This window comes from Pseudomonas beijingensis, from assembly GCF_030687295.1.
Taxonomy (GTDB): Bacteria; Pseudomonadota; Gammaproteobacteria; order Pseudomonadales; family Pseudomonadaceae; genus Aquipseudomonas; species Aquipseudomonas beijingensis.
The window spans coordinates 3,245,489-3,302,823 of the sequence record NZ_CP117425.1 but is presented as its reverse complement, the minus strand read 5'-3'; the positions used below and the strand labels follow the sequence as shown (position 1 = coordinate 3,302,823).

49 protein-coding genes and 6 pseudogenes (2 of these 55 running past the window's edge) are annotated in these 57,335 nt (G+C 61.8%); 32 read left to right on the top strand and 23 right to left on the bottom strand.

Annotated features, from left to right (window positions below):
- Window positions 1–525: the final stretch of a GntR family transcriptional regulator MpaR gene (gene mapR, locus PSH84_RS15025; protein ID WP_305481308.1), read on the top strand. Its footprint begins 885 nt before the window's first position; 525 of the gene's 1,410 nt are visible here — the last part of the coding sequence; its start codon lies off the left edge, out of view; its stop codon occupies window positions 523–525.
- A gap of 135 nt (window positions 526–660) precedes the next feature.
- On the opposite strand, the gene PSH84_RS15020 is transcribed toward mapR, so the two are convergent.
- Both PSH84_RS15020 and PSH84_RS15015 read right to left on the bottom strand, forming a co-directional pair.
- Window positions 661–1,407, bottom strand: a complete 747-nt coding sequence (locus tag PSH84_RS15020) for an SDR family oxidoreductase (protein WP_122568108.1) — start codon at window positions 1,405–1,407, stop codon at window positions 661–663.
- 78 nt (window positions 1,408–1,485) lie between these two features.
- Window positions 1,486–2,364: a Dyp-type peroxidase gene (locus PSH84_RS15015; RefSeq protein WP_305481306.1), complete on the bottom strand. Its 879-nt coding sequence runs from the start codon at window positions 2,362–2,364 to the stop codon at window positions 1,486–1,488.
- Window positions 2,365–2,591: 227 nt separating this feature from the next.
- Between PSH84_RS15015 and ampC the strand changes: the two are divergent.
- Window positions 2,592–3,741: pseudogene (ampC, locus tag PSH84_RS15010) on the top strand (class C beta-lactamase).
- Window positions 3,742–3,908: 167 nt separating this feature from the next.
- Here the strand turns inward: ampC and PSH84_RS15005 are convergent.
- From PSH84_RS15005 to PSH84_RS14995, 3 genes are all read right to left on the bottom strand, one after another.
- Window positions 3,909–4,457 carry a DUF4174 domain-containing protein gene (locus PSH84_RS15005; RefSeq protein ID WP_122568105.1) on the bottom strand — a complete coding sequence of 183 codons (549 nt, stop codon included), beginning with the start codon at window positions 4,455–4,457 and terminating at the stop codon, window positions 3,909–3,911.
- A 302-nt stretch (window positions 4,458–4,759) separates the two neighbouring features.
- Complete coding sequence (locus PSH84_RS15000) at window positions 4,760–5,545, bottom strand: sulfite exporter TauE/SafE family protein (RefSeq protein WP_122568104.1); 786 nt, start codon at window positions 5,543–5,545, stop codon at window positions 4,760–4,762.
- Window positions 5,546–5,652: 107 nt separating this feature from the next.
- Window positions 5,653–6,357 carry a hypothetical protein gene (locus PSH84_RS14995; protein ID WP_240998508.1) on the bottom strand — a complete coding sequence of 235 codons (705 nt, stop codon included), beginning with the start codon at window positions 6,355–6,357 and terminating at the stop codon, window positions 5,653–5,655.
- 341 nt (window positions 6,358–6,698) lie between these two features.
- On the opposite strand from PSH84_RS14995, the gene PSH84_RS14990 reads away from it, so the two are divergent.
- Both PSH84_RS14990 and PSH84_RS14985 read left to right on the top strand, forming a co-directional pair.
- A complete protein-coding gene (locus PSH84_RS14990) occupies window positions 6,699–7,850 on the top strand; it encodes an aldose epimerase family protein (protein ID WP_122568102.1) in 1,152 nt (383 codons plus the stop codon).
- Between the two features lie 181 nt (window positions 7,851–8,031).
- Window positions 8,032–8,853: an aldo/keto reductase gene (locus PSH84_RS14985; RefSeq protein WP_122568100.1), complete on the top strand. Its 822-nt coding sequence runs from the start codon at window positions 8,032–8,034 to the stop codon at window positions 8,851–8,853.
- Between the two features lie 178 nt (window positions 8,854–9,031).
- Here PSH84_RS14985 and PSH84_RS14980 read toward each other — a convergent pair whose 3' ends face one another.
- Window positions 9,032–11,395, bottom strand: coding sequence for a DNA polymerase II (locus PSH84_RS14980; protein ID WP_122568099.1), 2,364 nt, complete (start codon window positions 11,393–11,395; stop codon window positions 9,032–9,034).
- Window positions 11,396–11,707: 312 nt separating this feature from the next.
- Here PSH84_RS14980 and PSH84_RS14975 point away from each other — a divergent pair, with 312 nt between their 5' ends.
- The 5 genes and pseudogenes from PSH84_RS14975 to PSH84_RS14955 all read left to right on the top strand — a co-directional run bounded on the left by PSH84_RS14975 (window position 11,708) and on the right by PSH84_RS14955 (window position 15,666).
- Entirely contained in the window at window positions 11,708–12,148 is a 441-nt protein-coding gene (locus PSH84_RS14975) for a CBS domain-containing protein (protein ID WP_122568098.1), read from the top strand.
- Between the two features lie 69 nt (window positions 12,149–12,217).
- Window positions 12,218–12,814, top strand: a complete 597-nt coding sequence (locus PSH84_RS14970; RefSeq protein WP_305481305.1) for a paraquat-inducible protein A — start codon at window positions 12,218–12,220, stop codon at window positions 12,812–12,814.
- Between the two features lie 11 nt (window positions 12,815–12,825).
- Window positions 12,826–13,472, top strand: a pseudogene (locus tag PSH84_RS14965) (paraquat-inducible protein A).
- Window positions 13,453–15,112 (top strand): annotated as a pseudogene (locus PSH84_RS14960) (PqiB family protein). Before PSH84_RS14965 ends, PSH84_RS14960 begins: the two co-directional pseudogenes overlap by 20 nt.
- 17 nt (window positions 15,113–15,129) lie before the next feature.
- Entirely contained in the window at window positions 15,130–15,666 is a 537-nt protein-coding gene (locus tag PSH84_RS14955) for a PqiC family protein (RefSeq protein WP_122568094.1), read from the top strand.
- 1 nt (window position 15,667) lies between these two features.
- Here PSH84_RS14955 and PSH84_RS14950 read toward each other — a convergent pair whose 3' ends face one another.
- Window positions 15,668–16,297 (bottom strand): glutathione S-transferase family protein, encoded by a 630-nt coding sequence (locus PSH84_RS14950; RefSeq protein WP_305481304.1) that lies wholly within the window; start codon window positions 16,295–16,297, stop codon window positions 15,668–15,670.
- 232 nt (window positions 16,298–16,529) lie between these two features.
- Here PSH84_RS14950 and PSH84_RS14945 point away from each other — a divergent pair.
- Window positions 16,530–17,003: pseudogene (locus tag PSH84_RS14945) on the top strand (phage infection protein); the annotation flags it as partial.
- Between the two features lie 392 nt (window positions 17,004–17,395).
- Here the strand turns inward: PSH84_RS14945 and PSH84_RS14940 are convergent.
- From PSH84_RS14940 to PSH84_RS14925, 4 genes and pseudogenes are all read right to left on the bottom strand, one after another.
- A complete protein-coding gene (locus PSH84_RS14940; protein ID WP_305481303.1) occupies window positions 17,396–18,490 on the bottom strand; it encodes a DUF1615 domain-containing protein in 1,095 nt (364 codons plus the stop codon).
- 273 nt (window positions 18,491–18,763) lie between these two features.
- A pseudogene (gene hemB, locus PSH84_RS14935) lies at window positions 18,764–19,709 on the bottom strand (porphobilinogen synthase).
- 116 nt (window positions 19,710–19,825) lie between these two features.
- A complete protein-coding gene (locus tag PSH84_RS14930; protein WP_122568089.1) occupies window positions 19,826–20,683 on the bottom strand; it encodes a PhzF family phenazine biosynthesis protein in 858 nt (285 codons plus the stop codon).
- Window positions 20,680–21,378, bottom strand: coding sequence for a glutathione binding-like protein (locus PSH84_RS14925; RefSeq protein WP_305481302.1), 699 nt, complete (start codon window positions 21,376–21,378; stop codon window positions 20,680–20,682). The genes PSH84_RS14930 and PSH84_RS14925 overlap by 4 nt, the downstream gene beginning before the upstream one ends.
- 306 nt (window positions 21,379–21,684) lie before the next feature.
- On the opposite strand from PSH84_RS14925, the gene PSH84_RS14920 reads away from it, so the two are divergent.
- Complete coding sequence (locus PSH84_RS14920) at window positions 21,685–22,359, top strand: histidine phosphatase family protein (RefSeq protein WP_305481301.1); 675 nt, start codon at window positions 21,685–21,687, stop codon at window positions 22,357–22,359.
- Window positions 22,360–22,506: 147 nt separating this feature from the next.
- Here the strand turns inward: PSH84_RS14920 and mnmH are convergent, their stop codons facing one another.
- Together mnmH and selD are read right to left on the bottom strand one after the other, a co-directional pair.
- On the bottom strand, window positions 22,507–23,610 hold the full coding sequence (mnmH, locus tag PSH84_RS14915; RefSeq protein WP_305481300.1) for a tRNA 2-selenouridine(34) synthase MnmH: 1,104 nt from the start codon (window positions 23,608–23,610) through the stop codon (window positions 22,507–22,509).
- Window positions 23,610–24,644: a selenide, water dikinase SelD gene (gene selD / locus PSH84_RS14910; RefSeq protein ID WP_305470442.1), complete on the bottom strand. Its 1,035-nt coding sequence runs from the start codon at window positions 24,642–24,644 to the stop codon at window positions 23,610–23,612. Before selD ends, mnmH begins: the two co-directional genes overlap by 1 nt.
- 298 nt (window positions 24,645–24,942) lie before the next feature.
- Between selD and PSH84_RS14905 the strand changes: the two genes are divergently transcribed.
- The 3 genes from PSH84_RS14905 (at window position 24,943) to PSH84_RS14895 (ending at window position 27,358) form a co-directional block, all read left to right on the top strand.
- The gene (locus PSH84_RS14905) at window positions 24,943–25,893 is read left to right on the top strand and encodes a nucleoside-specific channel-forming protein Tsx (protein WP_305481299.1); all 951 of its coding nucleotides are present in this window, start codon (window positions 24,943–24,945) and stop codon (window positions 25,891–25,893) included.
- A 46-nt stretch (window positions 25,894–25,939) separates the two neighbouring features.
- Window positions 25,940–26,965 (top strand): purine-nucleoside phosphorylase, encoded by a 1,026-nt coding sequence (locus PSH84_RS14900; RefSeq protein ID WP_305481298.1) that lies wholly within the window; start codon window positions 25,940–25,942, stop codon window positions 26,963–26,965.
- 111 nt (window positions 26,966–27,076) lie between these two features.
- Entirely contained in the window at window positions 27,077–27,358 is a 282-nt protein-coding gene (locus PSH84_RS14895) for a hypothetical protein (RefSeq protein ID WP_305470439.1), read from the top strand.
- A gap of 5 nt (window positions 27,359–27,363) precedes the next feature.
- Here PSH84_RS14895 and PSH84_RS14890 read toward each other — a convergent pair whose 3' ends face one another.
- Together PSH84_RS14890 and PSH84_RS14885 are read right to left on the bottom strand one after the other, a co-directional pair.
- The gene (locus tag PSH84_RS14890; RefSeq protein WP_305470438.1) at window positions 27,364–27,816 is read right to left on the bottom strand and encodes a DMT family transporter; all 453 of its coding nucleotides are present in this window, start codon (window positions 27,814–27,816) and stop codon (window positions 27,364–27,366) included.
- A gap of 6 nt (window positions 27,817–27,822) precedes the next feature.
- A pseudogene (locus tag PSH84_RS14885) lies at window positions 27,823–28,317 on the bottom strand (DMT family transporter); the annotation flags it as partial.
- Between the two features lie 111 nt (window positions 28,318–28,428).
- On the opposite strand from PSH84_RS14885, the gene PSH84_RS14880 reads away from it, so the two are divergent.
- Window positions 28,429–29,361, top strand: a complete 933-nt coding sequence (locus PSH84_RS14880) for a LysR family transcriptional regulator (protein WP_305481297.1) — start codon at window positions 28,429–28,431, stop codon at window positions 29,359–29,361.
- Between the two features lie 143 nt (window positions 29,362–29,504).
- Window positions 29,505–30,092, top strand: coding sequence for a DcrB/PsbP domain-containing protein (locus PSH84_RS14875; RefSeq protein ID WP_305470436.1), 588 nt, complete (start codon window positions 29,505–29,507; stop codon window positions 30,090–30,092).
- A gap of 165 nt (window positions 30,093–30,257) precedes the next feature.
- Here PSH84_RS14875 and PSH84_RS14870 read toward each other — a convergent pair whose 3' ends face one another.
- The 4 genes from PSH84_RS14870 to PSH84_RS14855 form a co-directional block, all read right to left on the bottom strand.
- Entirely contained in the window at window positions 30,258–30,974 is a 717-nt protein-coding gene (locus tag PSH84_RS14870; RefSeq protein WP_305481296.1) for an alpha/beta hydrolase, read from the bottom strand.
- Between the two features lie 65 nt (window positions 30,975–31,039).
- A complete protein-coding gene (locus PSH84_RS14865) occupies window positions 31,040–32,152 on the bottom strand; it encodes a M14 family metallopeptidase (protein WP_305481295.1) in 1,113 nt (370 codons plus the stop codon).
- Between the two features lie 103 nt (window positions 32,153–32,255).
- Window positions 32,256–33,035 carry an ABC transporter substrate-binding protein gene (locus tag PSH84_RS14860; RefSeq protein ID WP_305470433.1) on the bottom strand — a complete coding sequence of 260 codons (780 nt, stop codon included), beginning with the start codon at window positions 33,033–33,035 and terminating at the stop codon, window positions 32,256–32,258.
- A gap of 378 nt (window positions 33,036–33,413) precedes the next feature.
- Window positions 33,414–33,848 (bottom strand): rhodanese-like domain-containing protein, encoded by a 435-nt coding sequence (locus PSH84_RS14855; protein ID WP_122568079.1) that lies wholly within the window; start codon window positions 33,846–33,848, stop codon window positions 33,414–33,416.
- A 103-nt stretch (window positions 33,849–33,951) separates the two neighbouring features.
- Here PSH84_RS14855 and ftrA point away from each other — a divergent pair, with 103 nt between their 5' ends.
- Window positions 33,952–34,911, top strand: a complete 960-nt coding sequence (gene ftrA / locus PSH84_RS14850) for a transcriptional regulator FtrA (protein WP_305470432.1) — start codon at window positions 33,952–33,954, stop codon at window positions 34,909–34,911.
- A 167-nt stretch (window positions 34,912–35,078) separates the two neighbouring features.
- Here the strand turns inward: ftrA and cobF are convergent, their stop codons facing one another.
- Window positions 35,079–35,837 (bottom strand): precorrin-6A synthase (deacetylating), encoded by a 759-nt coding sequence (cobF, locus tag PSH84_RS14845; protein ID WP_305481294.1) that lies wholly within the window; start codon window positions 35,835–35,837, stop codon window positions 35,079–35,081.
- Window positions 35,834–36,412: a histidine phosphatase family protein gene (locus tag PSH84_RS14840; RefSeq protein WP_122568076.1), complete on the bottom strand. Its 579-nt coding sequence runs from the start codon at window positions 36,410–36,412 to the stop codon at window positions 35,834–35,836. The genes cobF and PSH84_RS14840 overlap by 4 nt, the downstream gene beginning before the upstream one ends.
- A 299-nt stretch (window positions 36,413–36,711) precedes the next feature.
- Between PSH84_RS14840 and PSH84_RS14835 the strand changes: the two genes are divergently transcribed.
- The 8 genes from PSH84_RS14835 (at window position 36,712) to PSH84_RS14800 (ending at window position 44,956) form a co-directional block, all read left to right on the top strand.
- On the top strand, window positions 36,712–37,566 hold the full coding sequence (locus PSH84_RS14835; protein ID WP_305470430.1) for a MurR/RpiR family transcriptional regulator: 855 nt from the start codon (window positions 36,712–36,714) through the stop codon (window positions 37,564–37,566).
- A gap of 2 nt (window positions 37,567–37,568) precedes the next feature.
- The gene (locus PSH84_RS14830) at window positions 37,569–38,213 is read left to right on the top strand and encodes a cysteine hydrolase family protein (RefSeq protein ID WP_305481293.1); all 645 of its coding nucleotides are present in this window, start codon (window positions 37,569–37,571) and stop codon (window positions 38,211–38,213) included.
- Entirely contained in the window at window positions 38,210–39,562 is a 1,353-nt protein-coding gene (locus PSH84_RS14825; RefSeq protein WP_305481292.1) for a type I glutamate--ammonia ligase, read from the top strand. Before PSH84_RS14830 ends, PSH84_RS14825 begins: the two co-directional genes overlap by 4 nt.
- Window positions 39,546–40,298, top strand: a complete 753-nt coding sequence (locus PSH84_RS14820) for an N-formylglutamate amidohydrolase (RefSeq protein WP_122568072.1) — start codon at window positions 39,546–39,548, stop codon at window positions 40,296–40,298. The genes PSH84_RS14825 and PSH84_RS14820 overlap by 17 nt, the downstream gene beginning before the upstream one ends.
- A 73-nt stretch (window positions 40,299–40,371) precedes the next feature.
- A complete protein-coding gene (locus PSH84_RS14815; protein ID WP_305470427.1) occupies window positions 40,372–41,721 on the top strand; it encodes an APC family permease in 1,350 nt (449 codons plus the stop codon).
- A 110-nt stretch (window positions 41,722–41,831) separates the two neighbouring features.
- Complete coding sequence (locus PSH84_RS14810; RefSeq protein ID WP_305481291.1) at window positions 41,832–42,848, top strand: arginine N-succinyltransferase; 1,017 nt, start codon at window positions 41,832–41,834, stop codon at window positions 42,846–42,848.
- Between the two features lie 61 nt (window positions 42,849–42,909).
- A complete protein-coding gene (gene astA / locus PSH84_RS14805) occupies window positions 42,910–43,944 on the top strand; it encodes an arginine N-succinyltransferase (RefSeq protein WP_305470425.1) in 1,035 nt (344 codons plus the stop codon).
- Between the two features lie 142 nt (window positions 43,945–44,086).
- On the top strand, window positions 44,087–44,956 hold the full coding sequence (locus PSH84_RS14800; RefSeq protein ID WP_122568068.1) for an isocitrate lyase/PEP mutase family protein: 870 nt from the start codon (window positions 44,087–44,089) through the stop codon (window positions 44,954–44,956).
- A 140-nt stretch (window positions 44,957–45,096) separates the two neighbouring features.
- Here the strand turns inward: PSH84_RS14800 and PSH84_RS14795 are convergent, their stop codons facing one another.
- Window positions 45,097–46,326 carry an acyl-CoA dehydrogenase gene (locus PSH84_RS14795; RefSeq protein WP_305481290.1) on the bottom strand — a complete coding sequence of 410 codons (1,230 nt, stop codon included), beginning with the start codon at window positions 46,324–46,326 and terminating at the stop codon, window positions 45,097–45,099.
- A gap of 177 nt (window positions 46,327–46,503) precedes the next feature.
- Here PSH84_RS14795 and PSH84_RS14790 point away from each other — a divergent pair, with 177 nt between their 5' ends.
- The 3 genes from PSH84_RS14790 to PSH84_RS14780 all read left to right on the top strand — a co-directional run bounded on the left by PSH84_RS14790 (window position 46,504) and on the right by PSH84_RS14780 (window position 49,078).
- Entirely contained in the window at window positions 46,504–47,433 is a 930-nt protein-coding gene (locus PSH84_RS14790; RefSeq protein ID WP_109751673.1) for a LysR family transcriptional regulator, read from the top strand.
- A gap of 188 nt (window positions 47,434–47,621) precedes the next feature.
- Window positions 47,622–48,023: a MerR family transcriptional regulator gene (locus tag PSH84_RS14785; protein WP_122568066.1), complete on the top strand. Its 402-nt coding sequence runs from the start codon at window positions 47,622–47,624 to the stop codon at window positions 48,021–48,023.
- A 155-nt stretch (window positions 48,024–48,178) separates the two neighbouring features.
- The gene (locus tag PSH84_RS14780; protein WP_122568065.1) at window positions 48,179–49,078 is read left to right on the top strand and encodes a hydroxymethylglutaryl-CoA lyase; all 900 of its coding nucleotides are present in this window, start codon (window positions 48,179–48,181) and stop codon (window positions 49,076–49,078) included.
- Between the two features lie 712 nt (window positions 49,079–49,790).
- On the opposite strand, the gene PSH84_RS14775 is transcribed toward PSH84_RS14780, so the two are convergent.
- On the bottom strand, window positions 49,791–51,488 hold the full coding sequence (locus tag PSH84_RS14775) for an AMP-binding protein (protein ID WP_305481289.1): 1,698 nt from the start codon (window positions 51,486–51,488) through the stop codon (window positions 49,791–49,793).
- 328 nt (window positions 51,489–51,816) lie between these two features.
- On the opposite strand from PSH84_RS14775, the gene PSH84_RS14770 reads away from it, so the two are divergent.
- The 4 genes in view from PSH84_RS14770 to PSH84_RS14755 are tightly spaced (at most 13 nt apart) and all read left to right on the top strand, a layout consistent with a single transcriptional unit that may run on beyond the window.
- Window positions 51,817–52,980: an isovaleryl-CoA dehydrogenase gene (locus tag PSH84_RS14770; RefSeq protein ID WP_122568063.1), complete on the top strand. Its 1,164-nt coding sequence runs from the start codon at window positions 51,817–51,819 to the stop codon at window positions 52,978–52,980.
- A gap of 11 nt (window positions 52,981–52,991) precedes the next feature.
- A complete protein-coding gene (locus tag PSH84_RS14765; RefSeq protein ID WP_305481288.1) occupies window positions 52,992–54,599 on the top strand; it encodes a carboxyl transferase domain-containing protein in 1,608 nt (535 codons plus the stop codon).
- Between the two features lie 13 nt (window positions 54,600–54,612).
- Window positions 54,613–55,428 carry a gamma-carboxygeranoyl-CoA hydratase gene (locus tag PSH84_RS14760; protein WP_122568405.1) on the top strand — a complete coding sequence of 272 codons (816 nt, stop codon included), beginning with the start codon at window positions 54,613–54,615 and terminating at the stop codon, window positions 55,426–55,428.
- A protein-coding gene (locus tag PSH84_RS14755; protein WP_122568061.1) for an acetyl/propionyl/methylcrotonyl-CoA carboxylase subunit alpha crosses the window boundary here: on the top strand, window positions 55,428–57,335 show its 5' portion. Its footprint extends 42 nt past the window's final position; only the first 1,908 of its 1,950 coding nucleotides appear in the window; it begins with the start codon at window positions 55,428–55,430; the stop codon falls past the right edge of the window. The genes PSH84_RS14760 and PSH84_RS14755 overlap by 1 nt, the downstream gene beginning before the upstream one ends.

The window sequence follows — 57,335 nt, the reverse complement described above, 5'->3', positions numbered from 1 at the left end:
CCCGCCAAGGCGTTCGACACTGAAGGATTGGTGATGCATTGCGGTTCGTTCGCCAAGAGCCTGGCACCGGGTTATCGCATCGGCTGGGTCGCCGCCGGGCGCTACGCGCAGAAGATCGAACGGCTCAAGCTCATGACCTCGCTGTGCGCCTCGATGCCAGCCCAGGCCGCCATCGCCGACTACCTGCAACACGGCGGCTACGACCGTCACCTGCGCAAACTGCGCTACGCCCTGGAAGAACAGCAAAACGCAATGCTCGCCGCCATCGCCCGCTACTTCCCGGCCCAGACTCGGGTCAGCCAGCCGGCGGGCGGTTACTTCCTGTGGCTGGAGCTGCCGGAGCGGATGGACTCGCTGAAGCTGTTCCAGATGGCCCTGGCCCAAGGCATCAGCATCGCCCCGGGGCCGATCTTTTCACCGACCCGGCGTTTCAGGAATTGCATCCGCCTGAACTATGGCAGCCCGTGGACCGAAGTCTCGGAAAAGGCCATGGAGACGTTGGGGCGGATTATTCGGTCGTTTTGATATTGGGTTGTCTGTCAGAGCGCCATCGCGAGCAAGCTCGCTCCCACAGGGATTTGCGGTGAAATGAATAACTCAGCAGCCCTCATGTGGGAGCGAGCTTGCTCGCGATGAGGCCAGAACAGACACCCCAAGACCTCAGCGCCCCCCACCCAGATCCACAAACGTCCCGGTCGCATACGAAGCCTTGTCCGACAGCAGCCAGATAATCGCCTCGGCCACTTCATCCGGACGACCGCCCCGGGCCATGGGAATCGCCGACTCCAGCTTGCTGACCCGGTCCGGGTCGCCGCTCAGGGCGTGGAAATCGGTGTAGATATAACCGGGACGCACCGCGTTGACGCGGATGCCTTCGCCGGCCACTTCCTTGGACAGGCCAATGGTGAAGGTGTCCAACGCGCCCTTGGAGGCCGCGTAGTCGACGTACTCCCCCGGCGCCCCCAGGCGGGCAGCCACCGACGAGACGTTGACGATGCTGCCGCCCTGGCCGCCATGCTTGGGCGACATGCGCAGCACCGCATGCTTGGCGCACAAGATCGGCCCCAACACGTTGGTCTTCAGGATCTTTAGAATGCGGAATTCGGACATCTCATCGAGTCGGGACTTGTGGGCAACCGTGCCGGCGTTGTTCACCAGGGCGGTGACGCGGCCCAGTTCGGCGTCCACCCGGTCGAACAGGCCGATCACTTCGTCTTCGATGCTCACATCGGCTCGCACGGCAATCGCCTGCGCGCCCTTGGCCCGGACCTGTTCAAGCACCTCTTGCGCGGCACTTTCATCGGACTGGTAGTTGATGCAGATCCGATAGCCCAACTCGGCAGCCAACAGCGCCGTAGCGGCCCCGATTCCGCGGCCGCCACCGGTGATGACGATGACTTTATCCACGCTTGCTTCTCCCATTCCACGGATAGAGGTCCGGCCCAAGAATAGCGTTCACGTCACGCTTTGCACAAACCGCTGCGCTTACCGGGCCAGGGCACGCAGATCCAGGCGTCCGTCCAACAACGGCGGGCACCAGTAATAACCGCCGGTGATCGGTCGGCTCATGCGATACAGACCGTCGGTGATGCCGTCCTCCAGGCCACTCATGCGCCGCAATTGGGCCTCGAAGGCGTCGAGGGAAAAACCGAATGCCAGGAACATCAGCCCTGCACGGTCGCCCTCGATCCAAGGCATGGAACGACGCACCACGAACGCTTCCGGAGCGAAACTTTCCTGGGCGGTGCGCTTGACGTGGGCCGACTCCGGCGCGTCGTCGATTTCTTCGTTGTCGCTCAGGCGCCGGCCCATGATGTTGTCGCGCTCATGGGGCTGCATCGCCGCGAAACCGTCCAGATCGTGCTGCCATTGCTGGATCGCGGCGAAACTGCCACCGCGTACCCCGGCGGCGCCCTGGGTCAGGGCGGCGGCGATGGCCGCTTCATCGTGCGGATTTTCGGTGCCATCTTCATAGCCGGTCAGGTCGTGGCCGGTCATGTGGCGGAAGGTTTCGTTCATCTGCACCAGGCGCAGCGCCGGGGCCAATGCGGCTTCGATGGCGCGGCTACGGTGCATCAACTCGCCGCGGTCTTCACCGTGCAACCAGCACCACAGGGCGTGTTGGGTCGAGGGGTTGTCCACGCCTACGCCAGCCAACGCAGGAAAAGCCCGCAGGCCATCGACCTGGGCGCCCAGCGCCTGGATCAGCGACTCGCCAAAGCCGACCACGGCCCGGCCATCGAGCAGCAACAGGAGTTTGTCTAGCGCAGCCGGCAGTGCCTCGACCGATTCCAAGGCAAAAAACAAATGACGGGCCTGAGGCGGAACAGGGGTGGCGAGAATGCCGGGCTGGTAGTAACTCATGGGAACTCCTTTAGAAAGAGCGCAAGTTTACCCGGCAGCCGCCGCTTTGTGTGGTTTGGCTTGAGGTCTGAGCGCCTCGGATAACCGGGCCGTTTTGTAGGAAGGTTCTCGCGCCGCTATCAGACGACTCAGAAACACGTCTCGGCCGATAGCCTCGGATTGCCGGGCAGCCAAAAACGCCCTAGATTGACCACCCCCTCAAGGAAGGCCAACGAGAGCGCTGCACTATGCAAATTGCCAGATCGATACTCGCCGGGACTTTTTTCCTGGTCTGCGGGACGCCCGTGGGCTTTGCCCAGGAGCGCATTGAAGACACGGTCAATGCCGTCATCCAGCCCTTGATGAAACAACAGGACATCGCGGGCATGGCGGTCGCGATCACGCACAACGGCCAACGCCAGTTCTTTAATTATGGCGTCGCCGCCAAGGACACGAAAAAACCGGTCACCGACCAGACCCTGTTCGAAATCGGCTCGGTCAGCAAGACCTTCACCGCCACCCTCGGCGCCTATGCCCAGGCCCAGGGCAAACTGTCCCTGGCGGATCCGGCCAGTCGCTTTGCACCCGAGCTGCGCGGCAGCGCCTTGGAGGGCACCCGCCTGCTCGATCTCGCCACCTACACCGCTGGCGGCCTGCCGCTGCAGTTTCCCGAGGAGGCGGATCACCCAGACCGGATGTTCAATTACTACAAGACCTGGAAGCCGCTCTACCCGGCCAGCACCCAGCGGCTTTATTCAAACCCGAGCATCGGCCTGTTCGGCTATCTGGCGGCCCGCAGCCTGGGGCAGCCCTTTGACGCGGTGATGGAGCGCACGCTGATGCCAGGGTTGGGCCTCAAGCACAGCTATGTGCGGGTGCCGCAGGATCAGATGGGCCGATACGCCCAAGGTTATGCAAAGGACGGCAAGCCCGTGCGAGTCGGCAGCGGCGCATTGGATTCCGAAGCCTACGGGGTCAAGACCAGCTCAACGGACCTGATTCGCTTCGTCGAGGCCAACCTGCGACCAGAAAAACTGGACGCGGAACTGAAGCAAGCCATCGCCACGACGCATACGGGTTTCTACAAGGTTGGCGGGATGAATCAAGGGCTGGGCTGGGAGTTCTACCCCGCCCCCATTCACCTTGGACGACCTGCTCGCGGGCAACACACCGCAGATGGCCCTGACTCCGCAAAAAGTCGAACCGCTCGACCCGCCTCGCCCGGCACCGGACGGCGCCTGGATCAACAAGACAGGATCCACCAACGGTTTCGGCGCATATGCGGCATTCGTGCCTGGAAAGGACATGGGAATCGTGATGCTTGCCAACAAGAACTACCCGATCGAGGAACGGGTGAAGGCGGCGCATCGGATCCTGATGGCGTTGGACGCTCAATAAAGGACGACGAGTCCCCCTGTGGCGAGGGGATTTATCCCCGCTGGGCTGCGCAGCAGCCCTCCTAAGCGCCCCCCAATCTGCCTGACACACCGGTTCGAGGGGGCCGCTTCGCGCCCCAGCGGGGATGAATCCCCTCGCCACAAAAGCGGCCTCGGTGCTATCGGAAATCAATCATCCAACGGTTTCGGCGGTTCCGTCGGTTTGACTGCCTTGCCAGGCTTGGTGCCTTTCGCATCCTTGGCCGGTGCAGGCTCCGGCGCGGGAGGTGGCGCCGGGGGCGTCGCTTCTTTTTCCGCTGTGGGGAGCTTATCGACGGTGTCGAAGAGGTCTTTCAATTCGATCGCCCCGGAATGTTCAAGCTTCTTTTCCCCGTCCTTGCCCACCAGGATGATCTTGGTCTGGGCACCGGCGCCCAGCTTGAGGGAGCGGATCAGCGCCATGGTGCTTTGCGGGTCCAGATCCTTGCCATCGCGCTGCCCAATGGTATTGAGCACGGTGTAGAGCACCATGTTGCGCTCGGAAAAACCCTGCTTGCCCGCCGGTTCATCCAAGGCTTTTTTCAGGCTGACCCAGGCCGGGTCGACTGTGCTGGGCGCAATGACGATCAGGGGACGTGCCCTGCCTGCATCCGCCACCAAGGGTGAGTCGCCATCGGCAGCGAACAGGGGGCCGGCGATGGCCAGCAAGGTAGCGAAGGTCAACGACCGAATGAGCATGCGCCTCTCCTTTTGATATTTACGCTGTACTGATTGCACAGGGCGGCGATTGTTCCGCGAGAGTCGCTCGATACTGCGCCTGCCTGCCTTGAAGCTTAGGCCAGGGGGATCATTGCGCAACCACAGGAAAGGAAAAGCAATTTTGGTACGAGAGTTTGGCGAGGGACTGTTGTGGGAGCGAGCTTGCTCGCGATGACGATTTGCAAGTCGATATCAATTTGGCTGACACACCGCTATCGCGAGCCACCTCGCTCCCACATTGGATCGGTGAGAACCCATAGATTTATTTTCGAACTGGGTACTCAGAACGCCAACTTGAACCCGATCATCGCCAGCATCACCGCCAGGCAGGGGCGTAGCAGCTCGTCGGAGATACGTCCCGACAAATGACTGCCCAGGTAGATCCCCGGCAACGAACCGATCAGCAGGAAACCCAGGATGTGCCAATCCATGTTGCCCATGCTCGCATGGCCCAGGCCAGCGACCAGGGTCAGCGGCACGGCATGGGCGATCTCGGTGCCCACCAGGCGCTTGGTGACCAGGAACGGGTAGAGGATGAACAACGCGACAGTGCCCAGGGCGCCGGCGCCGATGGACGTCAACGCAACCATCGTCCCCAACACCAGACCGGTGATGACCGTGAGCACATTGAGACGCGTACCGGAGGGGTTGTAGTGACCGCCGGCACGGTCGTGGGCGAATTGCAGCAAGCGTTTCTTGAACAGGATGGCCAGGGCGGTGGCGAACAACACAAAGCCCAAGGCTTGCTTGATCACCGCATTCATGGCGTCGGGCGAACTGTGCAGGCTGCTGAGGAACCACAGGGTCAAGCCGACCGCCGGCACGCTGCCCAACGTCAGCCAACCGGTGATGGCCCAGTCGATGTTGCGGTTCTTGGCATGAACCAGTACACCGCCAGACTTGGTAATGGCCGCGTACAGCAGATCCGTACCCACCGCTGTCGCCGGGTTGATACCAAACCACAACAGGATCGGGGTCATCAGCGAACCACCGCCGACGCCGGTCATACCAACGATGAAACCGACCACCAGACCCGCAACGACTAAACCGACATTACCGAAATCCATTAAACCCGTCTCAGCACGACCGCATGAAAAATCTGGCCGCGAGCATAGCGATTTTTCTTATAACTCCCTATATCGATGTGATCTATCTTTATTCCTTTTCTCTCTTTTCACTGGACCGGCAGGAAGTTGAGGAATAACAGGCTCTGGGCATAATTCAAGCCGATACGCCGGTAGCGCTCGTCGAGCATCTGGGTCAGCAGGTCCAATCGGGCGACGATTTTGCCGAACTCCACGGCGAAACTCAGGTTGCTGCCCTCCTCCGAAATCTCATTGGAAAACAGCAACGGCGTGCCGTCCTTATTCTGCCGCTGGCTGAGCAGCCAGGTGGCCTTCTCGATGTTGCGCGCCGCATTGCTGACAAAACGCGGATCGATGGTGTCGGTCATGTAGAACTCGAGGCGATTGCCATGGGCGGTGACCAGCATGCTGCCGATGGCATAGATGAACGCCCCGACCCGGTCACCGAGAAACTCCGGGCTCATGGCATAGCTCAGGGCGGCCAGGTCCTTCTTGCCACCCAAGGTCGGCAAGGGTTGTTGCTGCTCAATGGCCATGCGCACCTGTTTTTCCGCGGTGCGGGCGTCGAGAAAGCCGGATTTGCGCAGTTCCTCGGGGTTGCGCAGGTAAAGCTTGCTCATCAGCAGGTAGAGGCTTTGCAGGTTGTCGTGCATGGCCAACGTAGCCATGCGGTCAACACTGGTCTGCAAGAACTCCTGGGGCTTGGCATTGCTGAACTGCGTGACCATGTCCTGCCCCTGTTGATGGCTGCAGCCGCCGCCAAACAGCAGCGACACACCGACCAACCCTGCCATGCAGGCACGGCGCAACCTCGTTACAGAAGAAAAAACACCGGCCATCGAGTCTCAATCTGGGCAGGGGGAAGCGATGGGGGTCACCGCTTCCAGGCCATGGATAGAGCGGCAAAAGTCGTAAAAGTGCAGTGCACGGAGAAAATCCTCGACCTTCAGCAAGGTCTTTCTTGGCTAATTAGTCTTACTTTTTAATTGATAAATCTTCATTTTTGGCTATAAATCCCTTCTCATCCTTTAAATAGAAAGACTACTAGACACGAAAGCCTTCATCGCTGTCCGACCAGTAACGGACTCGACCCGCGTTAAAACAACAACAAAACAACAGGAAGGAAGGTCATACCATGCTTGAATCCAGACAACTGCTCACGGCCCTCGGAGTGTCTCTGATGATCGCCACCTCGGCTTCCCAGGCTGCCGGCCTGACCAATGAACGCGGTGCATTCGGCAAGACCGACGACGGCACAGCGGTGGAAAAATTCGTACTGCGCAACAGCCATGGCATGGAGGCTACGGTCATCACCTACGGCGGCATCCTCCAGTCATTGAGCGTGCCGGACAAAAACGGCAAGGCCGCCGACATCGTGCTCGGCTTCGACGATGTGCAGGGCTATCAGAAGAACGGCAGCGTGTATTTCGGCGCGACCATCGGCCGCTTCGGCAATCGCCTGGCCGATGGCGCCTTCGAGCTGGACGGCAAGCGTTACCAAGTGCCGCAGAACGACCATGGCAACTCCTTGCACGGCGGGCCGCAAGGGTTCGACAAGCGTGTCTGGAAGGCCCAGCCCCATAATGCCAAGGACTCGGTGGGCGTCACCCTGACCTACCTGTCACCCGATGGCGAGATGGGCTTTCCCGGCGCGCTGAAAACCGACGTCACCTACAGCCTCAACGAACAGAACGAGTTGCGCATCGAGTACAAGGCCACCACCGACAAGCCCACGGTGCTGAACCTGACCAACCACAGCTATTTCAACCTGGCCGGCGCAGGCAACGGCGACATACTCGAGCAGGTCGCGACCCTGAACGCGGCCCACTACACGCCGGTCACCGGCAAACTCATTCCCACCGGCGAACTGGCCCCCGTGGCCGGCACACCGATGGATTTCACCCAGCCCACCGCCATCGGCACCCATATCAAAGCTGATCACCCACAACTCAAATTCGCCGAACCGAAACAGGGCGGCTTCGATTTCAACTGGGCGCTGGACGCCAAGGGCGACGTGACCAAACTGGCCGCCGAGGTGTATGACACCGAATCCGGACGCCGCCTGCAGCTCTACACCACCGAGCCTGGCGTGCAGTTCTACACCAGCAACTTCCTCGACGGCACCGTCAAGGGCAAGCAAGGCAAGGTCTATCCGCATTGGGGCGCGTTCACCCTGGAAACCCAGCACTACCCCGATTCGCCAAACCAGCCGAACTTCCCTTCGACGCGGCTTGATCCAGGCCAGACCTACACCCAGACCATGGTGTTGAAGTTCTCCGCCAAATAACCCCCTCGCCGAATCGTTCCCACGCTGCGCGTGGGAACACCTTCTGTGACGCTCTGCGTTACGCTTTGAGGATGCAGAGCCTCCCGGTTGAATTCCCACGCAAAGCATGGGAACGATCAATGCGTGAACACTTGGTCTATCCTGCTGCCACACGTCAAAGCTCAAAAAACAGGAGATAGACATGAGGACGCTGGAATTGGCGGGTGTGTCCGTACCGGTAATTGGCCAGGGCACCTGGCGCATGGGTGAAGAACCGTCCCATCACAAGAAAGAAGTAGCGGCCTTGCGGTTGGGGATCGAACTGGGCATGACCCTGATCGACACGGCGGAGATGTATGCCGAAGGCGGCGCCGAGACCGTCGTCGGCGAAGCGATCACTGGCCTGCGCGACCAGGTTTTCCTGGTGAGCAAGGTCTACCCCCACAACGCCAGTCGCAAAGGCATCCCCCTGGCCTGCGAACGCAGCTTGCGCCGGCTCGACACCGATTACATCGACCTTTATTTGTTGCACTGGCGCGGGCAGTACCCCTTGGAAGAAACCGTCGAAGCGTTTGAGCGCCTGCGCGAAGAAGGCAAGATCGGCCGTTGGGGTGTGTCGAACTTTGACGTCGATGACCTTGAGGAGCTGGCCTCGCCGGCCTGCGCCACCAATCAAGTGCTGTACAACTTGCAGGAACGTGGCATCGAATTCGACCTGTTGCCCTGGTGCCAGCAACAGCGCATGCCGATCATGGCTTACTGCCCGGTCGGCCAGGGCGGGCACCTGCTCAAGGATCACACCCTGGGACAAATCGCCGAACGCCATCGCGCAACGCCGGCGCAGATCGCACTGGCCTGGTTGCTGCGTCAGGACAATGTGATTGCCATTCCCAAGGCGGTGAAACCCGAGCATGTGCGTTTGAATGCCGAGGCGGCCAACTTCCGGCTCGAGCCTCAGGACCTGGCCGCCCTCGACCTGATATTTCCCCAGCCCCAGGGCAAGCAGCGGCTGGCGATGGTTTGACATCCAATCCTGGGATTCACACCGACCTGTGGTGATGGAGTTTTTCTGTGGGAGCAAGGCTTGCCCGCGAGCGGACACCTCGTTCCCCCCAGGACACCGCGTCGTCTTCATCGCGGGCAAGCCTTGCTCCCACAGGGGATAGGCCTTGATCACAGCTCGGCCTGAATACCTGGGAACTTCAGAACAACCCCATCTGCCCCCCCACCAACGTCGAAAAATCATCGTCCACAAACGGCAGGATCGCGTCCGCCACCGGCTGTAGCTGCTTGGTCACGTAGTGGTCGTAATCGATTGGCGCACTGCGAATTTCCAGCGGCTCGGGGCCGGCGACGGTGATGACGTAGCTGATCCAGCCGCCATTCTGGTATTGCCGCGGACGGCCCTGGCGCTGGTTGAACTCATCGGCCAGCCGCGCGGCCCGCACGTGGGGTGGGACGTTGCGTTCGTAGTCGTCCAGCGGCCGCCGCAGGCGCTTGCGGTAGACCAGCCGCTCATCGAACGCACCGGCCAGGGTCTGTTGCACATAATCGCGCACATAATCCTGGTAGGGCTTGCGGTGGAAGATCCGCCCGTACAACTCCTGCTGGAACTGCCGGGCCAGCGGCGACCAGTCGGTACGCACGGTCTCCAGGCCCTTGTAGACGATTTCGTCGCTGCCGTCGGCGCGGGTCACCAGCCCGGCGTAGCGTTTCTTGCTGCCCTCCTCGGCCCCCCGGATGGTCGGCATCAGAAAGCGCTTGAAATGCGTTTCGAACTGCAGCTCCAACGCACTTTCCAATCCGAACTCGGCACGCACCTGCTCACGCCACCATTGGTTGACGTGTGCCACCAACTCGCGACCAATCCTCGCCGCTTCCTCCTGACCATGGGCACGACGCAACCAGACGAAGGTGGAGTCGGTATCGCCGTAGATCACCACATGGCCCTGGGCTTCAATCAACTGGCGGGTGCGCTGCATGATCTGGTGGCCGCGCAGGGTGATGGACGAGGCCAGGCGCGGATCGAAGAAGCGGCAACCACTGGAGCCGAGCACGCCATAAAAGGCGTTCATGATGATTTTCAACGCTTGGGACAGCGGTGCATTGTGCTCGCGCTTGGCGGTCTCCCGGCCTTCGGAGACCCGCGCGACGATGGCCGGCAGGCAGTGCCGGCTTCGGGAGAAGCGCGCCCCACGAAAGCCCGGCACCGATTCAGGGTCATCCGGGTGACGCAGCCCCTCGATCAAGCCCACCGGGTCGATCAGGAAGGTGCGGATGATCGACGGATACAGGCTCTTGTAGTCCAGCACCAGCACCGACTCGTAGAGCCCCGGCTGGGAATCCATGACAAACCCACCCGGGCTGGCCTCGGGCGGACGCTGGCCGAGATTGGGGGCAACAAAACCCTGGCGGTGCATCAACGGCATGTACAGGTGCGTGAAGGCCGCCACCGAACCGCCGCTGCGGTCCGCCGGCAGGCCGGTGACGCTGGCCCGTTCCAGCAGGAACTTGAGCAGCTCGGTCTTGGCGAAGATCCGAGTCACCAGCTCGCAGTCCTTGAGGTTGTAGCGGGCCAGGGCCGGCTTGTCCTCGGCGAACATGCGATTGATCTCGTCCATCCGCTGATACGGGTTGTCGATGGACTTGCCCTCCCCCAGCAGCGTCTGGGCGACATTTTCCAGGCTGAACGACGAGAAGCTCCAGGTCGCCGAACGCAGGGACTCGATGCCATCGATAATCAACCGACCGGCCGCCGAGGCGAAAAAGTGGTTGTTGCGCGCGCCGTGCTCGCGCCATTGCATTTCTTCGCCGCCGCGCCCCAGGCGCAACGGCACGGCCAGGCGCCGGGCGTGTTCATGCAGCACCCGCAGGTCGAACTGCACCAGGTTCCAGCCAATGATCGCGTCCGGGTCGAAACGGGCGAACCAGTCGTTGAGTTTCTTCAACAGCAGCGTGCGCGATTCGCAGTATTCCAGCTGGAAATCCACACCAGTATCGTCGCCATTAGGCGGCCCGAGCATGTAGACCTGGCGCTCGCCGCAGCCTTCCAGGGCAATGGAATACAATTCGCCCTGGGCGGTGGTTTCGATGTCCAGGGACACCAGGCGCAACGGTGGACGGTAGTCGGGCGCTGGTTTCATCTGGGCATCGACCAGCAGGCCATCGGCGGCCGGTGTACCGCCGAACCACACCGGGGCGGTGATGAAACGCTCCATCAGGTAGCGCTCCGGTGGCCGGATGTCCGCTTCGAACACCTCTACACCGGCGCGGCGCAGGGTGCCGTCCAGGCGCATCAGTTGGGCGTGTTGTTGGCAATACAGGCCCAACACCGGGCGATGCTCGAAATCCAGCAGGTCCAGGGGGCGCAGCTCTATGTCCTTTTCCCCTTGCAGCAAGGCTTCAAGCTGGCCGCGCTGGACCTGCGGCACAAAGGCCACCGACGTCTGCACCGGCAGGCGTACGCGCCGGGGACCGGCGTCGGTCGCCAGCCAGAACTCGACTTCGGTGCCGGCCGGGGTATCGCGCCAATGCCGGGTCAGGACGAAGCCCTGCTGTAAATCCACCGCTGCAACCTCGAATTTTGCGTGTGCCGCGATTCTACCTGTGACGAGGGGATTTATCCTTCTGTGGGAGCAAGGCTTGCCCGCGATGCAGGCGCCCCGTTTCCTCTGGGAGACCGCGCCGGCGCCATCGCGGGCAAGCCTTGCTCCCACAGAGGGACTCCCCTCGCCACAGGGGTGCATGGCGTCACTTCGGTGGTGAATTCACCGGCAATGACGCTTTTGGACGATTGGCCGCCGCTTTACCGCTTGCTCTGCGCCGTTGGGTCTACGATGCTTTAACAACCAGCAAAAACAACACCCCGAGGCTTCCCCATGAAAACCGTCGCGCAGTTGCTCCGGATGAAAGATGACAAGAACCAGCAAGTGCACACCATCTCACCGGACGACATGGTATTGCAGGCCCTGATGCGCATGGCCGAGAAGAACGTCGGCGCCTTGCTGGTGGTGAAAGACGACAAAGTGCTGGGGATCATCAGCGAGCGCGACTACGCCCGCAAAATGGTCCTGCACGGTCGCTCGTCGGTGGGCACGAAAGTGAGCGACATCATGGTATCCCCGGTGATCACCATCGACCCGCACCAGAATGTCGAGACCTGCCTGAGCATCATGACCGAAAAGCACTTGCGCCATTTGCCGGTGGTAGAAGACGGCAAGCTCGTCGGACTGCTGTCCATCGGCGACCTGGTCAAGGAAGCGATCGCCGAACAGGCCGATCTGATCCGACAACTGGAGCAATACATTCGCGGCGAATGATCCCGGCCAGCGGGTTGCTCATTCTCAACACACTTCTATATTGAAGGGGTTGTTCCTGCGAGCATCCCAATGGCCGCCACCGACCGACTGATCATTTGTGAACATTGCGATGCGGTGTACGAGCCGGTTGTGCTCGCCCCGCACCAGAAAGCCGCGTGCGTGCGCTGCCACGCGGTTATCCAGCGCTACAACGGCCTGACCATCGAACAACGCCTGGCCCTGAGCGTGACCGCCGCGGTGCTGTGGGCTTTCGCCAACATCTACCCGGTGATGAGCATCCGCCTCCAGGGCCTGAGCAACAGTGCGACGTTATGGGACTCCATCGTGGCGCTGAGCCAGGGCCCCATCACCTTCATCGCCCTGGTGACAGCGGTGGCGATCATCATTGCACCGGCCTTCCAACTGGCGCTGCTGCTTTGGGTGCTGGGGCATGCCTACCTCCAGCGACGGGCACCAGGGTTCAACCTGTGCATGCGCAGCCTGGAAACCCTGCGACCCTGGAGCATGCTGGAAGTGTGCCTGCTGGGCGCGCTGGTGGCGGTGATCAAGCTCGCCGGCCTGCTGGACGTACTTCCGGGCATCGGCCTGTTCGCCCTGGCGGCCCTGAGCCTGCTGATGATCCGCATTGCCGGACGCGATGTCCGTGACTTGTGGGACAGCCTATGAACGGCCAGCCGCTGGACACCCCGCCAGACGCCCGCGACTTGAACCTGTGCCTGTGCCACAGTTGCGGCCTGGCCTGCGACATGAGCGACGAACCCCAAACCTGCCCGCGTTGCGATGCCGCCCTGCACCGACGCAAACCCGACGCCATCACCCGCACCTGGGCCTACATGCTCGCGGCGCTGGTGTTCTACATTCCGGCCAACCTGCTTCCGGTCATGAATACCCAGATGCTCGGAGAAGGCGCCGACAGCACCATCATCAGCGGTGTCATCGAGTTCTGGCAAAGCGGCGCCTGGGACATCGCCCTGATCATCTTCATCGCCAGCATCGCGGTGCCCGGCATCAAGTTCGTGGTGCTGACCCTGCTGCTGGTGACCGCACAGCGGCGCAGCACCTGGGCCCAGCTCCAGCGGGCGAAGCTGTACCGGCTGGTGGAAGTCATTGGCTACTGGTCGATGCTCGATGTGCTGGTGGTGGCCCTGGTGGCCGCCCTGGTCAAGTTCCAGGCACTGAGCGATATCGAACCGCGACCGGGCATCCTGTTCTTCGGCCTCGTGGTGCTGTTCACCATGCTGTCGGGGCCATGAGTTTCGACCCCCGGCTGATCTGGGACACCCAACCATCCGAGGAGGTCATGGATGAAGTCGCAAGCCACTGACGGGCAACAACCCGTACCCGGCCAGGCCCACGTCACCACCCGCCGCTGGACGGTGTCGCTGGTGTGGATCGTGCCGATCATTGCGGTGCTGGTGGGTGTTTCCCTGGTGGTCCACAACTGGCTGCAGGAAGGTCCGACCATCACCATCACCTTCAAGACCGGCCAGGGCCTGACCGCCAACAAGACCCAGGTGAAAATACCGCAACGTGGTCATCGGCCAAGTCACCGACGTGCAACTGAGCGAGGACCAGAAGAACGTCACCGCCACGGTCAAGCTCGCCAAGACCGCCGACACCTTCACTCACGAAGACTCGGTGTTCTGGGTCGTACGGCCGCGCATCGGGGCCGGCGGGATCTCGGGGATCGACACGCTGCTGTCCGGTGACTTCATCGGCGCCGACGCCGGCCAGTCGAAAGTGCGCGCCAAATCCTTCACCGGCCTGGAAGCCCCGCCGCCAATCACCTACGGCGAACCGGGCAAGCGCTTCACCCTGCACTCCCAGGACCTCGGCTCGCTGGACATCGGCTCTCCGGTGTACCTGCGCAAGATCCCGGTGGGCCAGGTGGTGTCCTACGCCTTGGACGCCGACGGCAAAGGCGTCAACATCGACGTGTTCGTCAACGCACCCAACGATGTGTATGTCACCGAAAACACTCGGTTCTGGAACGTCAGCGGCGTGGACGTGAACGTCGGTGCCAACGGTTTCGCCGTCAAGACCGAATCGCTCTCGGCCTTGCTGCTGGGCGGCATTGCGTTCCGGGCGCCGGAATACAACCCCAACGACACCGCCGCCAGCGAAGACAAGACCTTCGAACTGTTTGCCGATCAGCAAAGCGCCCTCGCCCCGCCCGATGGCAAGGGCCAATACCTGGCCCTTCGATTCGACCAGGCACTGCGCGGGTTGCGCGTCGGTGCGCCGGTAGAGTTCCTCGGCGTGGAGGTCGGCAGGGTGGTGGCCATCAACCTCGACTTCGATGAAAAGCAACGCAGCTTTCCGGTCAACGTCGGCGTGGTGATCTACCCTCAGCGCCTGGGCAAGGCCCATGAAAAACTGCTCAAGACGCTCAATCACGACCCGGAGGACGAAGCCGCCTCTGCCCGCCTGATGGGCAGTTTCGTCGATCGTGGCCTGCGCGCCCAGGCCCGCAGCGGCAACTTGCTGACCGGGCAGTTGTACATCTCGCTGGACTTCTACCCCAAAGCCGAAAAAGTGGCCTTCGACCCCAGCGCCCGCCCTGTGCGTATCCCGACCCTCCCGGGCAGCCTCCAGCAATTGCAGGAACAACTGCAGACGATGGTCGAGCGAATCAACAAACTGCCGCTGGAGAGTATCGCCGGCAACCTGGATGGCAACCTGGTGGAGCTGCGCAAAGGCCTGGCCCAGTTCAACCGCAAGACCCTGCCAGGCGTGCAAAGCACCTTGCAGGACGTCAGCAAGACCCTGCAATCGGCCAACTCGACCCTGGCCGAAGATTCACCGCAACGCGAACAACTGACCCAGACCCTGGATGACCTGGGGCGCATGTCGCGCTCGCTGCGCGAACTGTCGGACTACCTGAGTCGCCATCCCGAATCGCTGCTTCGCGGTCGTCCCAAGGACGCACCGGCACAGAACCTCACATTGCCGGTGAAAGAATGATCACAGGAGCCCGTCCCATGCCACTGACGCTGAAATTCACCCTGGTTGCCGTGGCGCTGCTGCTCGGTGCCTGTCGCAGCGATCCGATTCACTACCACACCCTGAGTCCGGCTCAGCCGACAGGCCAGTCACGCGCCGGCGTGGACATCCAGATCGAACAGGTGAGCGTCCCGCCCCAGGTGGATCGCACCCAGATGGTCATTCGCCAGGGCAACAGCGGGTTGGCGATCCTGGAAACCGAATGGTGGGGCGCCAGCCTTTCAGATGAACTGCACAGCAGCCTGGACGAACAACTGAGCAACCCTGGCGCGCCGAAATCATCGCTGCGGGTGGACGTGCAGCGCTTTGACTCGATCCCCGGACGCTATGCCCGCATGGACGCGCAATGGCGCCTGCGCAACCTGGGTAGCGACGCCCGCCCCCTCACCTGTCGCAGCAGCCTGCAGACACCGGCGGGGGCCAGCATCGACGAACTGGTGGCGGCGCATCAGCAAAACGTCCGGCAATTTGTCGACCTGGTTGAGCAGGCGGCTGTACGCAAGGCGTGTCCTTGATTCACTCAGGCCAATGCAGCGACAGCATCGGTGCTACACGCGGATGGTGGTCGATGCGCTCCAACAATCCGTAGAACTCCGGACGGGCGTTCAGCATGGCCTCCCGCGTGTCTCTCCACTTCGTGATCACCGCCGCCAGGATATCGAGCGCCCCCGGCTCGGCACCGCCGAGAAACGGCTGGGCCGGGAACTGGTCGGCAAATAGCGCCCAGTTGCGGTACAGCCGTTGCTGGGTGCCCGATACCAAGCGCTGCCGAGTCGCTTCGTCCGCATCGTCCAGCCAGCGTTCCGGAAAATCGATGATGCCGATGGGCGTGTAGCAATTGGCCGCGATATAGACCAGCCCTCGTATGGCTTGCGCACGTTGGGCTGCATCGTCAGGGAGCAGCTTCGAGGCGGGATAGGTCAGCCCGAGGTGAATCAGGATCGCCGCCGCCTCGGTCAGCACCGAGCCGTCCGGCAACTGCAGGGTCGGGACCTGTTTCTGCGGGTTGAGCGCCTCGAGCGCTTTCGCGGCGTCGCTGTCCTGCGTCGAATAGGCATCGACCCGCCGATAGGCCACATCGCAAAGATCCAGGGCAATCTCCACCGCCGCGGAGCCGGATTGTCTGTAACCGAATAACTGATACATGAACTTGCCTCCTGCCTGTGGGTTACCCGGTAGAGCCCACAAACCTGGAAGTGTTCCACCCGCAGGACGATGCGCACGGCGTGGCGTCGCCTCGCTGGATCAACCGGCATCGATGCACTGACGAGCTATCACTGCCGTCGATGTTCACCATCATGCCAATGAAGTTCTCTTGATGATCGCCCGGGACAACAATGGCCCCACACAAACAACTGCACCCCCGGAGCACACCATCATGAAACGCCAAGTCATCCTCAGCCTCGCTTTCTCCGTACTGGCCGCCAACGTATTTGCCGCCTCCTCGCAACCCGTCGTCGCCGAAGGCGGTTCTGATCGCCTGATCGAAAACCGTGTCGCCGAAGGTGGCTCTGATCGCCTGCTGGAACGCCGCGTCGCCGAAGGTGGCTCCGATCGTCTGATCGAAAACCGCGTCGCTGAAGGCGGCTCTGATCGCCTGATCGAAAACCGTGTCGCCGAAGGCGGCTCTGATCGCCTGCTGGAACGCCGCGTCGCCGAAGGTGGCTCCGATCGTCTGATCGAAAATCGCGTCGCTGAAGGCGGCTCTGATCGCCTGATCGAAAACCGTGTCGCCGAAGGCGGCTCTGATCGCCTGCTGGAACGTCGCGTCGCTGAAGGTGGCTCCGATCGTCTGATCGAAAACCGTGTCGCTGAAGGCGGTGCCGATCGCCTGCTGGAACGTCGCGTCGCTGAAGGTGGCTCCGATCGTCTGATCGAAAACCGTGTCGCTGAAGGTGGCTCCGATCGTCTGATCGAAAACCGTGTCGCTGAAGGTGGCTCCGATCGCCTGCTGGAACGTCGCGTCGCTGAAGGTGGCTCCGATCGTCTGATCGAAAACCGTGTCGCTGAAGGCGGCTCCGATCGTCTGATCGAAAACCACGCATGAGTAGCTTGACCGTAACAATTGATCGACAACAAACCAAGTGGCAAGGGAGCTTGCTCCAGTGCGCAGCGGCCGCAACCTTCACGGAACCGCTGCGCAGTTCACCCGACACACCGTTCCAGAACACTCCCGAACCAAACCCATCACAATAAAAGCCCGGCCTCATCCGCCGGGCTTTTTCATGCTCAACGCCTGGCTAGCTAGCGCCCCACCGCCCGCGTCATACAGCGCTGATAACGCTCATCGACCCGCTTGGCAAACCACGCCGTGGTCAGCTTGCGCGTGATCTTCGGGCTCTTGAGCACGATCCCGGGCAATACCGCCCTCGGCAACGGCTTGCCCTCGGCGCGCTCAGCCAATTCGAACACACGCTTGTAAAGCTTGCTGTCCTCGAACGCCAGGCTGTCGCCCTGCTCCAATTGATCGCGAATGGTCGGGTTACGCATGCCCAACGACTTGCCCAGCGTGCGTACCGCCAGTTCCGTGCTGCCCGGCATGATTGAATCATGCGCGATCAGATCGCCATCCAGCGCCAGGGAAATGCCCGACGCCACACTCACCGCATGCTGGAAAGCCGCGTTGCGACTGGCGTACCACCCGGCATTGAAATCTGCGAAACGATACAACGGCTCGGTATAGCTCACCGGATAGCCCAGCAAATGCGCGATACCGAAGTACATCCCGCCACGGCGACTGAACACTTCGCGACGAATCGAGCCATCCACTGTGTAGGGATAATCCCGCGCATTGGCTTGGGCAAACGCGATGCTGACCTGCATCGGCCCACCGGTGTGCACCGGATTGAAACCGCCAAACAGGGTCTTGCCCAGCGGCACCATGCCGATGAAATCATCGAAAATTCCGCTCAGCTCTTTCTCGCTACGGGCCGCGTTGAGCCGATCGCTGTAGCTTTTGCCATTGGGCGAACGCACCTGGAGCGCGCCACTGACCAACAGCTCCGGAATGTGCACCTTCGCCGCACGGCGGTTGATTTCCTGACGGGCGATTTTGCCCAGCCCCGGCACCGGCGGGTCGGCCTGGAATGTCGACTCCTGCTCGGTCACCGCCAGGACTGCGCAGATATTCTGCGTCGTGGAGGGAATCCGCTGGGCCGCAAAGGCCACGTAGATGTCCGTCGCCCAACCTTCGCGATCCACCGTCTTGGCCGGCAACAGCTGCACAATCTGCTTCTTGACCTCAGCGGGCTGGCGCTCGGGTTCCTGGGCCTGACGGCTGCCGCAACCGACCAGGGCCAGCAACGCCGCGAGGCTGATCATCATTCGGTTGAATTGCATGGTGCTCCATCGCTTCATTATTCCGGAGCAACCATACGATCAAAAGTGGATGCGGGCTATGCCCAATGTGGGAGCGAGCCTGCTCGCGATGGCGGCGGCACAGGCGACATTGATTCAAGCTGACCCACCGCTATCGCGAGCAAGCTCGCTCCCACAAGAGAATGGCGGTGTACCTAAATCGCCCATACACCCCAAAACCAATGTGGGAGCGAGCTTGCTCGCGATGGCGGCGGCACAGGCAACATTATTGATGCAGGCAGAAGCAGCGCGGGATCAGATCCCGCTCAGCGCCAGGTCCATGGCGAAGTAGGTGAAGATCAGGTCCGCCCCCGCCCGCTTGATTGCGCCCAGGCTCTCGCGGACCACGCGGGCTTCGTCGATGGCGCCGGCCTGGGCGGCGAATTTGATCATCGCGTATTCGCCACTGACCTGGTTGGCCGACAGCGGCAGGTTCGAAGCCTGGCGAATGTCACGGATGATGTCGAGGTAGGCACCGGCCGGCTTGACCATCAGCGCATCGGCACCTTCCTGCTCGTCGAGCAGGGATTCGCGCAAGGCTTCGCGGCGGTTCATCGGGTTCATCTGGTAGCTCTTGCGGTCGCCTTTCAGCGCGCTGCCGCCGGCCTCGCGGAACGGCCCATACAGCGCCGAGGCGAATTTGGTGGAATAGGCCATGATCGCCGTCTGGCTGAAACCGGCGTCATCCAAAGCCTTGCGAATCGCCTGGACCTGACCGTCCATGGCCGCCGATGGCGCGATTACATCGGCACCGGCGCGGGCCGCCGCCACGGCTTGCTTGCCCAGGTTGACCAAGGTCCGGTCGTTGTCCACTTCATCGCCGTGGAGCACGCCGACAGGTGTCGGACATCACTATCATTTCCGGCACCGCGTCCTTGCAGATCCCGGCCATGCGTGACACCAGGCCGCGGTCGCTCCAGGTGTCGCTGCCATCATTGTCCAGGTGATGGGACACCCCAAAGGTCATCACCGACTTGATGCCGGCACGGGCATAGCGCTCGATCTCACCAGCCAGCTTCGACTCAGGAATGCGCAACACGCCGGGCATGCTCTTGATCGGCACAAAATCATCGATTTCTTCTTCGACGAAAATCGGCAGCACCAGATCGCTCAACGTGAACTCGGTTTCTTGGAACAGGCTGCGCAGGCTTGCATTGCGACGCAGGCGGCGTGGACGGGCTTCAGGGAACTGGCTGGACATGAGACTCCTGGGCAAAAAATGCTGCTCGATCACAGGGGGCAAAGCTTATGCCCTGGCCAGCCAGGGCACAAACGCCCGCTGGAAAACAGAGTGTTACCCGCCGGGTAATAATCGCCTCACAAGGCCAACGAGCCATTGATGCACGTCACGACGGCGCCACCAATCCAGACCTCTTGCCCCAACTGCTCGACATGAATTCGCCCGGCCCGGCCCATCGTCAATCCCTGGCTGACCACGTAGGACGCAGGCGCCAGCCCTTTGCCCAGCATCCATTGGGCGAGCCCGGCATTCAGGCTGCCGGTGGCCGGATCCTCGGGCATGCCATCACCGGCAATGAAGCCGCGCACTTCGAAGTGGGCCTCATCGCCATCCACGGCCCGATCCCAGGGTGCGATCACGCCCACGGCCAGATCCAGCAACTGAGGGTAATCGGGCTCAAGCGTCAGGACTTGCTGGCGATCCTTGAGCATCAACGCCAGCCAGCCGGCACCGTTGTCGACCCATTGCGCCTCGACAATCGCCTCGGCTGCGAGCCCCAGCCCCTTGCGCACCCGCTCCAGCAGCTCGGCGTCCAGCGGACCGGACTTAAGCAAGGGCGGCGCGAGGAACGCCAACCCATGATCGCTGCGGCGAATCCTGACCAAGCCGACGCCACATTCCTGCACGATCTCCTGCCCTTTCGGCACACCTCCGGCTTCCAGCCAGGCGTGACAACTGCCCAGGGTGGGATGCCCGGCAAATGGCAACTCGGTGGAAGTGGTGAAAATACGCACCCGGTAATCGGCTTCCGGGTGCTGCGGCGCCAACAGGAACGTGGTTTCGCTGAGGTTGGTCCAGTTGGCGAAAGCGGCCATGCGCGAGTCACTGAGCCCATCCGCCCCCAGCACCACCGCCAGCGGATTGCCCTTGAGCGGCACATCGCTGAACACATCCAGTTGCTTGTAATCGAATCGGCTGGTCGTCGGCTTGCTCATTCCGGAATTTTCAACCCGCGGGCCACGGCCGGCCGCGCCAGGAAGCGCTCCAATACTCGCGTCACATTGGGGAAGTTCTGGATACCCACCAAATCACCGGCTTCATAAAAACCGATCAAGTTGCGCACCCAGGGAAACGTGGCGATATCGGCAATGGTGTAGCGCTCACCCATGATCCAGTCCCGCCCTTGCAGACGGCCATCAAGCACCTTGAGCAGGCGCTTGCTTTCCTCGACATAACGATCGCGTGGCCGCTTGTCCTCGTAGTCCTTGCCGGCGAACTTGTTGAAGAACCCCAACTGCCCGAACATCGGCCCGATCCCACCCATCTGGAACATCAGCCACTGGATCGTCTCGTAGCGCGCCGCCGATTCCTGAGCCAGCAACTGTCCGCTCTTGTCCGCCAGATAAATCAGGATCGCCCCCGACTCGAACAACGCCAACGGCTGGTCCCCCGGCCCATGGGGATCGAGAATCGCCGGGATCTTGTTGTTGGGGTTCAGGGAAAGGAATTCGGGCGACAGTTGGTCGTTGCTGACGAAGTCCACTTTGTGGGGCTCGTAGGGCAGGCCGATCTCTTCCAGCATGATCGAGACCTTCACCCCGTTGGGAGTTGGCAGGGAGTAGAGCTGGAGCCACTCTGGGTATTGGGCGGGCCATTTTTGGGTGATGGGGTATGGGGTTAGGTTAGGCATGGGGTCGGCTCGAAAATGAAGTAAACCCCGAGGATAATCCAAGATGTAGGGGACGACATCACTGCCCGTCACAGAATTCACGTCGTCCCTTCTTAATTTCGCAACATCCTGTCGTTAACGTTCGTCCCATCTCCCGACGGAGATCGCTACAGTGCACCAGAATCGAACCAAAGCGCTCGAAGGGACTCTGAGCAATGCCTCCGAAGAATCAACGAGGCGTAACGACAGGGAAAACACCCGAAGCCAGCCGCTTCGCGGTGCCAGGGTTTGTCAGCCTGACTCAAGCGTGCTGAAGACTATTATTCGATGATGAACCCACTGAATTTCGCCCGACGCTTCAAACACCGTTCGTGGCTGATGCTGCCGACGCTGCTTGTGGTCTGTGGCCTGGTGTTGTCGCTGGAATCCAGCGTCAGCCGCGCCCAGCCAGCCGACGGTGTACAGACCCTGGTGTTCCTGCGCCACGCCGAGAAACCCGCCGGCGGCCTGGGCCAGCTCAACTGCCAAGGCCTCAATCGCGCCATCGACCTGGCCACCCTGCTGCCGGAAAAATTCGGCAAGGCCGACTATGTGTTCGCGGCCAACCCTACCCGCAATGTCGAAGAGGGTGAGCTGGACAACTCCTACAGCTATATTCGCCCGCTGATGACCATCAGCCCCAGCGCCATCAAGCTCGGGTTGCCGGTGAACATCAATTATTCGGCCAACGACACCAGCGACCTGGCTGACGAACTGCTGCACGACAAGTACCACAACTCCACCATCTATACCGCCTGGTCCCATGGCTACCTGCCGGAGCTGATCAACAAGGTCGCCGGTGAGGCGGTGGGCAAGGAGCAGACCATTACCGAAGACTGGGCCTCGGGAGACTTCGATTCGCTGTATGTGCTGACCCTGACCTGGCACAACGGCAAGGCCAGCCTCACCAGCCAGAGCTACAAGCAAGGTTTGGACAATGGCCAGGAAACCTGTCCGACCTGATCAAAAAGTCGCCACATCTCTTTGTGGGAGCGAGCTTGCTCGCGATGGCGTCAACCCCATTGGCATTGATGTAGCTGACACACCGCTATCGCGAGCAAGCTCGCTCCCACAGGGGTAGCAGTTTAAGGCTGGCCTGAACTTGCGAGTTCACCTGCCCCGGGCCGCCCGCTCGCGCAAATACGCCAGCACCGCCGCCTGCTCCCCCGAGAACTCGATCCGCAAGCCCTTCTTTTCCCGCTGGAACACGTACATCGGGTCGTAATACTCACGCAGCAAACCCTCGATCCAACCGCGATGCACGTCGACGGCGCCGCTGTGGGCCTGCTCGGCCAGGGCGGTTTCCAGGATGTCCTTCAAGCGCCGGTGACGGTCGCCACCCAGGCGTTTGTGGATGTTGTCCAGGCTTGCCAGCAATCGCTCGGAAAACAGCGAGAAACCTTCGTCGCCATGTACCGCGACAAATTCCGCGCACAGGTCAATGACGTAATCCTGCAGGATCCGTTCGACCCGGCGCTCCAGGCTGTCTTCCAGCCAAACCATCGGAACCTGCTGCATGCGCTGGTACAAAGACAGCGGCAAGGCGCAACTGCCGACCGCGCGGCTCTCATCTTCCAGCACAAACTGTTCGATGCCAGCGGCACGTTTTTTCAGCACGTCCACGGCCAGACGGTTTTCGAAATCGATGTTGGAAGGCTGGCCGGTAGCGCGTTTACCGAAGCTCGAACCGCGATGGTTGGCATATCCTTCCAGGTCCAGGCTGTTGCTCAACTGGCCCAGCGCTTCAGTCTTGCCGGTACCAGTCATGCCGCCCAACAGCACCAGGTCACACTGGGCGACCGCATGCTCGACAGTGTCCAGCAAAAACGTGCGCATGGCCTTGTAGCCACCGCCGACCCGGGGGTAGTCAATGCCCGCTTCGTCCTTGAGCCATTGCTGGACGATCTGCGAACGCAAGCCGCCGCGAAAGCAATACAGCAGACCGTCGGGATGGGCCTTGGCGAACGCCGCCCAGGCCTGGATGCGCTGGGCCTTGGTCTGGCCGGACACCAGTTGATGCCCCAGGACGATGGCGGCCTGTTGCCCCTGCTGCTTGTAGCAGGTCCCGACCCGTTGCCGTTCGTTGTCGGTCATCAACGGCAAATTGACCACGCCGGGGAACGCGCCCTTGATGAATTCGACCGGGGCGCGTGTGTCCATCATCGGTCGGTCATGGAGGAAGATATCGCGGTAATCGGTGATGTCATGGCTCATCAAGACACCTCGACCGCGTGACTCTGTCGCTCGACCAACTCGCCAATGGGCTCCAGCGCCAGGCCGAGTTCAGCGGCCACCCGCAGGAACTCACCCTCGCCTTCGGGAGTGACGGCAATCAGCAGGCCGCCACTGGTCTGCGGGTCGCAGAGCACGCGTTTGTGCAGTTCCTGGACCCGACCGACCTTGCTGGCGTAGCTGTCGTAGTTGCGCAGCGTACCGCCCGGCACGCAGCCCAGGTCGAGGTAGTACTCGACGCCCGGCAGACGCGGCACCGCGTCATAGCGAATACGTGCGGTCAACTGGCTGCCGTCGGCCATTTCCACCAGGTGCCCGAGCAGTCCGAAACCGGTGACATCGGTCATCGCGGTCACGCCGTCGAGCTTGCCGAAGCGGCTGCCGGGTTTGTTGAGGGTACACATCCAGTCACGGGCCAGGCCCACATCGGCGGCGCGCAACTTGCCTTTCTTTTCCGCCGTGGTGAGGATGCCAATGCCCAGGGGCTTGGTCAGGTACAGGCGGCAACCGGCGGTGGCCGTGTCGTTGCGTTTCATATGGCGCTTTTGCACCAGGCCCGTGACCGCCAGGCCGAAGATCGGCTCAGGCGCGTCGATCGAATGCCCGCCAGCCAGGGGAATACCGGCCTCGTCACACACGGAACGACCGCCGCGAATCACTTCCCGGGCGATTTCCGGGGCCAATACGTTGACTGGCCAGCCGAGGATCGCAATGGCCATCAGCGGGTCACCGCCCATGGCGTAGATGTCGCTGATGGCATTGGTGGCGGCGATGCGACCGAAATCGAAGGGATCGTCGACAATCGGCATGAAAAAATCGGTGGTCGAGACCACCCCACGCTCCTCGTCGATGGCGTACACCGCCGCATCGTCGCGAGAAGCATTGCCGACCCACAGCTTGGGATCGAGGTTCTGCGCGCCACTGCCGGCCAGGATCACTTCCAGTACCTGGGGCGAAATCTTGCAGCCGCAACCGGCGCCGTGGCTGTACTGGGTCAGGCGAATCGGCTCGCTCATGGACATACCTCTGGTCAGTCAAGGGGGTCGATTCTAACAGCAACGCCACCGACTCAGTGCCGTGCCGAGCATTCGCCCGTGCAACACGTTGGTGCCACTTGAGGCGATTGTGAAGCATCCAGCGCACCCAGCCTGACCAATAGGACAGGAAAACCGCTTCAATTCCAGGCTTTTCAAGCCACTGCGAAAAATTGGTACGAGATGTGCAAACGTTTGCGCAATCGATCGCCGCTAGCGGATCGACGGTTTTTTTCAATCACGGAACACGGGCTTCGGCCCGCACGAACAAGGACTTTCCATGCTCTTCACTTCCCGGTATCGCGCCACGCCCGGCCTATTGGCAGCCACCCTGCTACTGACCGCCGTTACCGGACTACTCAGCGCCACGACCCAAGCCCAACCCACCGAGGTGTCCGCCCAAGGCGAAGCCCTCAGTCCTGAGGCCGCCCCTTCGAAAAAAGGCGCCTACCTGTCGGACTGGTACAACCAGGACCTCACGCTCATCGGCAGCAAGGACATCAGCTTCGGCCCGCAACCGGTCGACGATATCTACCTGGAATATGAATACTTCGGACGCAAGGGGCCCTTCGAGCTCTATGGCTACGTCGACATTCCGAAGATTTTCAACATTGGCAACAGCCACGACAAGGGCGTGTGGGACCACGGCTCCCCCGTGTTCATGGAACACGAACCGCGTATTTCCATTGACTACCTGGCCGGCCGCAGCCTGGCCATCGGGCCGTTCAAGGAATGGTATGTGGCGTTCGACTGGATCTACGACCACGGCAGCAACAGTGCCAATCGCGCGAACACCTTGTACAGCGGCCTGGGCACCGACATCGACACTCACTCGAAGGTTAATCTGTCGGCTAACTTCTATGGCCGTTATCAATGGGAAAACTATGGCGCCAGCAATGAATATTCCTGGGACGGCTACCGCGCCCAACTCAAGTACATCGTGCCAATCAGCCAGTTCAGCAATGGTGCTTCGCTGACGTACATTGGCTTCACCAACTTCGACTTCGGCTCGGACCTGCACGACGACAACCCCGCCCGCACCGCCAACGCCACGGTCTCCACCAACGTCTTGCTGTACGCGTTCACCCACGTGCGTTTCACCCTGGTGGGCCGCTACTTCCACAACGGCGGCAACTGGCAGGATGGCAGCGAACTCAACTTTGGCGATGGCAACTTCCGCGCCCACTCCGATGGGTGGGGATACTACGCTGGCGTTGGCTATCAGTTTTGAGCAAACCGTAGCAGCACCCTTTCGAATCCATGGAGGTCACGAACACATGATCAATCGCCTGTTTGCTTCAATCGGCCTGGCAAGTACTGCACTCTTCGCGGCAACCGCCGGGGCCGCGCCGCCGCTTCAACCCAAAGTGGTGTTGATCACGATGTTCGCCCCCGAGGCGCAGAACTGGATCGAACGCTTGCAGCTCAAGGAGGAAATCCGTGTACCGGGGTTGTCCGCCGAGTACCCGACGATCCGCTGCAATGCCGAACGGGTCTGCCTGCTGATTACCGGCATGGGCCAGACCAACGCGGCGGCTTCGACCCTGGCCCTGGCGCTCTCCCCGAGCGTCGATCTGCGCAAGAGCTATTTCCTGGTGGCCGGGATCGCCGGCATCAACCCGCACCACGGCACGCTCGGCACAACCGCCTGGGCCCATTACCTGGTGGAGTTCGGCACCCAATGGGAGCTGGATTCGCGGGATGTGCCCAAGGATTGGCCCACCGGCTACCTGGGCATCAACACCAAAGGGCCAAACGAAAAACCGCCGCTGGACTACAAGACGGAAGTTTTCGAACTCAACCCGGCCCTGCAGGCCAAGGCCTTCGCCCTCAGCCAGCAGGTGACCTTGGCCGAAAGCAAGGAATCGGCGGCCTGGCGCTTGAAGTACCCGTATGCCCCGGCCAACCAACCGCCGGTGGTGACCCGCTGTGACACCCTGGCGGGCAATACCTGGTTCTCCGGCACGCGCCTGAGCGAACGCGCCGAAGTCTGGACCCGCCTGCTCACCGACAACAAAGGCGTCTACTGCACCACCCAACAGGAAGACAACTCGACTTACGAAGCCTTGCTACGGGCCAGTCGTGAAGGTCGGGTGGACATCAATCGACTGGCCGTGCTGCGGGCCGGGTCCGACTTCGACCGTCCCGAGCCCGGAGGCAACGAAGTGGACAACCTGCTCAAGTACGCCGACCAGGGCGCGTTCGTCCCGGCCCTGGAAAACCTGTTCCGCACCGGCAACCCGCTGGTGCAGGACATTGTGAAAAACTGGTCGGTGTGGAAAAACGGGGTGCCGGGCCTTTGATCCGTCGGGGCTCGGATGGCGGGGGCGCTAATCTCCAGTGTTCACCCGATGGAATTTTCCATTCCTGGCAGGATCACTTGAACATCCACCAAGCGCCCCAGGAGACCGCCTATGCACATGCCCCTTGCTGCCGACAGCACTCACTTCTATTACGGCCTGGACTCGCTGCTTGGGCACCAGACCCAAAGTGCCACTTGCCAGTTCGACGTCAAACGCTTCGACGACGCCGAACCGGCGTGGTATGTGCTGCACGTACGCCCACCGCTGCCGGACGACCTGGACAAAGCCCAGATCGTGGTGTTCAGCGCCGAAGGTCGGCAAATCAGTGGCATCGTCCGGAGCACCGAGCGCCTGGACGATGGCAGCCTGCGACTGAACGTCGAACCCAGCTGAGACCTTCAGGCCTGCCGTGCATTGCTGCGATACATGAACACCAGCGCCAAGGCCAGGCAGGCCATGGCCAGGATCCGGCTACCGGACAACTCGATGGCCGGGTTGCCCAGCCAGCCGAAGTTGTCGATCAACATGCCCATGCCCAATTGCCCGACGATCACCGCCACCGTCGCCACGCCAGCCCCCACCCGCGGCACCGCACCGACCATCACCATCATGTAGACAACGCCGAACAACGCACCGCTGAGCTGCCATTTCGGCACATCCAACAAGGTGACCGCGTGGGCCGGTTCGAAAAACACAATCAGCAGCCCGGTGGTCACCGTGCCCACCGTAAACGTCAGCAGGCTGCTGCGTAGCACACCGACCGTCTGGCCCAGGCGGCCGTTGATAGCCGCCTGCACACTCAGCACCGCACCCGCAGCGACAACCACCAGCAGTAAAATAAACAGACTCATATTCAAACCTCGGGCAATCAGGACAAGGGCCACGACTATCAGTGCCAACGCCAGCCAACGTTCGCCGTTGACCCGCTTGCGGCTCGCACCGAACCAGCCGAAATGGTCGATCAACACACTTTTGCCCACCTGACCGGAAAGGATCGCGACCATGGTCATGGCGATCCCGATGTGGGGTGTGGCGAGTGTCAGCACCACTACGTAGACGGGCCCCAGGAAACCGCCAATCAGTTGCCAGCGTGGCAGTTCATTCAAGGCCGGGCCCTGTTGCCGACCGCTAAGCAGTAACAGCAGGAAGAGAATCGCCGAGCCAACGCCAAAGATGCTCAGGGTGGCCCACAAATGCCCGACTTGCACCCCGAGCGGCCCCAGCAGGCCGGCCTCTACGGACAAGCCCATACCGGCCAGGATCACCACGGGCAGCAATAGCCAGCGCAAGAACGACCGCGGTTGGGCGGCAGCCGTCACCGGAGCGGCCTCGTTCAATGAGGAAACCTGCATAGTCATGACCCACTTGGAAAAGGATGGCCGGCATTATCGGCTGGTGCGTCTGTGCGATAAATGGGAGTATCCAGACAACACTTTTGCGTAGTACGCACAGGACAGCCACCCATGCATGGCCTCAATGAACTTGGCTTCAAGGCGCTTCGCCTGTTTGTCGCGGTGCTCGATCACGGCAGTTTCTCGGAAGTGGCCCGGCGCGAAGGCCTGGCCCCGTCATCGATTTCCCGACAGATCCAGCTGATGGAGCAGGCCCTGAACCAGCAGTTGCTTTATCGCCACACCCGCGCCGTCTCCCCCACTGAAGCCGGCCGCCTGCTGGGGCATCATGCGCGGCTGTTACTGGTGCAATTGGAGGAGGCCGAACAAGCCTTGCAGGAACAGCACAGCGAGCCCTCCGGGCTGGTGCGGATCAACGCCCCAGTAGTGTTCGGCCAGCGCCACCTGACGCCGTGGCTGGGCCAGTTATGCGAACGCTACCCAAAGCTGCAATTGGAGATCCAGCAGACCGACAGTTACGTCGACCCACTGCAGGAAGGCGCAGACCTGCTGTTTCGGATCGGCCCGTTGCAGGACTCAGGCATGCAGGCGCGGGTCGTCGCCCCCCATCGTTTCCAGATCGCGGCCAGCCCCGCTTACCTGGCTCGCCACGGCGCGCCGCTCAAACCCCAGGACCTGGCGGCTCACCAATGCCTGGCCTACAAAGGCGTGACCGGCCAGCAGCGCTGGTTCTTCCGCCGCCCGGGCCAGGCCTGGACACCCTACAGCGTCAAGGGCCCGATCACCGGCAACCACGCCGACACCTTGACCCAGGCCGCCGAACAAGGCCTGGGGTTAGTGATGTTTCCGTCCTGGCTGATCGGCGAAGCGTTGCGCAACGGTACGCTGGTCCCGGTACTGGAGGATTACCAGGCCTCCAACAGCCTCGAACCCCAACAGATTGCCATCCTCTGGCCGGGCAGCCGGCGCCTGTCGGTGAAGGTCCGCACCGTCATCGATTTCTTCCTGGCGTGTTTTGGCGAAGTGCCCTACTGGGATCGCTGACCGCAGTGTGGCGCTCCTTTATTGACTTCATCACTGAGCATTTCGAACGCGAAGGGCCGGCCAGGCGTTCCTGCGCGCTGGAATCCAGTGCAGCGCCCATGGGATGATCAGCCTCCGAGCATGACCATCCGTGGAGCGTTTCAATGTCATTGCTGAGTAAACAAGCCACTGCCCTGTTGCTGGGGGCCATCGCCAGCCTGGTCGTGGCAACCGCCCATGCGGCCCCGGCCAAAACCACTGGCGATGCACCGGCGCAGAAGATTTCGTTGCTGGGTGGCAAGCTCAATTTCACCCTGCCCAAGGGTTTCACGGCGACGCCACTGCCCGCCGGTGAACTGACCCAGGGTACGGCCGGAGCAACGGGCATAATGTATAGCAATGCCACCCGTAAAACCGTGGTGATCACCGCTGAAAACACCATCGTCAACGGCGCGAATGTGAAGGACAACGACAATGCCTTTCTCGACATCACCTTCGCCGACTTCGCCGTTCAGAAAACCAAAGCCTTGCCGGACGCCAAGATCCTCGGCGAAAAAAGCCTGACCCAGAAAGGCACAGGGCTGGGTCTGCGCCAACTCGACACCAGCGCCACCCAGGGCGGCGGGCCAACCCTGGACACGACGTTGATAGGTGCCTCCGGCACGCGCATGGCGGTGGTGCAGATCATCTCCCGGGCCAGCGACAAGACCGGTCATGAGGCGTTGGTGAAACAGATCGCCAGCGGTCAGTGACGGGCACCGCATAGCCCTCAATCGCGAGCGAGCTCGCTCCCACATTGGCTACCCGACACCCTGTGGGAGCGAGCTCGCTCGCGATGACGTCGGCACAGCCAACTTTGATGCAAGCTGACCCACCGCTATCGCGAGCAAGCTCGCTTCCACAGGGATTTACAGGGGTCAGGGGTTGAGACGCTCCAACCAGGCTCGCAGGTCCTGCACCTCCTGCGCACTGATGCTGTGGCCCAGGCCCAGGTAGGCATGGAATTCCGGTTCCAGTGCCAGGGTCTTCAGGAAGGTGTTGGCCTCGGTGCCATCGTGGTAGGGAATGATCGGGTCTGCCGTGCCATGGCCGATGAACACCGCCAGTGTCCGTCGCGACTCATCGGGGGTCAGTTCCGCCCGCAGCACCGATAGAACTCGCCCGCCCATCGCGGCAATACCACCGACGGCTTCGGGGTGTCGCAAGGCCACTTCGTAGCTCATCATCGCCCCCTGGCTGAAACCCACCAGGTAGACCTTGCTCGCGCCGGTCGAATATTTGGCCCGGGCCTTGTCGATGAAATCCAGCAGCATCTGGCCGCTGGCCTTCAGGTCCGAGGTGTCACCGTCATAGGCGCCCTCGCCCTTTTTGGCGAACCACTGGTAACGGTCCTGCTCCATGCTCTTGGGCGCCCGCACCGAGAGGTAGTTGTAATCCCGCGGCAACTCGTCCTTGAGTGCGAACAGGTCCTGCTCGTTACTGCCGGAACCGTGCAGGAAGATCACCAGCGGTCGGTTCCGGGCTTGCTCATCGATTTGGGCTAGGTAGTTGAGCGGCAGGTCCGTGTGCAGCGAGGGTTGGGCCTGCAACCCGGACGAGACCAGCAACAGAAACAGGGCGAGCGCTTTGAACATCGATCTTCCTCCATCGTTTCGATAGCCGCGCGGCAACGCACGTGCGGTGAGGTAGACAGCAGTTATCAGTCGTTGATCAATTTCCCCGTACGAATCGGTTCACGCCCGGCGACTTTTGCCTGCCAGATCCCCGGCTGGGTATAGCGCCCACGGTCCAGGGCAAACAGCACGCCGCTGGTGCCGGCCCGCACGGTGGTGACCCGATCACTCAACGGATCGACCACTTCGAACAGCGGATCGCCCCGCTCCACCCATTCGCCAGCCTCCCGCAGGAAACTCACCACGCCATGGTGCGGCGCGAACAGGTATTGGGTGCCTTCGAACGGGAAGCCTTCACAGCACTGCGCCGGCGCCGGCAGCCACTCCCCGGCGATGAAACCTTGCTCGGCCAGAAACCCGAGGATGGCTTCACAATTGGCCTGGGCCTGCTCCACCCGGGTATCGCCCATGCTGCCCAGTTCCAGGGTCGTCGCCAGGTTCGCCGCAGGGATCGCCGCCGTGGGAAAGGCCTTGGCCAAACGCAACCAGGGCGAGGAGCAGGACTCGTCGAACGAACTGCCGCCCGAATCCTCGCACAACAACGCCACACCGGCTTTCAAGCGTGCGGCCAGGGAGCGCCATTGCGGCCACTGCTGCGGCAAGGCGTACAAGTGGATCGCCGCCTCGAAATCACAATGCAGGTCCAGGGTGATGTCGGCGTCGCAGGCATGGCGCAGCAGCAGGCGATGCAGCGCTTCGAGTTGCGAAGGCGGTGCTGGCAAGTCATCGAGTACCTCAGCCATGGTCTGGCGGATCAGGGTGATATTGGCGGCCGGGTCGTCACCCAAGCGATCACCGATGCGTTGCGCCACCGGTGCGCTGAGCTCCACGAAGGAACGGTTGAAATTCTTGCCGCTGCCCAGTTCGAAACGCCCCATGTGGGCGCTTTGCAGATGTTGATCCAGGCCAATGGGGTTGGCCACCGGCACCAGTTCGATCACACCTTTGAGCAAGCCCTGGGCCTCAAGATCGTTGAGCCGCTGCTTCAGCTCCCAGGCGGTGCGCATGCCCGGCAGTTCATCGGCGTGCAGGCTGGCCTGGATGTAGGCCTTGCGCGGCCCATGGCCGTAACGAAACACACTGAGTCGGCGCTCGGTGCCCAGGTGGCTCCATGGCAAGGTATGGTCGATGCGTTGCATGAGGGGCTCCGAATGGCGGCATTACGATAGGCGCAGGGTAAACAATCGCCCATGAAAAAGGTGGCCGGCCGGGTCAATGGCGGGCCACCTTGGGGTTCAGCGATTAATGGCCGTAGATGTCAAAGGCGAAGTATTTGTCCTGCACCTGCTTGTACGTGCCGTTGGCACGGATTTCGGTGATGGCCGCGTTGAATTGATCGGCCAGGGCCTTATCGCCCTTGCGCACCGCAATGCCTGCGCCGCCGCCGAAGTATTTCGCGTCGTCATAGGTCGGGCCGACGAAGGCGAAGCCTTTGCCGGCGTCGGTTTTCAGGAAACCTTCGTCGAGGTTGACCGAGTCGGCCAGCATGGCGTCGAGGCGACCGGCGACCATGTCCAGGTTGGCTTCCTGCTGGGAACCGTAACGCACCAGGTCGATACCGGCGGGCACCAGCACTTCGGTGGAGAAACGGTCATGGGTACTGGCGCGCAGCACACCGACTTTCTTGCCCTTGAGTTCGGTCAGTGGGTCCTTGATGTTGGAGCCTTCCTTCATCACGAAGCGCGCTGGGGTGTGGTAGTACTTGATGGTGAAATCGACGTTTTTCTTGCGATCGTCGGTGATGGTCATGGACGACAGGATCGCGTCGATTTTCTTCACTTTCAGCGCAGGGATCAGACCGTCGAACTCCTGCTCGACCCAGACGCACTTGACCTTCATCTGTGCGCAGAGCGCATCACCGATATCGACATCGAAGCCGGCCAGCTTGCCGTCGGGGGTTTTCATCGAAAAAGGCGGGTAACCGGCTTCGATCCCGAGGCGGATCGGCTTGGCGTCTTCGGCCACGGCCGACAGGGACAACACGGACAGTGCCAGGGCACCGAACATGGCTAGCTTCTTCATTTTCGCTCCTGAGTGTGCAGGTATTTTATTGGATCGTTATGGGCAGATTCGTCGGCAGTGTTCGGTCAGCAAAAACCGAAGTGGCCGGGAGTCTAGAGGGGCACTCAGGAGGGGAATTATGTTGAAGCGACAAATAGTTATAAAAACAGCCAGGTACGGCTGGCGGTCAGAGGATTTGCGAAAAACCTGACAGGTAAACATCCCCGGGACAGGCAAATACCCCTGTGGCGAGGGAGCTTGCTCCCGCTGGGCTGCGCAGCAGCCCTTGATGTCCGTCAGATGAAGGCATCGTCACCCTTATTAGGGCCGCTGCGCGCCCCAGCGGGAGCAAGCTCCCTCGCCACAAAAGCCTGTTTGCAATCTGCTTGTGACGCAGAATCAACAGTCGCAGCGGATCGCCTCGTCCGCCACGCGCTCCACCGAGCCGGTCAGGCGAAAGCCTTCATCGAGCCAACCCATGACGCCACCGATCATTTCCTTGACCGGGTAACCCAACGTTGCCAGACGCACCGCCGCCTTGTTCGCGCCATTGCAATGGGGACCGGCGCAATACACCACGAACAGGGTGGTCTTGGCATAGGCGGCCAGCGCCTGGGCGGTGAGCGTGCGGGTCGGCAGGTTGATCGCCCCGGGTACGTGACCGCGCTCATAGGCCAGCGGTCCGCGTACGTCCACCAGCACAAAATCGACGCTGCCGGCCTGTTGGCTGGCGTGAACGTCGGAACAATCCGTTTCGAACGACAAGCGACGACTGAAATGCTGCAGGGCGATATCGGCAGGGGCAGCAGGCACTTCGCGAACCAGGCTGGTCATGGGGATGTACTCCAGGGGTAGAGAAAGGCGTGAAGAGACTTTATCCCCCCGATGCTTACCGCTACAGTGGCGTACAAGACACTCTGTGGGAACTTTCCGACAAATGCAGCCTTTCCCGGGTCTGGTCGCGATCCTCGCCTACGACGGCCTGTGCACCTTCGAATTCGGTGTCGCCGTCGAGATTTTCGGATTGGAGCGCCCGGAATTCGATTTCCCTTGGTACGAACATCGGATCGTCGCGGTCGATGACGGCCCGATGCGCGCCATGGGCGGCTTCCAGGTATTGGCCGATGGCGGCATGGAACTGCTCGAAACCGCCCGGACCATTGTCGTGCCAGGCTGGCGCAGCCGCAGCGAGCCCCCCTCCCCGGCGTTGCTCGACGCGCTACGCCGGGCCCACGCCCGTGGTGCGCGCCTGCTGTCCATCTGTTCCGGGGCCTTCGTACTGGCCGCCGCAGGGCTGCTCGATGGCCAGGGCGCCACGACTCACTGGCGCTACACCGACGAGTTGGCCGAAAGCTTTCCCGCCGTTCGGGTCGACCCGGATGTGCTGTATGTCGACTCAGGACAGGTCATCACTTCGGCGGGCAGCGCCGCCGGCATCGACGCCTGCCTGCACCTGGTGGCACGGGACTATGGCGTCCAGGTCGCCAACACGGTGGCGCGCCGGTTGGTGATGTCGCCGCAACGTACGGGCGGCCAGGCGCAGTTCATTCCCTCGCCGGTCAGCCGTACGCCACGCAGCGACCTGTCGAGTGTCATGCAATGGGCCCGCGAGCGCCTGCACGAGCCTCTTGGCGTGCGCGAACTGGCCAGCCAGGCGGCCATGAGTGAACGCACCTTCCTGCGCCACTTCACCCAAGCCTGCGGCGTGTCGCCCAAGGCCTGGCTGCAACACGAACGCCTGGCCCGGGCCCGCGAGCTGCTGGAAAGCACCGGGGACAACACCGACAACATCGCGCAACTGTGTGGCTACCGCTCGGTGGAGAGCTTTCGCGTGGCGTTTCGCAGCGTGGTGGGGTTGGCGCCGTCGGTGTATCGGGAGCGGTTTGGGCGGGGGTGAACAGCCTACTGGTGATGACGCTGTCGAACGCTGTTATGGCGAGGGAATATAGGTGGGAGCAAAGCTTGCTCGCGATATGAGCGCCTCGATTTCTGAAAGGCCGCATCGCCTGTATCGCGGGCAAGCCTTGCTCCCACATACCTCTGGCCACAGGTTGATGTGCGGCATCATTGAGGCTTGCGCAACAAGTACGTATCCATGATCCACCCATTGGCTTTGCGCGCGGCCTTGCGGGTGCGTTCGATGTCATCGGCCACATCCCCCAGCCGGCCGGCGATCAGGATTTCATCCGGTGTCCCCACATAGGCGCCCCAGTAAATCTGCGTATCAGGATCACTCACCTGACGATAGGCGTCCTCGGCATCGAGCATCACCACCACGCTCGCAGCATCGCCCACCTGCCCCGCCGCCAAGCGGCGTCCGGTGGTGATTTCCAGCGACCCGCCAATGCTGTTCAACGGCACTTTGTGCCGGGCGGCCAGGGCCTGGACACTGGTGATACCAGGGATCACCTCGAATTCAAAATCGCAGCGGCCCGCGTCGAGCATCGCCTGCAGGATACGCACGGTACTGTCGTACAACGCCGGATCGCCCCACACCAGAAAACCACCTTGCTGCCCGTCGGACAGTTCTCCATCGATCAAGCGTTCGAAGGTGGCTTGTTTGGCGCGGTTCAGCGCTTCGACGCTGTCCTTGTAGTCCAGCTCGCCGCGTTGGCGCTCCGGGCTGTAGGCTTCGACGAAACGGTAGGTGCGATCAACGATGTAGCGTCGACAGATTTCGCGCCGCAGGTCCAACAGCTTGTCCTTGGCGGGGCCCTTGTCCATGAGGAAGACCACGTCCAAGCGGTTCAAGGCTTTGACTGCCTGCATCGTCAGGTGATCCGGATCGCCTGCCCCAATGCCAATGACTGACAACTTCTTCATCGCGGCGACTCCTGGCCAGGTCCCTCGGCGCGCAATCGCCATACGCCGTTGAAACGCAACTCAAGGGTGGACAACGGTTCAATGTCGATCCGGTTGAATGTAGCGGCCGGGCAGCCCAAGACATTCATCAAGGCTGCGCGGATCACAAAAGGGTGGGTGACGGCCAGCAGGTGCCCCGGTCGGGTTTCCAGGCGGGTCAGCCAGTCTCCGACACGCCGACACAACTGGGCGACGGATTCACCGCCATGGGGGGCCACCTCGGCATCGTCGAGCCAGGTTTGCAGGGCGTGCGGTTCAACCTTGAGCAATTCATCGATGGACGACCCGCGCCAGCGTCCCAGATCGCAATCGGCCAGGGCCGGGTCCACCTGGGGCTCGTCGCCGAACAGCGCGGCGGTCTGGCGAGTGCGCAGTTCCGGCCCGCACAGCAGTTGCCGGACGTTTCGATAGCCGTGCTCGACCTGCCCACGGCGCGCCAGCCAGTCGGCGTCCAGCGCTTCGTCCAGGCCGAAGTGCGCCAACTTCTGGGCGGCGGTGCGGGCATGGCAGATCAACGTCAGGCGAGTGGTTTGCACACTGGATTCTCGGGTAATCGAACGGGTCCCATGGGCGGGATATTCACGGGTTTAGTTGTACAGCACCTTATACGAAATCAAATAAGTGAGACAAAAAGGCGTTATGTCCCACATATCCAGAAGTATCGACTGACATATCAGTTCCACCTGGCCGCGGCCAACTCCTACAAGGCTTTCGCACAATTCTGGAGCATTTTAAACGGAACGTAAAAACCACTGGACATGTAGCACCAGCTACATAAATACTGTTTTCAGGAGTTATGAAAGAAAACCAACATTCATCCAGGCAAGGAGCACGGATGCCGCCCCTCAGAGACCTGATTACCGATCCCGGCCTGATTTTGACGCCGTCGGAACGCAAGGTCGTACGTGCCCTGCTCGATCACTACCCACGCAACGGCCTCGGTCCGATGTCACGTCTGGCAGACCATGCCGGCGTCAGCGACCCGACCATCGTGCGGCTGGTGAAAAAACTCGGGTTTGGCGGTTATGCCGAATTCCAGGATGCACTGCTCAGTGACATGGACCATCGCCTGCGCTCCCCTCGCACGCTGTTGCAACCGCGGGCCAAATTGCAGCAAGGCGATACCTGGAGCCAGTACCTGGCCGCCAGCCAACGCAACCTCGTCGACACCCAGGCCCTGACCCAACCCGAAGATGTGCGCATTCTCGTGCAGTGGTTGCTCGACAGTCGCCATCAGGTGCATTGCTTCGGCGGGCGCTTCAGCAGCTTCCTGGCCCACTACCTGCTCAACCATTTGCGATTGCTGCGCGCCGGCTGTTTTGCCCTGGAAGATAACGCCCAGCTACCTGACCGGCTGTTCGACGTGCAGCGCCAGGACGTGGTGCTGATTTTCGATTACCGCCGCTACCAGGCCCAAGCCCTGCGTGTGGCCAGTGCGGCCAAGGCGCGGCACGCCCGGGTGGTGCTGTTCAGCGACGTCTATGCTTCGCCGTTGCGCGAGCTGGCCGACCTGATCATCAGCGCCCCGGTGGAATCGGTCTCGGCCTTCGACAGCCTGGTGCCGGCGCTGGCCCAGGTCGAAGCCCTGATCGCCTGCCTGACCCTGCAATGCCCCGAGCTGGCCGAACGCCTGGAAGGCATCGACGCCTTGCGCACGGAATTCAACACGCACCTGTTGGAGGAAAAATAAGGATGTTCTCGCTCCCCCACCGCTCCCCCCGGGATTTGCCGTTCACCCGCCAGCACACGGCGTTGCTGTTGGTGGACATGCAACGCGCCTGGCTGGAACCGCAATTCGATGCCCACCTGCACCGCCCCGAGGCCGAGTATTTCCTCCAGCGGGCCCGCCAACTGGTCATTCCCAACCAGCAGCGTTTGCTCGATGCGATGCGAGATGCACAGCACAACGTGTTGCACACCCACATCGAAAGCCTCACCGCCGATGGCCGCGACCGTTCCCTGGACCACAAGCTGTCGGACATGCACCTGCCCAAAGGCAGCCCCGAGGCGCAGATCATTGCCGAGCTGACGCCGCAGGAAAACGAAATCGTGCTGCCCAAGACCTCCTCCGGGGTGTTCAATTCCACCAACATCGATTACGTGCTGCGCAACCTGCAGACCCGGCACCTGATCGTCGCCGGGATCGTCACCGACCAGTGCGTCGACATGGCCGTGCGTGACGCCGCCGACCGTGGCTACCTGGTCACGCTGGTGGAAGATGCCTGTGCCACCTACACCGAACAACGGCACCTGGCGTGCCTGAACGCGATCAAGGGCTATTGCTGGATCACTGACACCGACACCGTACTCGCTCGTTTGCGGGAGATGCAGCCATGAGTCACCTCGACGCCGCCGCCCTCCTCGCGCCGCTGCCGGTCACGACCCTGGTGACCACCGACCTGATCGGCGTGACCCGCGGGCGCTCGTTTCCCAGCGATGAATTGCCCCACTACATCACCGCCGGTTGTGGCTGGGTACCGGCCAACAGCGCGTTGACGCCCCAGGACATCATCGCGTCGACCAACCCCTGGGGCGCCTATGGCGACCTGCGCCTGGTGCCGGACCTGTCCAGCCGGGTAACCGTCAACAATGGGCCCGACACCCAAGCGCCGGCCCTGGACTTCATTCATTGCGACATTCGGGAAACCGACGGCCGTCCCTGGAGCACCTGCCCGCGCACGCTGCTGCAGGGCGAAGTGGAGCGTTATCGCAGCGAACTGGGCCTGCAGGTTTTCGCCGCGTTCGAGCATGAATTCAACCTTGCCACCACGCCTGCGCAGCCTGATCGCCTGGCCTTCAGTCTCCAGGCCCAGCGCCAGCAGGCCGGGTTCGCCGGGTGGTTGCTCAGTGCCCTGCGAGCCGGCGGCGTCGAACCGGAAATGTTCCTGCCCGAATACGGCAAGCAGCAATACGAAATCACCTGTCGCCCGACCCTGGGCGTGGCCGCTGCCGACCGGGCGGTGAACGTACGGGAAATCACCCGCGAGATCGCCCGGCAGATGGGCCTGGACGTGAGCTTTGCCCCCAAGACCTCGGAAAATGCCGTGTGCAACGGCGTGCATCTGCACCTGAGCCTGCAAGACCTGAGCGCGGACCCGGTGCTGCATGACGCCGCCAGCAGCAATGGCTTGTCCAGCCTTGGCCAGCATTGGGCAGCGGGTGTGCTGCATTATCTGCCGGCGCTGTGCGCGCTGACGGCGCCGACGCCGTTGTCCTACGAGCGCCTGCAACCTCATCATTGGAGCGCCTCCTATGCGTGCCTGGGACAGCGCAACCGCGAAGCGGCGCTGCGCATCTGCCCGACCGTGAGCCTGGGTGGCAAGCCGCTGGCAAACCAGTACAACCTGGAGTTTCGCGCCATGGACGCCACCGCCTCGCCGCACCTGGCGATGGCGGCGCTGTTGATTGCCGGACGGCTGGGCATCCAGCAACGGCTGCCATTGCAGGCTGTCACCGATGAAATACCCGATGAGCTGGATGAATCACAACGTCGCGCCCGTGGCATTATCGCCCTGCCGACAACCCTGGCCCAGGCACTGGACTGCCTGCGCCACAGCGGGGCACTGCTCGAGACCCTGCCCGGCCCGCTGGCCGAAACCTATTTCGCCTTGAAGGCCCAGGAGCTGGCCTTGACCCAGGCGCTCTCACCTGCCGAGCGTTGCGAGCACTATGCACGAATCTATTGAATGCGCTGAATCAGGCCTCTACACCAGGCCGGCCTATCGATTGACCCGGGAGGAATCCGATCACCCGGTGTTGCTGGTGTGCGAACACGCCAGCCGTTTCATTCCCGTGGCGCTGAATGACCTGGGCCTGGATGAAACCGCGTCCCAGGAACACATCGCCTGGGACATCGGCGCCCTGCTCCTGGCTGAACGCCTGTCCGAAACCCTCGGCGCGACCTTGCTGTCGGCCAATTACTCACGGCTGTTGATCGACCTCAACCGCCCGCTGCATGTGCCGGACAGCATTCCGGCCCAGAGCGAGATCTACCAGGTCCCGGGCAACCACGACCTGGACGAGGCCACGCGCCAATACCGTCAGCAGCGCCTGTTCCATCCTTTCCATGACCGGTTGCGGGCGTTGATCGACCAGCGCCTGGCCGCCAACCGGCCGGTACGCGTGGTGGGCATCCATAGCTTCACCCCGGTGTTCTACGGCCAGCCACGCGCCCTGGAAGCCGGCGTGCTGTTCGGCGAAGCCAAGGAGTACGCCCAGCACATCGTCGACGGACTGAGCCGGCATTCGCTGCGGGCAGCGGGCAACCAGCCCTACAAGATCAACCCCCTGACCGACATGACGGTCCCGGTGCACGGCGATGGCCGCGGCCTGGACTCGGTCTTGATCGAAGTGCGCAATGACCAGTTGCGCAGCCCCGAGGGAGTAAGGACCTGGAGCGCCTACCTGGCGCCTCTGCTGTAGATAGGCAGCGGCAAGTTTCCAGCGACAGACAACAAGCAAGCGCAACCCACACAGCTGAAAAGGAAAACGGCTCATGAGCATCGAGGCATTTGGCTACAAACAGGAATTGAAACGCGGCCTGTCGCTGACAGACCTGGTGGTATACGGGATGATTTTCATGATCCCCATCGCACCGTTCGGCGTGTATGGCTACGTCAACGCAGAAGCACCGGGGATGGTGCCGCTAGCCTACATCATCGGCATGCTGGCAATGCTGTTTACCGCGTTGAGCTACGGCAGCATGGCCCGGGCCTTTCCGGTGGCAGGTTCGGTCTATTCCTACGCGCAGCGGGGCCTTAACCCACACGTCGGGTTCATCGCCGGCTGGTTGATGCTGCTGGACTACCTGCTGATCCCGCCGCTGCTCTATGTCTACGCCGCCATGGCGCTGAACCATTTGTACCCGGACATTCCCAAGGTCGGTTTCATCCTGGCCTTCCTGGTAAGCGCGACTTTCGTCAACCTGCGGGGCATCACCTTCACCGCGCGGATGAACATCATTTTCTTGCTGGCACAGCTGGTGGTGCTGGGGATTTTCCTGTTCTACGCCTGGAATGCCCTGCACGGCGGGGCCGGTCACGGCCAACTGACCCTGGCGCCGCTGTACAGCCCGGAACACTTCAACTTCGCCCTGCTGATGCAAGCCGTGTCCATCGCGGTACTGTCGTTCCTGGGCTTCGACGCCATTTCCACCCTGGCCGAAGAAATCAAGGGCGACCCGGGCCGCAGTGTCGGCAAGGCAGCCTTGGTGACCTTGCTGGTGATGGGAGCGATTTTCGTGGTGCAGACCTGGATCGCCACCGACCTGGCAGCAGGCATGGGCTTCAAGTCCGCCGACACCGCATTCTATGAAATCGCCGAATTGGCGGCCGGCAGTTGGCTGGCCACCTTGACCGCGGTGGCCACAGCCCTGGCCTGGGGCGTGGCGGTGGCGATCACCTCCCAAGCGGCAGTGTCGCGCCTGTTGTTCGGCATGGCCCGGGACGGCCAACTGCCCAAGGTGCTGGCCAAGGTCCATCCGAAACATAACACCCCTTACATGAGCATCTACCTGGTGGCGGTGTTGTCGTTGCTGATCTGCTACCTGTTCATCAACGCCGTGGACACCCTGACCTCCCTGGTCAACTTCGGTGCCCTGAGCGGCTTCATGTTGCTGCACATCACGGTCATCAACCACTACTGGCGCCGCCAGCAGTCCGGCCAATGGATTCGCCACCTGATCTGCCCGCTGATCGGCTTCGTGATCGTCGCGGCCATCCTGTACAACATGGGCGTGGCCGCGCAAAAGCTCGGCCTGATCTGGATCGCCGCGGGTGTGGTCTATCTGTGCCTGCTCAACAAATTCGGCAGTCGTACTGCCTTGCCCGATCCGGCGGGCCAATGAGAGGCGGCGGTCGAAGGGTTCGGCCAGCCGTGGTGACAACGCGTGGACATCGACAGTGATCGTCAAGCCCGGTGCCAGTCACCGGGCTCCCTGGAACAGGAGTGCAATCCATGCTGGCCTTACGTCCAGTTCAATTAGCCGATCTGCCGCAACTGCAACAACTGGCCCGTGACAGCCTGGTGGGCGTCACGTCGCTGCCGGACGATACCCGGCGCCTGGAGGAAAAAATCCTCGACTCGTGCGCCTCGTTCGCAGTCGATGCGCAAGAGCCGGGGGCGGAGAATTACTTTTTTGTCTTGCAGGATCTGGAGTCCGGGCGCCTGGTCGGCTGTTCGGAAATCCTCTCCAGCACCGGTTGCAACGAACCGTTCTACAGCCTGCGCAACCGACCGTTTTCCAGCGAATCCCGGGAGTTGAATATCCAGCATGGCGTACCCGCCTTATCCCTGTGCCAGGACCTCAACGGGCAAACGCTGCTGCGTGGCTTCCACATCGACGCCGAACGGGTGCGCACGCCGGAATCAGAGCTGCTGTCCCGGGCCCGGCTGATGTTCATCGCCGCCCACCCCAAGCGCTTTGCTGAATCGGTCATCACCGAAATCGTCGGTTTCAGCAGCGAAGACGGCCAGTCGCCTTTCTGGGACGCCATCGGCCAGCACTTCTTCGACTTGCCTTATGCCGAAGCCGAACGGTTGTGTGGCTTGCAGAGCCGGACCTTTCTCGCCGAGCTGATGCCGCAATACCCGATCTACGTGCCCATGCTGCCGCCCGCAGCCCAGGCCTGCATCGGCCGGGTTCATCCCGACGGCCAGGAAGCCTTCGACATTCTCGAACGCGAGGGTTTCGAGACCAACAGCTATGTCGATATCTTCGACGGTGGGCCGACCTTGCATGCCCGTATCGTCAATATCCGTTCCATCACGCAAAGTCGCATCACCACGGCCAGGCAGAGCCCGCAGATTGACGCACGGGGCCTGTACCTGGTGAGCAACGAGCGCCTCGGCGGCTACCGGGCCATCGTCGCCGAACTGGACGTTAACGCCGACGGCCCAGTGGCCCTGTCGCCCGCCATGCTGACCGCCCTGGACATCCAGTCTGGCGCGCGGATCCGGGTGGTTGCCCTATGAACCTCAATCGATCCCATGGCCTGCACCGACGTTTGGACCGACACGATGAAGGAGTTGCAGCATGATTGTCCGTCCGGTGGCCATCACCGATCTGCCTGCCTTGCTGGACCTGGCCCGTTGCGCGGGTCCCGGGTTCACCAGCCTGCCGGCCAACGAAGAGCGCCTGGCCCACCGCGTTCGCTGGGCCCAGCGGACCTTCGCCGGCCAAGTCGAACGTGCCGACGCCGACTACCTGTTCGTGCTCGAAGACGATGACCGGCAGGTGGTGGGCATCAGCGCCCTGACCGGGGCGGTGGGGCTGCGTGAGCCTTGGTACAACTATCGGGTCGGGGTCACGGTCAGCTCGGCGCCGGAGCTGGGAATCCAGCGGCAGATCCCGACGCTGTTCCTCAACAACGAGATGTCCGGACAATCGGAAATCTGCTCGTTGTTCCTGCACCCCGAGCAACGCCACGGCCACAACGGACGCTTGCTGTCCCTGGCGCGCCTGCTGTTCGTGGCCGAGTTTTCCCAGCTGTTCGGCGAAAAACTCATTGCCGAACTGCGGGGCCATGCCGACGAACAAGGTTGTTCACCGTTCTGGGACAGCCTGGGACGGCACTTTTTCCAGAAGGATTTCAGCTACGCCGACCAGTTGTCCGGCATGGGCAACAAATCGTTCATCGCCGAGCTGATGCCACGCCAGCCGCTGTACACCTGCCTGCTCACCGAACAAGCCCAGGCGGTGATCGGCAAGGCCCACCCGAACACCGAACCGGCCCTGAAGATCCTCAGTGCCGAAGGCTTCAGCCATAGAGGCTATATCGACATTTTCGACGGCGGCCCAGTGATCGAAGCACCGGTGTCGAAGATCCGCAGCGTACGCGACAGTCAGGCGCTGACCCTGGCCATTGGCACCCCGGACGAACGGGCACCGATCTGGCTGATTCACAACCGGCGCATGGCAAACTGCCGCATCACCAGCGCCCGCGCACACCTGCATGGCCACAACCTGCTGGTCGATCGCCTCACCGCCAAACGCCTGCAAGTGCAACCGGGCGACACGGTGCGCGCCGTGGCATTACCCAGGCAGGGGCAACAGGCGGTGGCGGCCTAGTGGTCTATGGTCTCGCTTGATGCCATAACAGCATCGCCCATACACATTCGTCATCATCTTTGCGCTTGCCACGTGATAGCCTTTGGATCTTTCGGCGTTGACACTTTTGCTCAAGCCTTTCCATTCCATTGGTGGAACTCATATGTCCAGGCTTTCCCATCAAGATTTGCGTCGTAACTTTCGTCAACTGCTGGCTTCCCAGACCTGCTACCACACCGCCTCGGTGTTTGACCCGATGTCGGCGCGCATCGCCGCCGACCTGGGTTTTGAAGTAGGCATCCTGGGAGGCTCGGTCGCGTCGTTGCAAGTATTGGGCGCGCCGGACTTCGCCCTGATCACCCTCAGCGAATTTGCCGAACAGGCCACCCGTATCGGTCGCGTGGCCCAGCTGCCAGTGATTGCCGACGCCGACCATGGCTACGGCAATGCCCTGAACGTGATGCGCACCATCATCGAACTGGAGCGTGCCGGCGTGGCGGCACTGACCATCGAGGACACTTTGCTGCCAGCCCAGTTCGGGCGTAAATCCACCGATTTGATCGGCGTGGCCGAAGGTGTCGGCAAGATTCGTGCGGCCCTGGAGGCGCGAGTCGATTCGGAAATGGCGATCATTGCCCGTACCAACGCAGGAATTTTGCCGGTCCAGGAAATCATCAGCCGCACCCAGCAATATGAGCGTGCCGGGGCGGATGGGATTTGCATGGTGGGTGTGCAGGACTTCGAACACTTGGAGCAAATCAGCGAGAACCTGACGCTGCCGTTGATGCTCGTCACCTATGGCAACCCGAAGTTGCGCGACGACAAGCGCCTGGCCGAGTTGGGCGTGCGCGTGACCATCGATGGCCACGGCGCCTATTTCGCCGCGATCAAGGCCACCTACGACAGCCTTCGTGAACAACGGCAGATCTTCACCCAGGCGTCGGATCTCAGCGCTACCGAACTGACCCACACCTACACCCAGCCCGAGGAGTACATCCGCTGGGCCGAGGAGTACATGAGCGTCAAGGAGTAAGCGAATTCGCTGCCATAGGATTAGCCTGTGGGAGCAAAGCTTGCTCGCGATAGCGGTGGGTCAGCTTGCATCAATGTGGGAGGTACCACCGCCATCGCGAGCAAGCTTTGCTCCCACAGAGGCCCTTGGTGGGCCAGATCCTAGCCCTTGCTGCGCAGCATTTCCTTGGGCACGTATTTGCCGATCTCGAACTTGCCGATCGCGGCGCGGTGGACTTCATCCGGGCCGTCGGCCAGGCGCAGGGTGCGTTGCATGACATACATGTAGGCCAGCGGGAAATCGTTGGAAACTCCGGCGCCACCGTGGATCTGGATTGCCCGGTCGATGACCTTCAAGGCCACGTTCGGCGCGACCACCTTGATCTGGGCAATTTCGCTTTTCGCCACTTTATTGCCGACGGTGTCCATCATGTACGCCGCCTTCAACGTCAGCAGGCGCGCCATGTCGATCTCCATCCGCGAGTCGGCGATCTTGTCGATGTTACCGCCCAGACGCGCCAGCGGCTGGCCGAAAGCGGTGCGGCTGACGGCACGCTTGCACATCAATTCCAAGGCGCGCTCGGCCATGCCGATGGAACGCATGCAGTGGTGAATCCGGCCTGGGCCGAGTCGACCCTGGGCAATTTCAAAACCGCGGCCTTCGCCCAGCAGGACGTTTTCGTACGGCACCCGCACGTTATCGAACAGCACTTCGGCATGCCCGTGAGGCGCATCGTCGTAGCCGAACACCGGCAACGGCCGGACGATCTTGACCCCGGGGGTGTCCACCGGGACCAGGATCATCGAATGCTGGGCATGACGCGGTGCATCCGGGTTGCTCAGGCCCATGAAGATCAGGATCTTGCAGCGCGGGTCGCACGCGCCTGAGGTCCACCACTTCTTGCCGTTGATCACCCATTGGTCGCCGTCACGCTCGGCGCGGGCGGCCATGTTGGTGGCGTCCGAAGAGGCCACGTCCGGCTCGGTCATGGCAAAGGCCGAGCGAATCTCGCCGCGCAGCAGTGGCTCGAGCCAGCGTTGCTTTTGTTCTTCGTTGGCGTAGCGCACCAGCACTTCCATGTTGCCGGTGTCCGGCGCCGAGCAGTTGAACGGCTCCGGCCCCAGCAACGAGCGCCCCATGATCTCCGCCAGCGGCGCGTATTCCAGGTTGGTCAGGCCAGCGCCCAGCTCGGATTCCGGCAGGAACAGGTTCCACAGGCCCTCTGCCTTGGCCTTGGCCTTGAGCTCTTCCATGATGGCCGTGGGTTGCCAGCGGTCGCCCTCGGCCACTTGTCGTTCGAACACCGCTTCGGCCGGATAGACGTAGGCATCCATGAACGCCGTGACGCGTTCACGCAGTTCCTGAACCTTGGGGGAATAGGCAAAATCCATGAGCAGCACCTTCTGGGCAGAGGTTGTTTTAGGTCATGAAATCGATGCTAGTTCAGCTACGAAAATTTACCTAACCTATTCTCGGCGTGTATTAACATTCATCACCGATATATGTTTCACTGATTCTCATCGCCACCCGGCACCTCACAACAAGCCCAAGAACAAGAGTGCAGCGCCATGAATCTGAGCAAGGTCGACCTCAACCTTTTCATTGTCTTCGATGCGATCTACACCGAAGCCAACCTGACCCGCGCCGGGCAGATCGTCGGCATCACTCAGCCGGCCGTGTCCAATGCCCTGGCGCGTCTGCGCGAGACTTTCAACGACCCGCTCTTCGTGCGCACCGCCCAAGGGATGGTGCCAACGCCCATGGCCCAGAACATCATCGGCCCGGTGCGCAACGCCTTGTCGCTGCTGCGGGTGTCGGTGCAGGAAAGCCGGATCTTCAACCCATTGCAGGCCGTCAAGACCTACCGCATCAGCATGACCGACCTCACCGAAGGCGTGATCCTGCCGCTGCTGTTCCAGCGCCTGCGCCGCCTGGCCCCGACCGTGGCGATCGAGAGTTTCCTGTCCAAGCGCCGTGAAACCACCAAGGAACTGGCCGCCGGCCGCCTCGACTTCGCCGTGGATGCACCGCTCAACACCGACCCGCAGGTGCGCCACGTCAAGTTGATGGAAGATCGCTACGTGTGCGCCATGCGCAAGGGCCATCCGTTGGCAGGCAAGGAAAAGATCAGCCTCGACGATTACCTGGCCCAGACCCATGTGCACATTTCCAGTCGCCGCAACGGGTTGGGTTATGTCGACCTGGCCCTCGGCAAGATGGGCATCCAGCGCAAGATCGCCCTGCGTTCCCAGCATTACCTGATGGCGTCCCAGGTGCTGCAGCAGACCGACATGGTCATGACCGTCCCCGAGCGCTTTGCACGGCGTCACGATTTGCACGCCTTCCTGCTCCCGGTCAACGACGTGCCACCGGTGGAAACCCATCTCTACTGGCACGAAAGCACCGACCAGGACCCGGCCAACCGCTGGATGCGCGAGCAGATGATCGAGCTGTGCCAGCAGGTGACGGCCCATGAGAAAAAGCTCGACACGGTTTAGAAGATCAAAATTGCGGGAGCGAGCTTGCTCGCGATAGCGGTAGGTCTGCTCATATCAATGGCGACTGATCCGACGCTATCGCGAGCAAGCTCGCTCCCACAGGTTTTGTGTGCAATACCTCATTGCTTGACGCGAACGTCAACCTGCCTTTAGCTTAGCGCCAGCCCCTTTCGTTTTCGAGCGCTTCCATGAGCAGCCAGACCTACAGCATCTCCGACCTCGCCCGCGAATTGGATATCACCACACGGGCCATCCGCTTCTATGAAGAACAAGGCCTGTTGAGCCCGGAGCGACGGGGCCAGGAGCGCATTTATTCGCCGCGGGACAAGGTCAGCCTGAAGCTGATCCTGCGCGGCAAGCGCATTGGCTTTTCCCTGGCCGAGTGCCGCGAGTTGATCGAACTCTACGACCCTACCAGCGGCAATCAGAAACAGCTGCACAGCATGCTGGCGAAAATCGCCGAGCGCCGGGAACAGCTCGAACAGCAATTGCTGGACATCGAGCAGATGAAACTGGAACTCGACACCGCCGAAGAACGCTGCATCCAGGCGCTGGAACAGACGATCAAAGGCGAGGAAATCGTCCAGTAACACCCCATGTCCCTTGTGGGAGCGAGCTTGCTCGCGATAGCGATGTAACGGACAACATCAATGTGACTGACATACGGCTATCGCGAGCAAGCTCGCTCCCACAGGGGGCCTCCATCGTTCTCGATACTTTGGCAACTCACCACAGGTCAATCCCCATGTCCCTCCCCTCCTTTGTACGCTTGATCGAAGTCGGCCCCCGCGACGGGCTGCAGAATGAAGCCCAGCCCATCAGCGTCGCCGACAAGGTGCGCCTGGTGGATGCCTTGAGCGCCGCCGGCCTGGGCTATATCGAAGTCGGCAGTTTCGTCTCGCCCAAGTGGGTGCCGCAGATGGCGGGGTCCGCCGAGGTGTTCGCGCAGATCCAGCGCAAGCCCGGCGTGACCTATGGCGCCCTGGCGCCGAACCTGCGGGGGTTTGAAGATGCGCTGGCGGCGGGCGTGAAAGAGGTGGCCGTGTTCGCCGCCGCGTCCGAGGCGTTTTCCCAGCGCAACATCAACTGCTCCATCAAGGACAGCCTGGAGCGCTTTGCGCCGATCATGGCGGCCGCCAAACAGCACGGCGTCAGTGTGCGCGGCTACGTATCCTGCGTGCTGGGCTGCCCGTATGAAGGTGCGGTCAAGCCTGAGCAAGTGGCTTGGGTCGCCCGGGAACTGTACGCGATGGGCTGCTACGAGGTCTCCTTGGGCGACACCATCGGCACGGGCACCGCGGGCGCTACCCGCAGGCTGTTCGAGGTGGTGGGCGCCGAGGTGCCACGGGACAAACTCGCCGGACATTTCCACGACACCTACGGCCAGGCCATGGCCAACGTCTACGCCAGCCTGCTGGAAGGCATCGCGGTGTTCGACAGCTCCATCGCCGGCCTCGGCGGCTGCCCATATGCCAAGGGCGCCAGCGGTAACGTCGCCACCGAAGACGTGCTGTACCTGCTCGATGGGTTGGGTATCGAAACCGGTGTCGACCTGGACGCACTGATCGCCGCGGGCCGGCAGATTTGTGATGTGCTCGGCCGCCCTACGGGTTCGCGCGTGGCCAAGGCCCGCAACGCACAGTGAGGTGTTACCGCCGGCTTTGTAACAGCGACGAAACGAGTAACACGGAAACAATTTGTCAGGTTTGGCCTGACATATTTTTCAGACGAAAATCACAACATATTGATTTATATGGATTTTTAAAAGTTGGCACGCCACCTGCTATATCTCTGGCATAACAAGAATAAAAAAACGCAGCAAACCCAATAAAAACAAGACGAAACGACTCTGACATAACAAAAACAACACGGCAGAGACGCAGCTAACAGATTTTTTTGGAGAAGATGGGCTTTTCAGGGTGCTTTCAGGAGCAACCCGCAACCGGGCAGAGAATAATAAAACTACCTTCAGGTAGCGCCCGAATCGGTTGGATCGCAAAGCGAAAAAGCAGATCAGCGCTCAAAAAAATACGTTTGCTCTTGATCCCGGATGGGGATCGCCAAAAACAGCGGTAAAGGGCCACGGCTACCAAAAACAACAACAGGCCGCCCCTCAATAATAAAAAAGAGCACGCGACGACAAAATTAAAGGGGAGCTTCGGCTCCCCTTTGTGCTGTCTGGGGTTTGGGTTTTTCGTGTGGGAGCGAGCTCCCACATTGGATCTTCAACAGACACAACCTCATGTGCACCGCAAAACCTGTGGGAGCGAGCTTGCTCGCGATGAGGCCGGCACATCCAATATCACCGCAAACTGACCCACCGCTTTCGCGAGCAAGCCCGCTCCCACCTATCTACCTCAGCTTTCGCTATCGCGCAGTTCTTCGATGCTGATCTCGCGCATACGGAATTTCTGGATCTTGCCGGTGACCGTCATGGGGAATTCTTCGACGAATTTGAAATGACGTGGCGTCTTGAAGTGGGCGATGCGCGCCTTGCACCAGGCTTGCAGTTCTTGCTCGGTGGCGCTGTGGCCGGGATGGAACTTGATCCACGCCACGATTTCTTCGCCATAGCGTGAACACGGGATGCCGATCACTTGCACGTCCGCCACCGCCGGGTGGGTGAAGAAAAACTCCTCCAGCTCGCGCGGGTAAATATTCTCCCCACCACGGATGATCATGTCCTTGTTGCGCCCGACGATGCGGACGTAGCCCTGTTCGTCCATGGTTGCCAGGTCGCCGGTGTGCATCCAGCCATCCGCGTCGATGGCATCGGCGGTGCCCTTGGGATTGTTCCAGTAACCGAGCATCACGCTGTAGCCGCGGGTACACAATTCGCCGACGGCGCCACGTGGAAGGAGATTGCCAGCCTCATCGATAATCTTGCTTTCCAGTTGCGGCTGGGTGCGGCCGACAGTGGTCACACGCAGCTCCAGTTCATCTGAAGGACCGGTCTGCAACGACACCGGGCTGGTTTCCGTCATGCCGTAGGCAATCTGCACTTCGGCCATGTGCATTTCGTTGATAACCCGCCGCATCACTTCGATGGGACATGTCGCCCCGGCCATGATGCCCGTGCGCAGGCTGGACAGGTCGAAGTCACCCCGCTGCGGCTGGTCCAGCAGGGCGATGAACATGGTGGGCACGCCATACAGCGCAGTAGCTTTTTCCTCGGCCACGGCCTTGAGCGTCAGCAACGGGTCGAAGGCATCGTTGGGGTAGATCATGGTGCTGCCATGGGTCATGCAGCCCAGGTTACCCATGACCATGCCAAAGCAATGGTAGAGCGGCACCGGGATCACCAGCCGGTCGCCAGCTGTCAGGCCAAGGCTTTCGCCCACCATGTAACCGTTGTTGAGAATGTTGTGATGGCTGAGGGTTGCGCCCTTGGGGAAGCCGGTGGTGCCGGAGGTGTACTGGATATTCACCGGCTCATCGAAGTGAAGACTGGATTGGCGCTCGGCCAGTTGTCCAGGCGTCACCGCCGCCCCCAGTGCGGCCAGTTGCGACCAGGGCAGAAAGCCTGACGGCGGTTGGGCATCGAGGCTGATCACGCCGCGTAAATCCGGCAAGCGCTCGCTCTGCAGGTGGCCGATCGATTGCTCTCCCAGCTCCGGCGCCAGCGCTTGCAACATGGCGTGATAATCCGAGGTCTTGAACGCGCCGGCGCATACCAGCCATTGGCATCCAGATTGTTTGAGCACGTATTCGAGTTCAGAAACGCGATAGGCCGGATTGATGTTGACCAGAATCACGCCGATCTTCGCACTGGCGAACTGGCTGATGCACCACTGGGCGCAATTGGGCGCCCACACGCCGAGGCGGTCGCCGGTTTTCAAGCCCAGCGCCAACAACGCCCTGGCGTGCAGATCGACGGCCTCGGCCAGTTGCTGCCAGGTGTAACGCAGCGATTGATGGCGAACCACCAACGCCTCGCCCTCTGGATAACAGGCCACCGTCTGGTCGAAAACCTCGCCGATGGTTTGGGCCAGTAAAGCCTTGTCCTGCGAACCTTGGGTGTAGCTGAGTTGCGAATGCGAACCGGATTGATCCATGACGCCCCCTCTTATCTTTATTAGTGGGTTGCTACGCTTGGAGATGAACCTATAGCGTTAAAGCTTGCCAGCAACCTGTGGGAGCAAAGCTTGCTCGCGACGAAAACACCCCGGCCTATCTTTCGGAGACCGTGTCTCGTTCATCGCGAGCAAGCTTTGCTCCCACATCGGGCATGACTCTTCGCCGCCAGTGCCTGACTTACTCTGGCTCAAGTTGACGTTAACGTAAAGGGCGATTGACAGCTTCTCATCGCAGGCTTACGTTAACGTAAAGGTGAGAGCCATTCCCCCACTCTCCACACCCGATAAAAAAAGCCAAAGGTGTCCCATGAGCTACCCATCCCTGAACTTTGCCCTCGGCGAAACCATCGACATGTTGCGCGACCAGGTGCAGGCCTTCGTCAAGGCCGAACTGGCGCCCCGCGCGGCGCAGATCGATATCGACAACCTGTTTCCCGCCGACATGTGGCGCAAGTTCGGTGACATGGGCCTGCTGGGCATCACCGTACCGGAAGAATATGGCGGCGCTGGCCTGGGCTACTTGGCCCACGTGGTGGCGATGGAAGAAATCAGCCGTGGCTCGGCCTCGGTCGCCCTCTCCTACGGAGCCCACTCCAACCTCTGCGTGAACCAGATCAACCGCAACGGCAATCACGAACAGAAAACCAAGTACCTGCCCAAGCTGATCAGCGGCGAACACATCGGTGCCCTGGCGATGAGCGAACCAAACGCCGGCTCCGACGTGGTGTCGATGAAACTGCGGGCCGACAAGCGCGGCGACCGTTACGTGCTCAACGGCAGCAAGACCTGGATCACCAACGGTCCCGATGCCAACACCTACGTGATCTACGCCAAGACCGACCTGGAAAAAGGCCCTCACGGCATCACCGCCTTCATCGTCGAGCGCGACTGGAAAGGCTTCAGCCGCAGCAACAAGTTCGACAAGCTCGGCATGCGTGGCTCCAATACCTGCGAGCTGTTTTTCGATGACGTCGAAGTGCCGGAAGACAACATCCTCGGCGCGCTCAACGGTGGCGTGAAAGTCCTGATGAGCGGCCTCGACTACGAACGCGTGGTGCTGTCCGGTGGCCCGACCGGGATCATGCAGGCTTGCATGGACTTGATCGTGCCCTACATCCACGACCGCAAACAATTCGGCCAGAGCATCGGCGAATTCCAGCTGATCCAGGGCAAGGTCGCGGACATGTACACCCAACTCAACGCCAGCCGCGCCTACCTGTATGCGGTGGCCCAGGCTTGCGAGCGCGGCGAAACCACCCGCAAGGACGCCGCCGGGGTGATCCTCTACAGCGCCGAACGCGCCACGCAAATGGCCCTCGACGCGATCCAGATCCTGGGGGGCAATGGCTACATCAATGAATTCCCCGCCGGTCGTCTGCTGCGAGACGCCAAGCTGTACGAAATCGGTGCTGGCACCAGTGAGATTCGTCGGATGTTGATCGGCCGCGAACTGTTCAACGAAACCCGCTAACGGAGCTGACCATGACCACGCTGCACACTCAGCTCAACCCACGCTCGCCGGAGTTCATCGCCAACCGCGATGCCATGCTCGGACCCGTCGAGGCCCTGCGCAGCCTGCTCGCGCAAATCCGCCAGGGCGGCGGTCCCAAGGCCCAGGAACGGCACACCTCACGGGGCAAGTTGCTGCCCCGTGACCGCATCAACAGGCTGCTGGATCCGGGCTCGCCGTTTTTGGAAATCAGCCCGCTGGCAGCCCACGAAGTCTATGGCGAAGACGTGCCGGCGGCCGGCGTGATTGCGGGTATCGGCCGCGTGGAAGGCGTCGAATGCATGATTGTCGCCAACGACGCGACGGTAAAAGGCGGCTCCTATTATCCGCTGACGGTGAAAAAACACCTGCGCGCCCAAACCATCGCCCAGCAGAATCGCCTGCCGTGCATCTACCTGGTGGATTCCGGCGGCGCCAACCTGCCGCGTCAGGATGAAGTCTTCCCAGACCGCGAGCACTTCGGTCGGATCTTCTTCAACCAGGCCAACATGAGTGCCCAGGGCATCCCGCAGATTGCGGTGGTCATGGGTTCCTGCACCGCCGGTGGCGCCTATGTGCCGGCCATGGCGGACGAGGCGATCATGGTCCGTCAGCAGGCAACGATTTTCCTCGCCGGCCCACCGTTGGTGAAAGCCGCCACTGGCGAGGTGGTCAGTGCCGAAGACCTGGGCGGTGCCGATGTGCACTGCAAGATCTCCGGTGTGGCGGATCACTATGCCGACAGCGACGAACATGCCCTGGCCCTGGCCCGACGCAGCGTGGCCAACCTCAACTGGCGCAAACTCGGTGAGTTGCAGCAACGCCACCCCATCGCCCCACTGTATTCAAGCGATGAGCTGTACGGCGTGGTGTCGGCCGATGCCAAGCAGCCCTTCGATGTGCGGGAGGTGATCGCGCGCCTGGTGGACGGTTCAGTGTTCGATGAATTCAAGGCGCTGTTCGGCACGACCCTGGTCTGCGGTTTCGCGCATTTGCACGGCTACCCGGTCGCGATCCTGGCCAACAATGGCATCCTCTTCGCCGAGGCCGCGCAGAAAGGCGCGCACTTCATCGAACTGGCCTGTCAGCGGGGCATTCCCCTGCTGTTCTTGCAGAACATCACCGGCTTCATGGTCGGACAGAAATACGAAGCCGGCGGCATCGCCAAACATGGCGCAAAACTGGTGACCGCCGTGGCCTGCGCCAAGGTGCCGAAATTCACCGTGATCATTGGTGGCAGTTTCGGTGCGGGTAACTACGGTATGTGCGGCCGCGCCTACGATCCGCGGTTCCTGTGGATGTGGCCGAACGCGCGGATTGGCGTGATGGGCGCCGAACAGGCGGCCGGCGTGCTGGTGCAGGTCAAGCGTGAACAGGCCGAACGCAGTGGCCACCCCTTCAGCGCCGAGCAGGAAGCCGAGATCGAGCAACCGATCCTCGATCAGTACGAAGAACAGGGTCACCCCTATTATTCCAGCGCACGGCTGTGGGACGACGGTGTCATCGACCCGGCCCAGACTCGCGACGTACTGGGCCTGGCCTTGTCCGCGTCACTGAACGCGCCTATCGAACCGAGCCGCTTCGGCGTGTTCCGGATGTAAACGGGGAATGTCCATGGATAATTTCAACACCCTCGAACTGCACACCGACCCACGGGGCGTTGCCACCCTGTGGCTCAGCCGCGAGTCGAAAAACAACGCGTTCAACGCCGAAATGATCCGCGAACTGATCCTCGCCCTGGACCAGGTCGGCAGCGATCCAAACCTGCGCTTTCTGCTGATCCGCGGTCGCGGCAAGCATTTCAGCGCCGGTGCCGACCTGGCCTGGATGCAGCAATCGGCCGAGCTCGACTACCACACCAACCTCGATGATGCCCGGGAACTGGCGGAGCTGATGTACAACCTCGCCAAACTGAAAATTCCTACGCTGGCCGTCGTCCAGGGGGCGGCGTTTGGTGGCGCGCTGGGGCTTATCAGTGCTTGCGACATGGCCATTGGCGCCGATGAAGCACAGTTCTGTCTGTCGGAAGTGCGCATTGGCCTGGCGCCGGCAGTGATCAGCCCGTTCGTAGTGCAAGCCATCGGCGAGCGGGCGGCGCGGCGTTATGCGCTGACGGCGGAACGCTTCGACGGGCAGCGTGCGAAAGAAATCGGTTTGCTGTCGGAAAGTTACCCGGCCGAGACCCTGGACCAGCAGGTCGAACAGTGGATCGACAACCTGTTGCTCAACAGCCCGGCGGCCATGCGCGCCAGCAAGGAACTGCTGCGTGAAGTCGGCAACGGTGCCCTGACCCCGGCGCTGCGACGCTACACCGAAAACGCCATCGCCCGCATCCGCGTCAGCCCGGAGGGCCAGGAAGGCTTGCGGGCCTTCCTGCAAAAACGCGCGCCGAACTGGCAAGCCGAATCGAACAATAAGGAGCCGCGTTGATGAGCGCCCCTGCCCTCACCACATTGCTGGTGGCCAACCGTGGCGAAATCGCCTGCCGTGTAATGCGCACCGCCAAGGCCATGGGCCTGACCACCGTTGCCGTACACAGCGCCACCGACTGTGATGCACGCCACAGCCGCGAAGCCGACATTCGCGTCGACCTGGGCGGCAGCAAGGCCGCCGACAGCTACCTGCAAATCGAAAAATTGATCGCCGCAGCTAAAGCCAGCGGCGCCCAAGCCATCCACCCCGGTTATGGCTTCCTGTCCGAGAACGCCGGGTTCGCCAGGGCGATTGAAGACGCCGGACTGATCTTCCTCGGCCCGCCGGCCTCGGCCATCGACGCCATGGGCAGCAAATCGGCGGCCAAAACGCTGATGGAAACCGCCGGCGTGCCCCTGGTACCCGGTTATCACGGCGAAGCCCAGGACCTGGAGACCTTTCGCGACGCTGCCGAGCGCATCGGCTACCCGGTGTTGCTCAAGGCCACCGCTGGCGGTGGCGGCAAGGGCATGAAAGTCGTCGAGGACGTCAGCCAACTGGCCGAAGCCCTGGCCTCGGCCCAGCGCGAAGCACAGTCCTCATTCGGCGACTCACGGATGCTGGTGGAAAAATACCTGCTCAAGCCGCGCCATGTGGAAATCCAGGTATTTGCCGACCAACAGGGCAACTGCCTGTACCTCAACGAGCGCGATTGCTCGATCCAGCGGCGCCACCAGAAAGTCGTGGAAGAAGCCCCCGCCCCCGGCCTGACCCCGCAATTGCGCCGGGCCATGGGTGAAGCCGCCGTGCGCGCGGCCCAGGCGATCGGTTATGTCGGGGCCGGTACGGTGGAGTTCCTGCTGGATGCCCGGGGCGAGTTTTTCTTCATGGAAATGAATACTCGGCTGCAGGTCGAGCATCCGGTCACCGAAGCGATCACCGGGCTGGACCTGGTGGCCTGGCAGATCCGCGTCGCCCAAGGCGAGCCATTGCCGATCACCCAAGCGCAAGTGCCGCTGCTCGGTCACGCCATCGAGGTGCGGCTGTATGCCGAAGACCCGGTCAACGATTTCCTGCCGGCCACCGGGCGCCTGGCGTTGTATCGCGAATCCGCCGAGGGGCCGGGTCGGCGAGTCGACAGCGGGGTTGCAGAAGGCGATGAAATCTCGCCGTTCTACGACCCGATGCTCGGCAAGCTGATTGCCTGGGGCGAAGACCGTGAACAGGCGCGCTTGCGGCTGTTAAGCATGCTCGACGAATTTGCCATTGGCGGGCTGAAAACCAATATCGGGTTCCTGCGCCGGATCGTCGCCCATCCCGCCTTCGCGGCGGCAGAGCTGGACACCGGATTTATCCCACGTTACCAGGCGCAATTACTGCCAGAGCCTGGCGAATTGGATGACGCGTTCTGGTTCGCCGCCGCCCAGGGATTCGCCTTGAGCCTGACGCCACGTGCGCGCTGCGACGATACTGGCTCTCCTTGGGCCAGCACCACCGGGTTACGCCTGGGGCTGCCCAGGGAAACCACCTTGCACCTGAGCTGCGAAGGCCAGGATCGTGCGCTGACGCTGGACGTTAGCGCCCATTGCGCGGAACTCAAGGGCGAGCAGCTAGTGATCGAACACCACGGCCTGCGCCGCAGCCATCGGGCCATTCGCCAGGGCGACAGCCTGTACTTGCAATGGGAAGGAGACCTGCACCGGATCGACCTGTATGACCCGCTGGCCGCCGCCGAAGCCAGCCACAGCCATCAAGGCGGCCTGGCCGCGCCCATGAACGGCAGCATCGTGCGGGTATTGGTGAGTGTTGGCCAGACGGTGGAGGCCGGGGCTCAACTGGTGGTACTGGAGGCCATGAAAATGGAGCACAGCATTCGTGCGCCCCAGGCCGGTGTGATCAAGGCGCTGTATTGCCAGGAAGGCGAA

Coding starts and splice junctions, on each gene's coding strand:
- PSH84_RS14795 (WP_305481290.1), bottom strand. CDS start 46,326: ATGGATTTTGCCTATTCCCCCAAGGTTCAGGAACTGCGTGAACGCGTC.
- PSH84_RS14985 (WP_122568100.1), top strand. CDS start 8,032: ATGAGGACGCTGGAATTGGCGGGTGTGTCCGTACCGGTAATTGGCCAG.
- PSH84_RS14920 (WP_305481301.1), top strand. CDS start 21,685: ATGATGAACCCACTGAATTTCGCCCGACGCTTCAAACACCGTTCGTGG.
- mnmH (WP_305481300.1), bottom strand. CDS start 23,610: ATGAGCCATGACATCACCGATTACCGCGATATCTTCCTCCATGACCGA.
- PSH84_RS14835 (WP_305470430.1), top strand. CDS start 36,712: ATGCCGCCCCTCAGAGACCTGATTACCGATCCCGGCCTGATTTTGACG.
- PSH84_RS14890 (WP_305470438.1), bottom strand. CDS start 27,816: ATGAGTCTGTTTATTTTACTGCTGGTGGTTGTCGCTGCGGGTGCGGTG.
- PSH84_RS14770 (WP_122568063.1), top strand. CDS start 51,817: ATGAGCTACCCATCCCTGAACTTTGCCCTCGGCGAAACCATCGACATG.
- PSH84_RS14950 (WP_305481304.1), bottom strand. CDS start 16,297: ATGTATCAGTTATTCGGTTACAGACAATCCGGCTCCGCGGCGGTGGAG.
- PSH84_RS15005 (WP_122568105.1), bottom strand. CDS start 4,457: ATGCTCATTCGGTCGTTGACCTTCGCTACCTTGCTGGCCATCGCCGGC.
- PSH84_RS14780 (WP_122568065.1), top strand. CDS start 48,179: ATGTCCCTCCCCTCCTTTGTACGCTTGATCGAAGTCGGCCCCCGCGAC.
- PSH84_RS14875 (WP_305470436.1), top strand. CDS start 29,505: ATGTCATTGCTGAGTAAACAAGCCACTGCCCTGTTGCTGGGGGCCATC.
- ftrA (WP_305470432.1), top strand. CDS start 33,952: ATGCAGCCTTTCCCGGGTCTGGTCGCGATCCTCGCCTACGACGGCCTG.
- PSH84_RS14775 (WP_305481289.1), bottom strand. CDS start 51,488: ATGGATCAATCCGGTTCGCATTCGCAACTCAGCTACACCCAAGGTTCG.
- PSH84_RS14880 (WP_305481297.1), top strand. CDS start 28,429: ATGCATGGCCTCAATGAACTTGGCTTCAAGGCGCTTCGCCTGTTTGTC.
- PSH84_RS14870 (WP_305481296.1), bottom strand. CDS start 30,974: ATGTTCAAAGCGCTCGCCCTGTTTCTGTTGCTGGTCTCGTCCGGGTTG.
- PSH84_RS14995 (WP_240998508.1), bottom strand. CDS start 6,357: ATGGCAGGGTTGGTCGGTGTGTCGCTGCTGTTTGGCGGCGGCTGCAGC.
- PSH84_RS14760 (WP_122568405.1), top strand. CDS start 54,613: ATGGATAATTTCAACACCCTCGAACTGCACACCGACCCACGGGGCGTT.
- selD (WP_305470442.1), bottom strand. CDS start 24,644: ATGAGCGAGCCGATTCGCCTGACCCAGTACAGCCACGGCGCCGGTTGC.
- PSH84_RS14855 (WP_122568079.1), bottom strand. CDS start 33,848: ATGACCAGCCTGGTTCGCGAAGTGCCTGCTGCCCCTGCCGATATCGCC.
- PSH84_RS14955 (WP_122568094.1), top strand. CDS start 15,130: ATGCCACTGACGCTGAAATTCACCCTGGTTGCCGTGGCGCTGCTGCTC.
- PSH84_RS14895 (WP_305470439.1), top strand. CDS start 27,077: ATGCACATGCCCCTTGCTGCCGACAGCACTCACTTCTATTACGGCCTG.
- PSH84_RS14790 (WP_109751673.1), top strand. CDS start 46,504: ATGAATCTGAGCAAGGTCGACCTCAACCTTTTCATTGTCTTCGATGCG.
- PSH84_RS14765 (WP_305481288.1), top strand. CDS start 52,992: ATGACCACGCTGCACACTCAGCTCAACCCACGCTCGCCGGAGTTCATC.
- PSH84_RS14975 (WP_122568098.1), top strand. CDS start 11,708: ATGAAAACCGTCGCGCAGTTGCTCCGGATGAAAGATGACAAGAACCAG.
- PSH84_RS14970 (WP_305481305.1), top strand. CDS start 12,218: ATGGCCGCCACCGACCGACTGATCATTTGTGAACATTGCGATGCGGTG.
- PSH84_RS14990 (WP_122568102.1), top strand. CDS start 6,699: ATGCTTGAATCCAGACAACTGCTCACGGCCCTCGGAGTGTCTCTGATG.
- PSH84_RS14820 (WP_122568072.1), top strand. CDS start 39,546: ATGCACGAATCTATTGAATGCGCTGAATCAGGCCTCTACACCAGGCCG.
- astA (WP_305470425.1), top strand. CDS start 42,910: ATGATTGTCCGTCCGGTGGCCATCACCGATCTGCCTGCCTTGCTGGAC.
- PSH84_RS14860 (WP_305470433.1), bottom strand. CDS start 33,035: ATGAAGAAGCTAGCCATGTTCGGTGCCCTGGCACTGTCCGTGTTGTCC.
- PSH84_RS15015 (WP_305481306.1), bottom strand. CDS start 2,364: ATGAGTTACTACCAGCCCGGCATTCTCGCCACCCCTGTTCCGCCTCAG.
- PSH84_RS14825 (WP_305481292.1), top strand. CDS start 38,210: ATGAGTCACCTCGACGCCGCCGCCCTCCTCGCGCCGCTGCCGGTCACG.
- PSH84_RS14905 (WP_305481299.1), top strand. CDS start 24,943: ATGCTCTTCACTTCCCGGTATCGCGCCACGCCCGGCCTATTGGCAGCC.
- PSH84_RS14815 (WP_305470427.1), top strand. CDS start 40,372: ATGAGCATCGAGGCATTTGGCTACAAACAGGAATTGAAACGCGGCCTG.
- PSH84_RS14830 (WP_305481293.1), top strand. CDS start 37,569: ATGTTCTCGCTCCCCCACCGCTCCCCCCGGGATTTGCCGTTCACCCGC.
- PSH84_RS14800 (WP_122568068.1), top strand. CDS start 44,087: ATGTCCAGGCTTTCCCATCAAGATTTGCGTCGTAACTTTCGTCAACTG.
- PSH84_RS14940 (WP_305481303.1), bottom strand. CDS start 18,490: ATGCAATTCAACCGAATGATGATCAGCCTCGCGGCGTTGCTGGCCCTG.
- PSH84_RS15000 (WP_122568104.1), bottom strand. CDS start 5,545: ATGGATTTCGGTAATGTCGGTTTAGTCGTTGCGGGTCTGGTGGTCGGT.
- PSH84_RS14785 (WP_122568066.1), top strand. CDS start 47,622: ATGAGCAGCCAGACCTACAGCATCTCCGACCTCGCCCGCGAATTGGAT.
- PSH84_RS14865 (WP_305481295.1), bottom strand. CDS start 32,152: ATGCAACGCATCGACCATACCTTGCCATGGAGCCACCTGGGCACCGAG.
- PSH84_RS14925 (WP_305481302.1), bottom strand. CDS start 21,378: ATGCCTAACCTAACCCCATACCCCATCACCCAAAAATGGCCCGCCCAA.
- PSH84_RS14900 (WP_305481298.1), top strand. CDS start 25,940: ATGATCAATCGCCTGTTTGCTTCAATCGGCCTGGCAAGTACTGCACTC.
- PSH84_RS14810 (WP_305481291.1), top strand. CDS start 41,832: ATGCTGGCCTTACGTCCAGTTCAATTAGCCGATCTGCCGCAACTGCAA.
- cobF (WP_305481294.1), bottom strand. CDS start 35,837: ATGAAGAAGTTGTCAGTCATTGGCATTGGGGCAGGCGATCCGGATCAC.
- PSH84_RS14930 (WP_122568089.1), bottom strand. CDS start 20,683: ATGAGCAAGCCGACGACCAGCCGATTCGATTACAAGCAACTGGATGTG.